Consider the following 57671-nt stretch of genomic DNA (forward strand, 5'->3'; position numbering starts at 1 on the left):
GCAGACTGCGAAGCAATTGCTGGACCAGCAGGAGGTGGATGGCTTCATTACTCTTCAGGAACCTGCTTCTCTGGGAGCAGCCGATGAACTGAATCGACGCAAATCTGCGGACAAGGTGAGGATTGTTGGATTCGGCAGTGAACAACAGCAACTGGAGCAATTGCAAGAAGGGGTCTTTGATCATCTCATCGTTCAGAATGGATACAGTGCAGGTTATCTGGGATTGAATCAAGCCGTTGCGCGGCTTAATAATCAACAGGTACAGGCGAGAGTCCTACTTGAGACGAAGCTGGTTAGCACCGACAATATGTTCTGGATGGATAACCAGAAGCTGCTGTTTCCTTTTGTACAATGAACCAATGCTGGAACGAATGCCGGAACGAATGCTGAATGAAGAAATTAAGGTGTTTGTTAACTTGAGGAAGATTTCGATAGAACAGGTGAAGATATTGTATTCGAATTTAATGTAAACCCTTTCATAATAAAGACATCGGTGAAGCCGAATGAACTTGGGGGAGGTCATTAGGATATGAAGGATATGAAGAAAACATGGATGACACTGTTGATTACGGCATGTATGGTTGTGGCGGCGGGGTGTAGCAGCGGCGGAGACAGCGCAGGTGGAAGTACGGGAACAGATACAGGAGGCCAGACAGCAGCCGGTACGGAAACGCCCAAGATTGGTGTTGCCATCTACAAATTTGATGATACATTCATGACGGGTGTACGTAATGCGATGACCGCAGCAGCGGAAGGTATTGCGACCCTGGATATCGTAGATAGCCAGAATGCACAGCCAACCCAGAATGAGAAAGTGGATCTGTTTGTATCCAAGAAATATAATGCAATGGCCGTGAATCCGGTGGACCGGACGGCGGCAGGGGTCATCATTGACAAAGCCAAGGCAGCGAACATTCCGGTGGTATTCCTCAACCGTGAGCCGGTGGCGGAAGACATGAACAAATGGGATAAAGTGTACTACGTAGGAGCAAAAGCGGAGGAGTCCGGTACGATCTCTGGACAGTTAATTGTAGATTACTGGAAAGCACATCCGGAAGCGGACAAAAACGGGGATGGCAAACTGCAATACGTCATGCTTAAAGGGGAACCGGGTCACCAGGATGCAGAGCTTCGGACCAAATATTCGGTTCAGGCGATCCAGGATGCCGGAATCGAAGTGGAAGTGCTGGCGGAAGACACGGCGATGTGGGATCGGGTAAAAGGTCAGGAGAAAATGCAGGCGTTCCTGGCTTCCCATGGTGACAAGATTGAAGCCGTTCTCGCAAACAATGATGACATGGCCTTGGGAGCCATTGAGGCATTGAAAGCAGCCGGATACTTCAAGGATGGCAAATCCATGCCGGTGGTAGGTGTGGATGCGACAGCTCCAGCCATTCAGGCTCTACAGGATGGCACAATGCTAGGTACGGTGCTTAATGATGCCAAGAATCAGGGTGCAGCCACGGTGGCACTGGCTTCCGTACTTGCCAAAGGTGAGACACCAACAAAGGAAAATACCAAATACGACATTACAGATGGTAAATACGTCTGGATTGCATACAAAAAGATTACAAAAGACAACATCGCCGACGCCCAATAACAGCACGAGACAGGGACGTCCGACATTCGGGTAGCGTCCCTTTTTTGCCGGTCATATGGAAGGGAGGAACCAAGATGGAGTCACCTTACCTGCTGGAGATGAATGGAGTTTCCAAAGCATTTCCGGGTGTGCAGGCACTAAGTCAGGTCACATTGAAAGTGAAGCCGGGGACGGTTCACGCTTTGATGGGAGAGAATGGAGCGGGGAAATCCACACTTATGAAATGTCTGTTCGGCATGTATCGTCCAGATGAAGGAACGATACGCATCGAAGGAAAGGATGTGGATATTCCGAATTCCAAAGCTGCACTTCAGCAAGGCATATCCATGATTCATCAGGAGCTGAATCCGGTCCCGCATCGTCCGGTGATGGAGAATATCTGGCTGGGTCGTTTTCCGATGAGGGGAATACTGGTGGACGAGAAACGGATGTATACCGATACGCTGGCCCTGTTCAAGGACTTGAACCTGGATATTGATCCGAAGGCTCAGGCGGGAACACTGTCTGTCTCCAAGATTCAATCCATGGAAATTGCCAAGGCGGTCTCTTTTCAATCCAAAGTCATCGTCATGGATGAGCCAACTTCTTCCCTGACAGGCAAGGAAGTGGATCAACTCTTTGCCATTATTAATGAACTGCGCAGTCGCGGCGTATCTATTATCTATATTTCACACAAGATGGAGGAGATCCTGACGATCTCGGATGAAGTGACGATCATGCGCGATGGCTTTGTTGTCGGGACATGGGATGCTGCTGATCTAACGACAGATCTGATTATTACGCGTATGGTTGGCCGTGATCTGGACGAACGTTTCCCGGAACGGACGAACGTACCCGGTGAAGTGATATTAAAAGCCGAGGGTCTGACATCAAGTCAGTCCAAATCGTTTTGTGATGTATCCTTTGAGCTGCGAAAAGGTGAAGTGCTCGGCATTGGCGGCTTGGTTGGAGCACAGCGGACAGAACTGATTGAGTCCTTGTTTGGACTGCGTAGACTCGCTTCAGGTACCATTTCGATTCATGGGCGCAAGGTGAAGATTAACTCCCCCGCAGCAGCGAAGCGTCATAACATTGCGTTGCTCACGGAAGAACGAAGGGTTACAGGGATATTCCCGGTGTTGTCGGTGTATGAGAACACGATCATTGCCAGTCTGGGGCGCTACCGAAATCGCGTGGGTTTGCTGGACGAGAAGAAGGGTCGGGAAGAGGCACGGGAACAGACGCAGAAGTTCAGAACCAAAACGCCTTCAGTTAACACGCTGATTCGAAACCTGTCTGGCGGTAATCAACAGAAGGTTCTGCTGGCCCGCTGGTTGCTGACCGACCCGGAGATTCTGCTGCTGGATGAACCGACACGTGGAATCGATGTAGGGGCCAAGTTTGAGATTTACACCATTATTACGGAACTGGCTCGTCAGGGCAAAAGTATTATCATGATTAGCTCGGAGATGCCCGAACTGTTGGGTATGTCGGATCGCATTATGGTGATGAGCGAAGGGCGTCTCACCGGAATCGTGGACGGAGCCGAGGCAACCGAGCAGGATATTATGAGGCTGGCCGCACAACAGCGGATGGCTTAGTCAGGAGGGAAACAGATGAACACACAGATGATCAATCAAGTGAAACAATATGTAACACAGCGCGCCATTTTTATCGTACTGATCCTGCTCATTATTGGTATTGCGATTGCCGATCCGAATTTTCTGGCCTTCTCCACACTGCGGGACATCTTGCAGCAGTCCTCCACACGGGCCATTATTGCGCTCGGTGCAGCCTTTATCCTTGTCACAGGCGGGGTCGATCTGTCCGCTGGACGGGTGGTTGGTCTGACGGCGGTTGTATCGGCATCGATGCTGCAAATTGACGAGTATGCCAACCGCTTCTTCCCCGATCTGCCCCACTTATGGGTGGGTCTGCCGATCCTTGTCGGGATTACCGCGGGTCTATTCGTGGGATTGGTAAATGGACTCATTGTCGCCAAATTACATGTGCCTCCTTTTATCGCAACGTTGGGTACGATGGTAGCCGTGTATGGACTGAATTCCATTTATTTTGATACGGAACCCAACCAATCGCAGCCGATCGGAGGATTGAGACCAGACTTCACCGTCATTGGCTCTGGCTACATTGATCTGGGCGGGGGTTATTCCATCCCATATATCGTACTGATTGCTATTGCGGTTGCATTAATCTGCTGGGTGATCTTTAACAAAACACGTCTCGGTAAAAACATGTACGCCATCGGTGGCAACATTCAGGCAGCGCATGTATCCGGAATTCATGTGGCACGTAACCTGGTTGCCCTGTATGCCATTGCGGGTGCATTGTATGGTCTGGGTGGTGTACTTGAAGCGGCTCGGACAGGTGGGGCTACGAACAATTACGGTAACATGTATGAGCTGGATGCAATCGCCGCATGTGTGGTAGGCGGCGTATCAACGGCGGGTGGTATTGGAACAGTGCCTGGAGTTATGGCAGGGGTATTGATCTTCGGGGTCATTAACTATGGTCTGACGTTTATCGGTGTAAGTCCATACTGGCAGTTGATTATCAAAGGATTGATCATTGTTGCTGCGGTGGCTTTTGATATCCGTAAGTATATGGCGAAGAAATAAGATGAGCCTCAAGAGGTTACACCAGTCACTCCGATGACAGAACAACCTTCTGATCGCTGTTATCCCCAGATTTTTTGATTCCCTTCTAAAGAAGTGAAAATCCGGGGATAAAGGCGAGGTGTATGCTTCCGATGTAGCTTTCTTTCAGAAAGCTTTTAGCTCCGCTTCTTCAGGTTATTTCTGTCCTCTACGTTATCGTGTAAACAATTTGTTCATCTTATATGGAAAAGCAGCAAAGAAGCCAGCCCTCGGGATATAGAGAGCTGGCTTTAATTGTTTAACCATTGACCATCCAATCGATAACGGGGATAAATGGCCCCATCATGCACAAGAGCAACATAAATCCGGCGACGTTATAAGATACACTTGTGCCATAATGTGAACGATTTTTTTTGGCGATCAAGAAGGCTGGAATCCAGAAGAGGGCTGCTACTACAAAAGGAATGTGAAATCCTTGAGTTCCGTTGCTATAAATAGGTATGTTTATTAAGTTAAAAAGATAATGACTGATCATAAAATTTGTTTTGCCCCATTGGAAGTTAAAGGCGAGACCCATCAATAGTACAAGCAGAGATAGCGTTCCGAAGCCTAGTGGTTTTCGTTGTGTTGTCATGTGATATCCTCCATAACCAAGTATTTATCCTAAATTAATCCATTAATTTATTGTACCACAATAATGATCTATGCGAAGAGGAATTGTTTCACTTTTGTTGATTACAATTACATCATATGTCCTATTGCCTTCATAATTTATACATTCGTGCGAATTTGACGAGCCTCCACTAATCGACAACATCAGCTAATCATAATCGATATAATACATGTACATAAGTTGTTTGATGTGAGTTTTATGTCAAAGGGGGCGAGGCTGTTTGCTTAGTTACACGATGAAAATGGTGATATTCCCGCTAGGTTGTCTGCTTGTCATTCTGTCCTCTTATGTTCTCAGGCTTACCCCTAATATGGCAATAATGTCACTTTCGGCGACATTATTGGTAGCAAGTATTTATGGGGAGAGACGATATCCTGTGCTGCGAAAATTTCAGTGGATTTTTCTCGGGATATTCCACTATTTCAGTGAACTGAACTGGTGCAACATGCTGTATTATATGCTCATTATTTCAATGATCCAGGACAAACCAAGGTTGGCGCAGACCTTGCCGATTTCGTTGCTGCTTATGCTGCAATATACGTTGATTCGGCTTTCGTATGTGCCTGTAGATACATATGCTTTGCTGGTTTCGTTATTTGACCTGTTAACCTCGGTTGTTATCATTTTTCTGTATCATACCTTAATCAACAGTGAGGTCGAGAAGCGCAGGCTTCGGGAAAAAAATCGGTTCCTGACCCTGCATGATCCGCTTACCGGACTGTTGAATTACGAAGGTTACATGGAGGTGTTACATAAGACAGTAGAAGAGCAACGGTCTTTTTTGCTTGTCCTTTTGAACGTCAATAACTTTAGCGGCTTTAAAAAAGATTCAGAAGATCCTTGGTGTACGGTAATCACAGGTACAGGTCAGATGATCAGCAATCATTTCACCGAGGCCTATGGCATATCCCGGTATGCAGGAGACCGATTTGCAGTCGTTTTGCCGGAGATACAGGATGTGGAAGAACGAATGTCGTCACTGTTATCCGTTCAGCTTCAAGGACTCCAGGTAAGCTACAGCATCTCCCTGTACCCGGAAATGTCGGATTCGTTGCAGCACTTTATGACAGTAGCCGAGGATAGGCTGCTTCAACAACAGCGCAGCAAATGGCTGAAAAATGAAGAAGAAGTATTTCGTTCCGAAAGACTAAGGGCTGTAGGTGAACTGGCCGCAGGTATGGCTCACGAAATTCGGAACCCGCTTACCGCAATTCGGGGATTCCTGCAACTGTCACGTGGACAAGCGTTTAATATCGCGCCATGGTATGAAGTGATCATGGGTGAGGTGACGAGAGTAACCGATTTGACGGCTGAATTTTTGCAGTTTTCCAAACCACATGCCAATCACATGAAGCCTGAACATTTGGGTCACTGCCTTGAACGAGTGATGTCTTTGACCGAGTCAGATGCGGCATCCCGAGGGCATCAAATTACGCTTGAAATGACTAATGAGCCAGTTGTAATCATCATGGATCGAGATAAAATTGTGCAGGTATTGATCAATCTGATTCGTAACGCTTTTGAAGCAATGACAGACCCTGGTGAGGTCCATATGGATTTGTTGCAGGACGGAGACGCAGTGCTCATTTCAATTACAGATACAGGAAGCGGCATTCCGGAAAATTCGCTATCCACAATCTTTAATCCATTTTATACAACCAAAGAAGAAGGTACGGGACTTGGACTTGCGCTCTGCCAGAAAATCGTTCAGGATCACAATGGTAAAATTACCGTCCATAGCGAAATGGGGGTTGGTTCGACCTTCACGCTTCATCTGCCAATGGAGACGTAAATCATATAATTTACCCAGAGATAGCAATTAAATAGTTATTAAATAAAATCAAAAAAACGCCGCATGGGTCCTGAAGAACCCCATGCGGCGTTTAGTATTTCGATTAACTAATGTGTGGAGTCCACATCGGTTCAGATCATTTTAGCTATATAAGAGTGTGTCTGCAAATTCAAGTAAGCGATATGATGATGGAGGTCAGCGTATAAAAGTCTGAAGTTCGAGCCGGTTGAACCTGGCGAATGGGTAGTCCATTTTCTAAGGAACATAGGACGTCTTATTTGGCCTTCAGGTCCTTACTTTAATTTGTAAGAAACTTCAGGCACGTTATTTCCCAACATCCCATGAAAAAGCGCTGAAAATGGCTGTTTATTTGGATATAACGTGGCTCAGGTTCCTTAGATTTCTGAGAGAGCTTCAAAAGCTTGAATAAGACGCCTCAGATTCGTTAGAGCTCGCGCATACTCTGCTCCAACAGCGAGCGAGAAGACTCCTCCGGCCTGCACCAAGCGGAAGGATTCCTCCGTCCCGCACCAAGCGGGGAGATTCCTCCAATCCCGCTTGGTGCGAAGTGGAGTTTTTCATGTGGAATGGAGAATATCCGCTTTTGTGGCGTATTGATCACTTGTTCGCACACGAAGGACATGTCCTCGCACATTCAGGATACAGCGCATTCGCTTGCTCCGTACGCGCTAAGGTTCGCTTCGGCATGCAGTAGCTTTGCAGACATGCTTCAGTTCGACTTATTGAGCTGTCCCCGATGTAACTGATAGTAGAATCCTTGTTGCTGCATCAACTCGTCATGGCTGCCCCGTTCAGCGATCTGTCCATCATCAATGACGAGAATCTGATCGGCTTCACGAATCGTGCTCAGTCTGTGGGCGATAACAAAGCTGGTACGGTCTTTCATTAAAGTGCGCATCGCTTCCTGGATCTTCATCTCTGTACGTGTATCAATGCTACTTGTTGCTTCATCCAGAATAAGAATGGCTGGATCAGCCAGAATTGCCCGGGCAATGGTCAGCAGTTGTCGTTGTCCCTGACTCAGGTTGCTTCCCCCAGAGATGATGGGGGTATCGTAGCCCTGTGGCAGTTTGCGGATGAACGAATGTGCATTCGCCAGCTCAGCCGCTTGCCTGATCTGTTCATTGGTTGCGTCCGGCTTGCCATATGCGAGATTGTCGCGAATGGTACCCGAGAACAGGTAGGCATCCTGAAGTACAATGCCGAGTTGTCGACGGAGTTGATCCTTCTCCAGTTCCGAGATGTCACATCCATCAATGGTAATCCGTCCGCCTGTAATCTCGTAGAAACGGGGCAACAGGTTGATAATGGTCGTTTTGCCTGCGCCGGTGGGTCCAACAAGTGCAATCATCTCACCAGGTTTTGCAGTAAAACTGACCTTCTTAAGAATGTCTCGATCCGCACTATATCCGAAAGAGACGTCTTCAAATATCACTTTACCTTGAATCTGGTCCAGTTGTTTCTTCTGTTCCTCCACGTATTCGCCAGGCGTATCCATAATGTGGAACACACGTTCAGCACCTGCGATTGCAGCCTGAATCAGATTGTACTGATTGGCCAGATCGTTGAGAGGCCGCTCAATCTGGCGGGAGTAAGCGAGAAAGCTGACGATTAGTCCGATGGACGTCAGATCATGATAAGCCATCCATCCACCTACAGAAGCCAGTATGGCAAACCCGATATTGTTCATCACGTTCATCGTAGGCCCAACCAAACCTGAAACAGTCTGGGCCTGTGTGCTGGATGTGCGCAGTTTCTCGTTTAGGTTCTGAAAATGTTGATGTGCCTGATCTTGTCGGTTATAGGCAGCTACGACTTTTTGTCCAGCAATCGTTTCCTGAGCATACCCATTAAGCTCACCAAGCAATTTCTGCTGGGCTGTGAAGTGTTTGCGTGTTCTTGACGCGATCAGGCGAGTGGCGATGGTAATCAAGGGTACAGTCACCAGACTGAGCAGGGTAAGCCGTACATCAAGTGCAAACATGATCGACAAGGAACCAACGAGCAGGATGGCACTGGACATCAATTGGGTTACGCTTTGGTTCAGCGTTGTAGATACGTTATCGATATCATTGGTCGCCCGGCTCATGAGATCCCCGCTTTGATTTTTATCAAAAAAATGGATAGGTAGCTCTTGCAGTCGGGAGAACAACGCATGTCGCAGATCTTTGACGGTCAGTTGGGACACACCAATCATGACATAGGATTGAGCCCACATCAGGAGTGAGCCAAGGACATAAACACTCAGCAATAGAAGACATTCCTTCAGCAAACCCGCTGTTACTTTGGGAACGATATGTTCGTTAACGGCACGGCCGAGAAGATAAGGCCCTGCCAGATTGAGCAGTGTGCCGAGAGCGGTTAGAACCAATGCAGCAATGACTCCTTTGCGATGACGTCCCATATACGACCATACCCGAATTAGGGCGTGGCGAGCATTTTTGGCTCTGACTTTGGGAACGGGTCCTCTGCCCCCTGGTCCGGGTCTTCCGATAGGAGGCACGACGGTTTGTTGAATGGAGGAAGATGCAGGTTTAGCCAAATTGAACATCCTCCTTCCGTTGCTGCGAATAATAGATCGCCTGGTAGTGTGATGAATGAGCCATAAGGTCATCATGTGTGCCTCTGGCAACGATCTGTCCTTCATCAATGACATATATACAGTCTGCATCCTTCACGGAGGAGATCCGCTGTGCAATTAAAAAGGTCGTGCTGTCTTTCATCAAAGATTGCAAAGCCTTCTGAATGCTCGCTTCCGTACGCAGGTCTACAGCACTGGTGCTATCATCCAGAATCAGCACTTCCGGTCGCATGAGTAGGGCGCGTGCAATGGATATACGCTGTTTCTGTCCACCGGACAGATTGACCCCGCGCTGACCCAGCTCCGTGTCATACCCGTCCTTCAGTTTCATAATAAAATCATCTGCTGCCGCAGCTTGTGCCGCAGCACGCAATTCAGCATTCGTTGCACCGGGCCGGCCGAAGCAAATGTTATCCCGGATGCTGCCGCTGAACAGGATGGATTCCTGTAGCACAATAGATACACGGCTGCGAAGATCCTGAAGATCCCAGTGGCGAACGTTCACTCCGTTCACGAGCACTTCACCCTGTGAAGCATCATACAGACGGGGAATCAGCTGCACCAGCGAGGTTTTGCCTGAACCTGTTGAACCGATCAGGGCCACTTTCTCACCCGGGCGAGCCTTCAGGTTAATGCCGGTGAGTGCATGGTCTCCGTCATAACGGAAAGATACGTCTCTGAATTCCACTTGACCGCCTGTGCGCGAGGAAAGAGAAGACGGTTGGTATAGAGACTGATCACGAGTAGACGGGAGTGACTGTACATTCCCGGAGTTGTCGGTTCCCGATTGAATATCCGGCTGTGTATGTAACACCTCGTTGATCCGGGCAGCAGATACCTTGGCGCGGGAGAAACTCATCATCATCATGCCGATGGACGTGAGGGACGAGAGTACAACCGTGACATAGTTGATAAAAGCAATCAGATCTCCGGCAGCAATATCGCCTCCCACTACCTGGAAACCTCCAAACCACAGCACGGCTACAATGGTAGCGTTCAGCATCAAGCTGAGCACGGGTGCATTCAGCGTTACAATACGCCAGGCTTTGACGGCGGTTGTAGTGTAATCTTCGTTGGATTGCTTGAACCGTTTTTTCTCCAGACGTGCACGTGCAAACGCCTTGACGACACGAATGCCGGCAAGATTTTCCTGAAGCACAGCGTTGACCTGATCAAGCTTGCTCTGCACACTGGCGAACAGCGGATAGGATGCTTTTATCAGGATAAATAAAATAATAAACAGTACTGGCACAGTCGCAATAAGAATGAGTGCCAGCTTCACACTGATCGTAAACGCCATGATGATACTACCAATGATCAGCATTGGTGAACGGATAAACATCCGTAGCAGCATCTGTACAAAGGTCTGCATCTGGGTAATGTCACTGGTCAGACGGGTGATCAGAGATCCTTCCTGAAATGTATCCAGATTGCGGAAGGAGAAGGTTTGAATATGGTCAAACAGTTCCTGGCGAAGATCGGTGCCGTATCCAACGGCAGCTTTGCTTGAATAGAGTGTACAGCCTGCGCCGCCAACCCAGCCGATTAACGCAACAAGTAGCATGATCAGACCTGTAGTCACGATATGGGGCAGATTCCCTGCAAGTACACCATCATCCACGATGCTGGACATCAGCTTGGGCTGGAGCAGGTCCATGGTTACCTCAAGTACCATGAGCAGCGGGGCAACGATTGCTGCCGACTTATACGGGGTCAAGAATCGTTTTAACGTCCACAATAGGAAATCACCTCAATCTTCATAGCATAAGTGAATCAATTTCATAATACCGTTAGCTGCTTCAATCAAGGCTAGGTATATTACAAAAATCCGTTTTAGTGAGTTATGCAGTTGATTCTAGTATTTTCTTTTAAACCATGTCGCAAGTCTTTACTACCTCAAGCTTCACGCAGGTTTTGGAGCATACGCTGTGCAAGTGCAGACATGATCTCAGATTCTTCCGGTGTAAAATCTTTCTGGGCCTGCTGTTCCAACTCCTGAATCACTTCTCTCAATTCTTGTAGCGCAGAGCGCCCCAGATCCGTCAGGTATACTCGCAGACTGCGCAGATCCTTCGGGTCTGCTTCGCGTCTCACATAACCGGATGATTCCATGCGCTTAAGCATGACGGTTACCGTTGCGGGACTGCGCTGAAGTTGTTCGGCCAGGTTTTTCTGGGATTGGCCATCTTCCCGTTCAAGCTGGAACAGCAAAGGGGGCTGCCCCGGGTATAACTCGGGGTGATTCACAAGTTTCTCATGAACCTTGTAGCGTTTCAGTTTCACGAGTTCGGATAGCTGTCCCATTAACCGATCATTTTGGACTGGGTTCATATCATCTACTCCATTTCTACCTTCATTCCATCTTCTCGGTATTGAAAACCACACTTTTTGAACACATACATTTAGTTAGTCGACTAACTAAATCTTAAGTTCGATTTGACATATCGTCAAGTGAATACAGATCATTTATTTTAGACTGGAAATATTGACCTGAGATAAAATGATGTGATAAATTGATATTATCTAATTGTTAATAACATAATGTTAATAACAGAATGGAGTTTGTATATTATGACTTACGAAGGTTCCTCTGGAGGAAAAACTCCCGATTACCGGGAGCATCAGGATCAGGTACATATCAGTGAACAACAGTTTCTGGAAACGTATAATGCTGGTGATTACGAACGTCCTTCCGTCACCGTGGACATGTTGATCTTTACGATTCGCAGTGAAGCTCAGGAGAATTATCGCAAGCTTGCGGAACCCGAACTCCAGTTACTGCTGATCCGGCGAGGCGGCCATCCCTATCTGGGACAGTGGGCGTTACCGGGCGGATTCGTCTCCATGCAGGAATCATTGGAAGATGCTGCTCGGCGGGAATTGTTGACGGAGACAGGGCTGGATGATATTTATCTGGAGCAACTGTACACCTGGGGAGATGTGGAGCGAGATCCGCGTACACGGGTCATCAGCTGTTCCTATATGGCGCTGGTCGATAGCAGCGAGCTGGAGCTTAAGGCTGGCGATGATGCCAGTGAGGCCAATTGGTTTCGGGTGGAGCAGCGGCTTCTGGAAGAGAAGCGCCATATCCATGAGCGTGGACGTGTGACAGAACGCAGATTGCAGTTGATTTTGACCAATGGAACAGAAGAGTTATCGGCAATTGTTGAAACGAAAGAAACCATAGAAGGGAAAGTACGGAGCCATCGTTTGACGTTGGGTGAGGTTCAGGGGATTGCATTTGATCATGCCAAAATCATTCATTATGCACTTGAGCGTCTACGATCCAAGATCGAGTACACGGATATTGCATTTAATCTGATGCCGGAGACGTTTACGCTGACTGCACTTCAGAAAGTACATGAGATCATCAGTGGCAAAAAACTGCTAGCTGCCGCTTTCCGGCGTAAAATCGCCGATTGGGTTATTGAGACAGGAGAGTATGCGAGCAGTGCCGGTCATCGACCCTCACGTTTATACAGATTGAATCCAGAGAGGCAGACACCGTAGAAACGAAACGGTAAGAATCAATGAACTCGGACGAAGTGATTCAAGCCAAGGCGGGATCGCTTCATACATGAGGAGCAAGTAAGGAGGGGATATGGATGGAAAAGTTTACGTTTTTTTGGCGGACTGCATCTCCGTTCTCACAGTGGCACCCGGCGGATTTTACCGTGAACGGGGTTCACTACACGAGTGCGGAGCAATACATGATGCACCAGAAAGCGCTGCTGTTTGGCGATCAGACCATCGCAGACAAGATTCTGAAGGCAAGCTCTGCTTCAGTACAAAAAAAGCTGGGCAGACAGGTCGCAGGCTTCGACCGGACTTTATGGGAAGCTGAGTGCCAGCGCATTGTCTACGAGGGTAATTTGGCCAAATTTACACAAAACGAAGAACTGCTAACCGTGCTGCGTGCCACTCGTGGAACGACCCTTGTAGAAGCAAGTCCGGATGATCGCATCTGGGGTGTAGGGCTGGCGGAGGAAGACCTGCGTATTCGTAATCGAAGAACATGGCGGGGAACCAACTGGCTGGGTGAGATTCTGACCCGTCTAAGAGAAGATATAGGAAGTGATTCAGATGAGTGATCAACAACAGGATAAGAACAATAGCAGCAATAACAAGAACAGCAGGGGACGTTACAACAACAGTACACTCGATAGATCAACTGGTATTACCGGCTCCAATCCACGTACCATGCGGGCCAGTATCGCACAGCAGACGCTGGCTATTTTGGATGAAGGGCAATACGTAAATGGGTATGATCGCCAGGTTGAGATAGGTATCGATGTGCAGCATGCCATTCGAAATTCGGTATTATATCGTCCTTCGGAGCTTTCCGGACTCAGGGGAAAGCTCCGTACAGAAGCTCGCGCAGAAACTCATTCGGTAGCCTCATCAACTGAAGCTGAATCTGTGTCAGTTCGCATTGAGGTTACTGGCGAGACTACACTTCGAGCGGCTTCACGTTTGACGGTAGATGAAGGAAGAGAAGATGTGGTCTGTCTGAACTTTGCATCGGCGAAAAATCCTGGCGGCGGTTTCCTTGGTGGAAGTCAGGCACAGGAAGAGAGTCTGGCCCGAGCGACAGGACTATACCCGTGCATCGCCCAAATGGATGAAATGTACGAGTACAATCGCAAACAGCGATCGGGTCTCTATTCGAATTATATGATCTATTCACCGGATGTTCCGGTGATCCGTGATGACGAAGACCGATTGCTGGACAAATATTATGTATCATCCTTCATTACTGCGCCAGCGGTGAATGCGGGTGTGGTGAAAGAGCGTGGAGAAGCGGATGATCTACAGATTGAGTCCGTGATGAAGGAACGTATTCGTTATATTCTGGATGTGGCTGTTTCCAACGGTCACCGTACGATTGTTCTGGGTGCTTATGGTTGCGGCGTATTTCGTAATGAACCGGCAGTGGTGGCGAAGTATTTTCATGATGTGTTAGTGGGAGAGGGATTTAAGGACTCCTTTGAACGAATTGTATTTGCTGTATATGATCGATCCTCAGGTCAGCGAACATTAAAGGCATTTCAACGTTTTTTGGCAGAGGCCTAATAAAAAAATAAGGGATATAGATTGAATGAGAGCGCGTGATAAAGGAGATGAATGCCATGCAGTTTCATGAGAGAGAACATGATTTATTTGAACTGGGGGTTGAGTACACGCTTGCGCACTGCATATCAGCCGATGCAAGGATGGGTAAGGGCATTGCGGTACAGTTCCGGGAGCGATTTGGTTTGGAAAATCTTCAAGAGCAGGCCAAACAAGAGCCGCTTGAGATTGGACGATGTTATCCGGTAGGACGGACGATGAATCTGGTCACCAAGGCAAAGTTCTCCAATAAGCCGACGTATCAATCGTTGACGAACGCGGTAGAATCCATGCGGGACGTATGTGTGAAGGATGGCATTACTAAGCTGGCTATGCCCAGAATAGGATGCGGGTTGGACAGGCTGAAATGGGAGAAGGTCAGTCCGATTATCCAGAAAACTTTTGCCGATACGGATGTTGAGATCGTTGTCTGTACATTGTGAGCGCATTTGGTGGAAGAGGATGGACTGCAGCTTGCTGGGAGATCCAAAGCAAAAAAACCTCAGCTTTGAAGGGAATAGAGCGTACGTATGATTCATACAAACGCTGTTCCGATTTCAAAGTGAGGTTTTTTGTTGTTTTATAGATGATGGGTATCAGATGTATCGGACACTTTATTTTTTGGAGAACATTTCTTTGGCTTCATCCATGGCCATTTTATTACCGATCGATGAGTAATCGAGCCAAGGTTGTGCCCCAATCGGGTAGACATGACCAGCTTTGACTGCTTTCAGGCCTTGCCAGATCGGATTGTTTTGCAGCTCCTTGAACATGGTCTGGGCTTCATCATCCGAATTCACAACCACAAAGATTGCATCTGCATCATAGTCCGGCAATATTTCACGGGAGACGACTTGATACGGTTTAGTCGAATCGATATCTGTGATCCCTTTGGCAGGAGTCAGACCGAGATCCTCATACAAAATGGGACCCATGGGACGGCGTGTACTGAATACACGTAACTCTTTGGCAGTCACACGGATCGCCATCACAGTCCCATCACCAATGGTGTCGTTAATGAGGGACTTCACTTCTTCCGTTTCGGTTGCGTAGTCCTGAATGTATTGCTCGGCTTCCTTCTCGCGATTCACAAGTTTGCCAATGTCTTTCAGATGGTCGCGCCATGTACCGTCATCCAGATTGAAGACATGCACCGGAGCAATTTTTTCGAATTTGGCAATATCACCACCGGAAAATTCTTCGTCCAGATAGATCACATCGGGTTTCAGGGCAAGCAAAGCTTCCATATCCGGGTCTTTAACCGGACCAAGTGGCGTTGTATTTTGAAGTTGATCAGCAACATGGGACAGGAAACCTTTGGCTTCGCCACCGATGACGGAACCAACCGGAGTAATGCCGAGAGACAGCAGATCATTGGTCAGATGGATCGACATGGAGGCAATACGTGGCTCTCCTGAACTTGCACTGTTGTCCTGATTGTTGCTTGAAGTATCCGTGGACGAACCGCCAGAAGCAGATGATGAATTGTTAGCCGTTCCACAGGCTGCGAGCACAAGCACCAGACAGATACTCATGACAAGCATAAGATTTTTCTTTAACATGGGTAATCACATTCTCCTTGAACATCTCTTGGATGTCTTTATTGTTTTTTGAAAAAAAGATCACTTGCTTCGTACTAACAGGTACAAAAAGTAAGGTGCACCAATCGCAGCAACCACCACACCTGCCGGAATGGCATTAGGCTGAAAGATCGTTCGCCCGATTGTATCGGCGCTCACCAGAATAACCATACCGATAAGCCCGGCAGCAGGGATCAGATGCCGATGCATCGGACCGACAAGCCTGCGCGCCAGATGTGGCGCTGCCAGACCGATAAAGCCGATCCCACCAGCCATGGATACACTGACGGCAGACAAAGCCACGGCACAGAGCAGCAAAATAACACGCTGGGATCGAACAGGCGTCCCGATACTGGTTGCGGCAGCATCTCCAAGATTGAAGGCATCGAGTGTTTTGGATCGACTCCATATATAAGAAATACATAGCACCACCCAAGGAAGCAAAGCTTGCACATGAATCCAATCCCGGCCCCAGACGCTTCCTGCCAGCCAGCGAGCGGCAAAGGAATAGGTGTCTTCATCCAGACGCAGGGATAGGTAGAGTGTCAACGCATGGAACCCGGCCGCTACCGCGATTCCCACCAGAATCAGCTTAATGGGTGATACGCCGTTATGGCGATCGTAAGACAACAGCATGATGATTAGGGCGGCGGCAACACTGCCTGCAAAAGCAAACAATGGAATCAGCAAGGCCACAGAACCATCCATCGTAAAGGAAAGACTAACAAACACCATTAGTCCAAATGCTGCCCCCGCATGTAATCCCAGAATCCCCGGGTCCGCCAGTGGATTGCGGGTGATCCCTTGCAAGGCTGCTCCGGCAATACCAAGTCCTGCTCCGGCCAGTACAGTTACCAGGATGCGAGGCAGTCGGTAATCAAACAGTACAATCTGATCATCCGAACTGCCATTACCCAGCAAAGTCTGTAACACAGCCGCTGGGGAGAGACGAATGGTTCCCGTGTTCAGGCTGATCACAATAACTGCAATGGCGATGCAGAGCAGCGTGATACTGACGACTATCGAACGTTTACCTCGTGAAGGTGTATTAAAATTCATCGCTACAAGGCCCTCCTTTCTTTACGGGCCAGATAGAGGAAGAACGGTACACCGACAAAAGCGACCATAATGCCTACCGCGAGTTCCTCGGGCGGGTTCACGATGCGTGAGCCCAGATCGGCGAGCACCAGTAATATCGCTCCAAGCAGAGAAGACATCGGAATGATGAGTCGATAATCCACACCCACCAGTTTGCGTGAGATATGAGGGATGACAAGTCCGACAAATCCAATCGAGCCTACTGCCGACACGGACACACCAGCCAGCACAACAACCGCTGCGAGGGCGAGAAACCTCGTCCAGCGCAGATTAATCCCGAGATTAATCGCCACTTCTTCACCGAGTGACATAAGTGATACACGCCGGGCGAGTGGCATAATCAGTACTAGTGTGGCGAGCAGCACGGGAAGAATCAGCTTGAGGTGCCGCCATTCTATTCCGCCAAAACCTCCCGCATACCAGAAGGCCAGATCCTGACTCAGGTCAAAATAAATGGCAACGCCTGTGCTGAGCGAGGTTAACATGGCTGCAATAACGGCTCCGGCAACGGTCAGTCTGATGGAATTCAGGCCACCAGGTGCTACCATTCCAAGCAGGAAGATAAGCAGTGTGCCGAGAACAGCCCCCAGGAATGATAAAAACATAATCCAGCCGTACGGCAGTCCGGGCCAAAAGGCAAAGCTCAGTGCCACGACAAAAGTGGCTCCTGCATTGATGCCCAGAATGCCCGTGTCTGCCAGCGGATTACGCGTAATGCCTTGCATTAAAGCTCCTGCAACGGCAAAGGCAGCGCCGATAATAACCGCGGCAAGGACACGAGGCAGCCGCAGCTCATGAATAATCTGATGTGGTGTCAAAGCTGGGTTGTACTGAAATATGGCAGCCCATACGGTTTCCAGAGTTAGTCCTTTGGCACCTAAGGAGATTGCGACAAACATACTTAGCAGCAGTATGGCTATGGCAGACAAAAACGTCAGCCCAACGGTCACTGCAGATTTTCTTGAATTAGACGGACGATGTGGCAGTCCCGGATGTTGAATACGGGTCACTCCTTTGGTACCAACAACGTATTTCATTGTTATTGATTATCATTATCAATTAGTGATCATTATAGAATCTTAATTCAGGCCCGTACATGGCATAAATTAAGATTTTGGAGATGGACATTTTTTAGATTACAAAAGTGAAGGTTTGTTCGTCAACATAGAGAGCGCTTCATCGAGCTGGATGTTGATGGAATATGGAGCATATACGACCCATGAGTTCCAGTCGATGAGATGTACACGTCCGTTTTTTACCGCAGGATGGCTGTTCCACAGTGGATTCGAAGCTATCTCTTTCAACAGTGTTGCCTTTTCATGCATAGAATTAATCGCCAGTATCAGCACATCTGCCTCCAGTCCGTCCCATTCTCCTGGTGTGAAGGGCAGCCAGTTGAATCCAACGCCGGGAGATTTGCCAGCCAGTTCGGTCTGAATGCGCTGAGGAGCGGCCAATTGCAAGGTTCGATAAAAGACATGTCCAAAGTTCCGATGGCTGTACATCCGTGGACCTTTAGGCGTTAACGTGCCAACGGCAACGGTGATGTCCCCGACGAATTCCTTGATTTTTTTGCGTGCACGTTCTGTCTTGCGTTCATGTCGATCCAGCCAATCTGTGGCTGCTTGGGTACGATCCACAATGGATGCAATCTGATGCAGATGACCAAAGACGTCTGTCTGGTTCCAGGGAATCGTGATGATGGGGGCGACATCGCCAATATGCTCCATCGCTTTGGCAGCTGCATTGTCCTTGGTCAGAATCAATTCAGGATTCACATCCAGGAAAGCCTGACGTCCTTGTTCCCAAGGTTCATAGGCGTGGAAGGGCAGCGTCAGCGATTTGGGCATATGAGGAAGATGGCCTTGGATCTGAGCTGCGCATGGCGTGATACCAAGTGTCATCAGGTGGTCCGTGTATGGATAGGAGAGCGACACGATATTTCGGTGGACCTGCTTCGCATAGGAAGTTGGCGCATAACCGGCATGGTTTCGGAAACGTCGGCTGAAATAAAATTCGTCACGGTAACCCACTTCACGAGCCACATCACGGATACGCAGATCGGAAGTGAGCAGCAATTCCTTGGCCCGGTTCATACGCAGATGAGTGATGTATTCAATCGGATTTTTCTGCATGCGGCTCTTGAATAGCTGCGAATAATACGACGGGTGCATGTCAGCCAGTTCAGCCAACTTTTCCAGCTTGATCTCGTGCATATAGTTTTCGCGCATGTATTGCAGGGTGGACCTGAGCCACTGTTCGGGTTCATCCTGCCCAGCCACTACGTCAGTCTGGTCTTCTTGAGGCCAGAGTATATGTAACAGTTCCGTCAGGAAGAGCTGTGCCTTCAGGCCTGTTTCCAAACCTTCGTTGGTCAGTTGTGTAAGCTGTGCGGCAATGCGCTGTATACCGTAAAATGGGCCCTGAATCCAGCCTGTAACAGGTGAACTGAGCTCACGTTCGTAGATTCGTCTGGCTTTTGTTTTCTCCGTAGCCCGATACATATCAAAGTGAATGATATACAGTTCAATATCATGGTCTTCATCACTAAACAGTTCAATTGCAGTTCTTGGTAGGGACAGACAAGCTGATTTGCGAACCACGTGAGATTTGATCCCATTCATGATCAGTTGGCCTGTGAATTTGTGCATGTATATGAAAGTATGATGAGCTAGCTCAGTTGTGGACCAGCGCCATTTCCCACGGGTTATAATATGTTCTGCCTGACGAAGTTCGATCAGGGTATCATTCAGGAATGCATCCAGGTCTGCTCGGGTGGAGGATTCCTTTTCTGAATTGGGACTTGTCTGCTGATGCAACAGGTGTGGATTCTTGCCGCTGTGGGCGGTACCTGGGATGGTAGTCATGGTGTTATGCGTCCTCCTCTCTTTTGAACAGTTTAGGTAATGATTGAATCTGGAACGTACCATATTTTCTCGGACATGAAGGTCTATTTTAAACGTCTATTGATGCGTTTTGCATGATGTTATGATTACTGACTGTCTTGTCAAAAGCGCGTTTGCAGTATAGTCAGAAGTTTTATGAATAGCACAGGGTATATGATCCCGTTATCAGATGTGATCGATATTTTAACCAGATTGTCGCTAGTTACAAGTATGCTTAGGGACAAGACTTCATGGCCCTAGTCTGCTGATAATCTTAGCAAATCTACTGGAGAATTGAAATGTACCCAGATATGTTCGAGGCCCTGATGAGCTTGAAGTCTATTGAAAGCACATAATCGAAATCGTTTTCTGACGTAAGCGTTTCTTTTTGGTAAAATAAAGGGGATAACATGTTGGCCTGATCTGAATCATGAACCTTTTCAACTCAAATTGCAGTAGGGAGGCTTTAATATGACAGAAGTAGTGGGACGGGACAAAGTACGCTGGGGCATTATGGGCACAGGATGGATTGCATCCCAGTTTGCAAAGGATTTGGAGCATGCCGGGAACGCAGAGAAAGCAGCGGTAGGTTCACGGACAACGGGAAGTGCGGAGAAGTTTGCAGCTGAATATGGTTTTGCACGCGCTTACGGTTCTTATGAAGAGATGCTGCAAGACCCTGAGGTAGATATTATCTATGTGGCAACACCTCATCCTGTGCATAAGGAGAATGTACTGGCTTGTCTGGAGGCGGGCAAGGCGGTGCTCTGTGAAAAGCCGTTTACGATGAATGCGCGTCAGTTGGAGCAACTGGTGGAGACGGCACGGGAGCGTAACCTTTTCCTGATGGAAGGGATGTGGACACGCTTTTTGCCACCGATCGCTCAAGCCAGAGCATGGATTGCAGAAGGACGAATTGGTGAAGTACGTTTGCTCCAGGCAGACTTTGGATTCCGTGTCGGCTGGGAGCCGGAAGGTAGGTTGCTTAATCCGGATCTGGGTGGAGGCGCATTGTTGGATGCAGGGGTGTACCCGATCTCCTTTGCATCGATGATCTTTGGTGAACAGCCCCAGCATGTATGGAGTACGGCCAATATCGGTGAGACGGGTGTGGACGAGCAGTTTTCCGTATTGTTGTCCTATTCCGAGGGACGTTCTGCATCACTGAGTGCTGCCATTCGTCTGAACCTTAGCAATGAAGCGGTCATATATGGTACGGAAGGCAAGATTCGTCTCCCTTTATTCCTGGCGGGCAAAGAAGCCTATCTGCATGTGAATGGTCAGGATGAGCCGGAGAAGTTCACGGATGATCGAACATGCATAGGTTATGCTTTTGAGGCGGAAGAAGCGGGACGTTGTATCCTCGAAGGTCGGACGGAGAGTAACACCATTAAACTGGACGAATCCTTGGAAATCATGAAGCTGATGGACACGATTCGGGGCCAGTGGGGATTACGTTACAAATCGGAGTAAACAGACAGGAGCTGACGTGTGATGGTGAAGATTCTGATATCCGGGTTTGAACCTTTTGGCGGGGATGCGGTGAATCCGACGGGGGCATTAATGGATGCTCTTGCAAACGAAGTGATCGAGGGTGCTGAGCTAAAAACAGTACTGTTGCCCGTGCACTTTGATGAATGTGCAGACCTGCTGATCGCAGAGATGGAAGCCTATCGGCCAGATGTTGTCATTGCCTGTGGGCTGGCCAAGGGCAGAACATCCATCACACCGGAGCGGATCGCCGTGAATGTCAAAGACATTCCGCCTGGTTCCTACGCGGATAACCAAGGACAGCGTCCTGTGGACGAGCCAATTGTAGATGGCAGCCCGGACGGTTTGTTCTCCACGTTGCCCATACGTGCGATGGTGGATGACATGTCCGCAGCAGGTATCCCCGCTACCGTGTCCAATACAGCAGGTACATATATCTGCAACAACACAATGTACCGGGTGCTAGATCACATTCGAGTAGGGCAACTCCCGATCCGTGCCGGATTTGTACACTTTCCCGCCTCCACAGAGATGGCGGTGTTGCAGCCTTCCGTCCCGTCGCTGCCTTTTCCCATGATGCTGGATGCTCTGCGAATCATGATTCGCACGGTTGTAGCTGATTCGTAGGGGATGATTGCGATTGTTCGGCTGCGTTTGCAGCAGAACGTAGGCGAGGGTTGGATTCGTAGACCGCCGTTGTGAGAGGGAGAGCAGTGGGTTGGGATGGGTTATAGTAGGTTTTAGGATGACGTGGAGAGCGTGGAGTTGCATGGGTTTCTTTCTGCTTCAATCTTGGGTTGAGTAGAGTGATAGATATGAAGTTGAACATAGAGTGAAAAAAAGAGCTGTCCCATCGTCATAAGTCTGACGTTAGGGGACAGCTCTTTCTATTTCGTATGCCATGTGTAGTGTAGTCCAACATGGTTAGTGAGGTCACTAGTTTGCAGCAAGTATCTTGATGCTACCAAAGCCCTTATAAAAACAAGACCCTGGGACACCACCATCACCCTGGCTAGTTAAAAAGTTTTTATCCCGGAATGTACCCTATGCAGGACTCTAACGAATCGAGTACACGCTATTAGCCGAAAATTCGCACTTACCAATTTCTAACGAATCGTAGGATCGTTATTGTGCTTGAGTGTGAGAGTTTATCGGCAATTTGAACGAGATTTAGCCGAATACGGTGTCTGAGATTCGTTAGAATTCTCGTGGCATGATATTCGGCTGAATAAGGTGCGTAGGGTTCGTTATATTTAGAGCGTAAAGATATAGTTGAAAAATAGTTAAATGTTAGATTCGCAACAGATCAAGGTCGAACTCGGGAACGAGTCCTTCTTTCATGGCACGTCCAAGTAGTGCAGTAATCGCACCGTAGCCATCATCGCCCAGATTGGCGCTGAATTCGTTAACATACAGTCCGATATGCTGTGCAGCTACGTCAGGGTCCATTTCTTGGGCATGTTCCATAACGTATGCTCTCGACTCATCCGGGTGCGCCCATGCATATTCAACGGAGGCGCGTGCCCATCCGGCGAGGGCATGAACATCCATGTTGCGACGTGCGATGATCGCTCCAAGCGGGATCGGAAGGCCTGTGTCGCTTTCCCACCAGTTCCCGAGATCTGTCATTAGTTTGAGGTCATAGTTTTGGTACGTGAAGCGTGCTTCATGGATGACAAGTCCGGCATCGATCTTGCCGTCCCGTACAGCAGGCATGATCTGGTCGAATGGCATGACAACAATCTCGCCTACACCACCCGGAACATTTTGCGCTGCCCACAGACGGAATAAGAGATATGCTGTCGAGCGTTCACTTGGCACAGCAACCCGTCGTCCAGACAGATATGCTGGATCGGTCGTGCCATTTGCGGTCAGAACCAACGGACCACATCCTCTACCAAGTGCGCCTCCAGCAGGAAGCAGAGCATAGTCAGATAACACGTATGGCAGTGCTGCATAAGATATTTTCATCACTTCAGGTGTGTCGGGGCCATCCGGATTTGCTGCCAGACCATTGGTAATATCAATATCAGCATAACGGACATCCAGCTCAGGTGCGCCCGGGATCAAACCGTGCACCCACGCGTGAAAGATAAATGTATCATTTGGACAAGGGGAAAATGCAATTTTCATGATGTAATAACCTCCCGTAAAATGGAACTTGCAGCCTGAAGCGCATCGAGGGCGTCCTTGATGCGCCAAGCGTCGCGGTCGCGTGGACCGACCGCGTTAGATATGGCCCGCAGTTCGAGTGCTGGCACGCCGAACTGCTGGGCAGCTGTTGCCACGCCGAAGCCTTCCATACCTTCGGCGGCGGCATCCGGCACGCGGCGCAATAGCTCCGCAGCCGTCTCCGCTGTTCCGGTCGCCGTAGACACGGTGACCGCAGTGCCTCCGCTGACAGCGAGCCCATCCCGCTGCAGCTCATGGCGCAGGCGAGCGGCAAGCTCCGCGTCCGCCGCCACAATGGACGAGCCGAATCCGAGCTCGTCCACACTAAGGAAGCCGTCTGGCGTCTGCGAGCCCAGATCGGCAGCAACCATAGCGTCGGCTACCACGAGGGAGCCGACGTCTGCCCGGCCGGGGAACCCACCGCCGATGCCGGCACTGATCACCAGCATGTAGGCTGGTGAAGATCCGGTCCCGGCAAGGGGCCCCGGCCTTGAAGATGTGGCAGATGCCTGTGCCACATCGGATGGGCTTGGCGCAGTGGAACCCTGCGCCAACGCCCTTGTGCTCGCAGCTGCTACGGCATATGCCAATGTAGCGGCTGTTCCCGCAGCGGCCGAGGCTGGGCCAACGCCCGCAGCGATGACGTCAAATCGTTCCGCGGCTGTATCTCCCAAACCGCGGAGGACCGCATCTTTCTCCGCATCAACCGCGGTTACAATTAATACACGTTGTGATGAATTTGCTTGGACCGGACTTATATCTGAAGTGTTTATTGCCCCGGTTAAATCCCCGTGGTGTCCACTATTTTCGAATGATGCGTTTGGTTTATTATTCTGATCTTTATCCTGTCTATGTTCATTCATCTCGGATTCTCCTTATGAGGTATTAGAAGTGTAACATATGCCCTCCATAGTATCTTTCTTACAGCAAGCTTTTAGTTACACTTCTTAGGGTTCTACTTACTTCTATATTTTCGTGTAAATGTATAGTTCAGCTTATAAAAATGGAATTCGGGCATATATTTGTCCACTATAAAAGGACATTTATCTTCATTTTGTCTTTCAAAGAGTGGACACTTTTTCTAAAAAGATACTATATCCATCCATGGAAATGAAACACTACATATAGATTTTTTAGGACTTAAATTCTCAAATAATCTATATGTAGAATATCAATTCCATGGTGATTTCTTATGTCCGTGTCCACCCTTTGAAAGACATATCTACAATATGTATGCTCAGTGCGGACAGCACGAGTTGGCACTCCAAATGAACAGATAAACGATTGAAAAGGCTGAAGTCTGCCCCGACCCATTCAACGCAAATCATATATCCCATCGGATTATGTACCACAAACCAAATGAATAACTGGCCGGGTCTACACCCGATCCCTATATAGTAGCTCATTTGTGCAAACCCGAATTTAAAGCAAATACACAGTCTCGCTAACTCTAATTTAGCTGCCTACTGTACGGCCTACCGTTTGTGCAGACAATAGATCTATAACGCGAGACAACACAACACAACACAACACAACACAACACAACTAACGCATAACAGACCTAACAATCAATCAGGTTAAACGCGCACAAAAAAGTAACAAAGATACAGTGATTATTGAACAATATTTCATCTCCATCATAACGGAAGGGGAAAGACCTGAACAACCTTTGCATGTAATTCTGTCAAAAGAGGTCAGGCAAAGATTTTGGGTAGCCGTATCACTTCGAGTAGCCACATATAGCCACATCGCTTCAGATAGCCGTTTTGCTTCACTTCATGTGAACGCCACCCTGATCGAGCCCCGTCGTAAGCCAGAATGAACCTGCTTCCCAAAAATATATATGTCAAATAAACCATATAACCTCTCTTTATTAACGTACTCCCAAAAACACAAGAAGTCAAAGTCAACGGTTGACAATTCGATTTAACTGTATTAATAATAGTAGTACAGTTAATACACCTAGGAGTTGAATATGTACGGCTCTACAGCTGTACAGCTTAGGTAACGCCTTTTTACGCCTAGATATTTGCACATACACCTCAGATACAGTCATTTAAACCCATAGGTTATTTCACACATGTACAGAAAGGAGGTGCGGGATGTTCGAATTAGATGTACGCAGCCGTAAGGCGATCTACGAGCAACTAGTGGACAAAGTCAAAGAAATGATCGTATACGGTATTCTAAAGCCCGACGAGCAGCTTCCTTCCGTTCGTGCATTATCGACGCAGCTGACCGTGAATCCAAATACGATTCAGAAAGCGTATCGTGAGCTTGAACGTGAAGGTTACATTTATTCTTTGCAGGGAAAAGGGAGCTTCGTATCATCGTCAGTGGAACATCCGAATGAAGCCATGAGAGATGAGATCAGAGAGTCTCTGGTGAAGTTGATTGCAGAAGCTTCGTATTCCGGTTTGACCAAGGCGGATATGACGCTTTTGTTTGAGGAAGCGATGGCCCGTATAGAGAAGGAGGAGCCTCATGATTGAGCTGAATCAAGTCGTCAAAGCATTTGAACAGGAAAAGGCAGTGGATGGCGTAACGATGCACATACATAAGGGGTCGATCTATGGTTTGCTCGGTTCCAACGGGGCAGGCAAGACTTCGCTGCTCAAAATGATGGCTGGCATTTACCGTCAGGACAGCGGGACTGTTCGTATCGAAGATAATGAGATTTATGAAAATATGGATCTCAAAGGCCGCACAATTTTTATGGCCGATTCGCCGTACTTTTTTCCGCAATCTTCAATAACTCAGATGGCTGCATTTTATCGTTCGGTATATCCGCGCTGGAATGAGGAACGGTTCAAGCAACTGGCGACCGTGTTCAAACTGGATGTAAAACGCAAGCTGCATCGCATGTCCAAAGGCATGCGCCGTCAGGCAGCCGTATGGCTGGGACTTAGCTGTATGCCTGAAGTGCTGCTGATGGATGAGCCTATTGATGGCCTCGACCCGGTCATGCGCCAGCAGATCAAAAACCTGCTGTTCCAGGAAGCAGCTGAGCGTCAAGTAACCATTGTCATCTCGTCGCACAACTTGCGTGAGATCGAAGATCTGTGTGACCATGTGGCGATTATGCACAAAGGCCGAATTATTGTAGAGAAGGATCTCGATGATCTGAAGGCCGATACGCATAAAATCCAGGTTGCTTTCCGCCACCCGGACCATGCACAGGCCATGGATGAGCAGATTGATATCTTGCATGAAGAGAAGCGGGGAAGTGTATCCCTGTACATTGTCAAAGGCAACCGACAACAGGTAACGGATCAATTCCGTGTACATGATCCGTATCTGCTGGATGTACTGCCTTTGACGCTCGAAGAAATCTTTATCTATGAAATGGAGGACGCAGGGTATGATATTCAACCGATTGTTCTGTAACCGGGGCATCCTGATCCAAAATTTCAGACAGCATGGATGGATAGGCGTTTTATTTCTCATCACATTGTTGTTCTCACTTCCGTTATATATCGCTACCGAGTACAGGGACGTGCCACAGCAGATTACAAGTTTGTTTCAGGCCAATGGTGAAGTGCAGATTTTGTTCGCTATCACACTGCCCGTAGCGGCTGGTATTTTTCTTTTTCGGTATATTCAGTCTGGTGCACCTTCGGATCTGTTCCATAGTTTGCCGTTACGTCGTAAACATCTATTAACGATTAATCTGTTGACCGGATATGCCATGATCCTGATTCCAATCTGGATTACAACTGCGATTACCGGCTTGGTATGGGCGGTACTGGATCAACCTGCGTTTCTGTTCGATGGCAGTACAATCTGGATGTGGGGCTTGAGCATGAGTATCTACTCGCTGTTTATGTTCATGCTAACTGTGGCGGTGGGCATATGTATTGGTCAATCTGTATTGCAGGGACTCACCGTGTACGCGCTCGTCTTGTTACCTGTTGTCGTGTGGTTCATTATGTCACTTCATCTCCAGCATTATTTGCTCGGATATGCTTTTGAAGAAGTGGGCTTTAATGCGGAGAAACTCTCACTCGTCCTGCGTGTGGGTTCGATCAGTATCCTCCCTGTAATCCGTCAGGAGTTAATTATCTATGCTATATTTGCAATCCTGTTTATTCCTCTAACCTATGTACTTTATGCGAAGAGACAGGTTGAATCTGCTACTCAAGCAGTTACGTTTAAGCTTATAAAACCTATATTCCGCTTCGGATTGATGTTTACATTGGTTCTGATTGGCGGAGGTTACTTTACAATGATTGCTCCAAGAGGATCAGCTGGATGGGGAATATTCGGATATATCCTCGGCGGAATTGTAGGTTATATCGTTGCGGAGATGATTATTCGCAAAACATGGCTGATCTGGAGCAGCAGGCTGCTACCCAAGCTGATTCTATATGGTATCATCGCTGGTCTGATACTTTACGTACCTATTGCCGACTGGAATGGATACGCCGCTCGAGTGCCTGAAATGAGCAAGGTGAACAGCATCAAGCTTGGTGGGGAGAGTTATACCTACAGTAACGGTGTCACTCAGAAAAAGGACGATGCTCACCTCTATTCTAATGATCCGGAATACATGGGGGCAGTTATCGCTCTTCATCAAAAAATCGTGGATTCCGATCTTCCTTTATTGGATGATCCGATTAATACAGGTATGCGTAATGATGAGTCTATATTAATTAACTACAAGCTGGATAACGGCAAAGTGATGAAACGTAAATACTACATTCCAGAAGCCGAATTCCATCAGGAATTAATGGCTCTGAAACAGTCCCAGGATTACAAAAGAGTCGCCTTTGAAACGTATAAGTTGGATGAAGATGCGTTAAGTTTCGGCATTCGCTCTGCCATAAGTTCATACCGGAAGGTTTATATTAGCAATCCGGAGCAAGTCCGTGAGTTCAAAGCATTGTTGAAACAGGACATTTTGGATCAGACCTATGAAGAACAGCGCTCCCCGTGGCAGTCGTTTGCTTACGCGGAGATGAATCAGGACTCTACTTCGAAAGATCTATTTCAACCGAGGGAGATGTGGAATTTTGAGATTAAACCTAGCTATGATCGGGTATTGGCTTGGCTGAAGGAGAACAAGTTATACGACCAGTTGCTTGTCCAGGCAGATGAGATTGTCTCCGCTCAGTTTGCGAAGCAGGAGATTAACAGTCCGGGTTCGCTTCAGTGGACTACTCCGCAGCCAGAATATATCGATGGAAATCTAAGTGGTAACAAACAGATAGCGACTAAAAACAAAGAAATCATTAGTGATTTGCTCAAACGTCAACGGTCTGGTTATCTAACAGAGAAAGATACCATTTATCAGATCAAGTTGAATGTAACTCGTGGCGAGAACATCTATATGATGTTAAAAGAAGAGGATCTGACCGAGGAAATGAAAGCTATTTTGGTCAATCAATAAGCTGAGCTGTATCAGTTGTTAACTATAAGCGGGAAGGGTTCTCCTGTTGATTGAAGGGTTGATATTAGACCAGGAAAACTATAAAAATTGAACTAAACATTTACACAAAACGTAGAGGACAGAAAGAACCTGAAGAAGCGGAGCGTTCGCCTTTATCCCCGGATTTACCCTTTATATAAGGAATCAAAAAAATCTGGGGATAACAGCGATCGGAAGGTTGTTCTGTCATCGGAGTGTGCAGTGTAAATATTCTTTAGTTCAATTTATATAGACACGACTTGACCAGATACAGCGAATGGAATATATTAGAAAAAGGAAAGGTTCGAGCGACTCGTTCAATCGAATCTCATATGGAACGGCTTATGAGGGAAGCACCCGTAAGAGCAGGCAAATGCCTGACTTGCGGGTGCTTTTTTGTCGTTCGCTGATTTCGTTGGCTATTCTTCTGCGAGGAAATGGAGGTGGAGCTTCTCAAATTGGATAGAACAGAGGGTCAGACGGCTTAATATCTTCCAACTATTTTGAAGAAAGGGTGTAGGAATGCATGCAAACAGAAGTATGGAAGGGAACGTTAACTGATCAGGAGGGAACAGTATGTTGTCCTTCTTTCCTATTATTAGGAGCAGGAGGATATGACTTCATAGAACATGACGGCCTATTGGAAGAAAAAAAGGGGCGACAGCACATCGAAGATATAGCTACAGAAGATATAGTTTTAATGGAGACGAGTGACTTTCTAATCCCTTCTCCAATAGCAGGTAGCCATAGTCACATGATGGAACAAAGTAACGTCCTGCGTGGTCAATTGTCATCGTTGGCTCATCTTATTTTCAGATCACGCCTGCTTATAGGGCTTGTGATTCTGTTCAGCGCAGGCACGATTTATTTTGCTTCAACAGCCGAGGCAGCGGGCATAGATCTTGGCGTAACAGCGCAGAAAGCCTGGGATTCCGTTTTGAACAAAGCCGACGCACAAACCAAGTTAACGTTGAAGCAAGCGTACGATAAAGTGGGGAACTGGAAGACACAAGAGCAGGTTTGGGAACAAAAAATAAAGACACTTCATGTCGCCAATACCGCGGAATTGGAGCGATTACGTGTAGAAATAAGACAAACCGATGATGCGAAGGTCGCAGCTCTAGCTGAAAAGGTAAAGCAAACACAAGCCCGATATGAACCGCTATTCGCCCTCTATAGTTCAGTCAATAGACAGTTGGATGCAGCCAAAGCCATCAAAAATAAGGAATGGAGTGCAGCGATCCGCACACAGGCAGAGACGTTGAGACCCGTTGTGAAGCTTGCCAGAGAAGACATCCGGATCAAGAAAAAGGAACTTGCTGAAGCACGTAAACGGAAGAGCGCTGAAATAAAACGTTTACGAGCTATGCTAGCAGGGGCTGACTCCGCGAAGAAACAGATTCAACCGGCTAAAAAACAGGCGAGTCTGGCAAAAGAACGATATTCCAACGCTCTACAACAGTTCAAACAGAGTACAAAACAAAGCCAAACGTCACGTGTACTCAGCTCATTGAACACATTGGCGTCTGCAGCAGAGAAGTGGGCAGGAACAAAACAAAGTATTCATACACTGGAGCAAAACGTATCCACTACGTATGTGAAAGTCAGACAGGAAATCGCCAAGAGACCCAAATAAGAGGAAACCCGGTCCTCTCCGCAACGTACACAACTTTAGATGTAAAGACGCTTCGATGAGATGATGGAACGAGGTGGAACTATTGCAGACCAAGTTGGAAACGAAACGTACGGGGGCAAAAGGTTTTAAACGTAAACGTTACTGGATTCCCAGCGTTGTACTAATTTTGATCATAGGTTTTATTGGGATTGGTACACAATGGACACCCAAAATAACGGTATTTTTATTAAAATCATTAATTGAAACTACTAATCCAGACACAAATAGCAAGGATACTATGCTCTCGGATGGGATAACTCGTGTTGTGGATGTGCCCTATGCAGACGAAGGGCGTAATGACAGTACACTGGATATCTATTATCCTTCCGTAACATCGGAACCTTTGCCTGTTGTGTTGTGGGTTCATGGTGGTGGATGGGTCTTGGGGGACAAAAAGGATATCGCAGATTATGCCGTTCAATTAGCCAAGCAGGGTTACGTTGTGGTCAGTATGAATTATGCGCTCGCACCGGATACGAAATATCCCATTCCCGTGGTCCAGACGAATCAGGCTTTGACTTACGTGAAGAACCATGTCAGTGCGTATCACGGTGACCCGGAAATCATATTTCTCGCAGGCAATTCGGCAGGTGCCCAGATTGCAAGTCAGACTGCGGCAGTGGTGACCAATCCTTCCCTCGCCAAACTGATGAATGTAACACCAGCCGCCCAGCCAGAAGACTTGCGTGGGGTTCTTCTATTCTGTGGTCCATACAATCTAAGCACAGTAGCCAATACAGGTTTTCCACTCATACGGACATTTCTCTGGTCATATACGGGAGTCAAAACATTCGAAGACTATCCACGTCTGCATGAAATGTCGACCGTGCTTCAAGCCACAGCAGAGTACCCGCCTGCATTTATTACCTCAGGCAATGATGACCCGTTGACCAGTCAATCGATTGAGCTGGCACAAGTATTGAAGCGCCTTGATGTTGAGGTGGAAACCTTGTTTTTCTCAAACTCATCAGAGAAGCTGGGACATGATTATCAATTTAATCTTGAGAGTGACGCTGGACAACAGGCGATACATTCGGCAGTACGATTCATGCAACAGTATAGTCGATGAGCAGACAAGTCTGTGGTACACTCGAAGCAAATGAGGGCGCAGGAGGAGAAGTATGGCAGATAAAGAAGATTTGACCCGGTTCGGGGTGGCGTTTCCTACACCTCTGATTGAGCAGTTTGACCAGTATATTGAGGAACAGGGATACAAAAACCGATCCGAGGCTTTCCGTGATCTTGTTCGCAAAACATTACTGCAACCTTCTGCATTACAATCCGACCAGGATGTGGCAGGCACCATTGTGATGGTCTATGATCACCATATCAGTGATCTTCCCATTCGTTTGATGGAGCTGCAGCACGAGGCGCATCATGACATCATTTCCAATATGCACGTGCACCTGAACCATGACCAGTGCCTGGAGGTAATTGCCGTACGGGGTAACCTGGGACGATTGCGTCATCTGCATCAACAGATCCAGGTACAAAAAGGTGTTTTGTATGCGGAGCTGTCTGTGACTTATGTAGATGAACTCAACAAACTGGCTCATGCTCAGAGTCGTCAGGATGGCAACCCGGATCAAAGTCTGGATGATAATTACAGTGCGGGGCAGCATGGTCACAGTCATCATCATCGCTCTGCGGAGTAAGACAAATACGGGTGTAATTTCTATGAAAATATAGCAAATCTAAAAAAACAGACTATTGGTTAGATGCCAACTGTCTGTTTTTTTTTTGTTTGTTATAATACCTGACTTTATAGAGCGCTACAAATACTCGGTTATACAATTTTTTATTTATTAATTCTGAAATATGAAAAAATATGGATTACGAAGTTAACTTTGTTGACATATGATTTGTATTTTGTGCTACAATTTCTCTAAAAAGTAACACGAAAAAAGTGAGTGCAGCACATATTTAGAGGGGGAACGACCAGAATGGGCAGATTTTCATGGAGATGGGGAAAACGAAAAGGTAGAACAGGATTAGGCATTTTGCTTGTATGTTCCATTGGTTTATCTGGTTGTGCACAGAGCACAGCGCCAACAGCTTCATCAGCAGAGAATGGACAGTCAGGAACAACCTCAACCAAAGACGAATTGGTGCTGGCCGTTGGCACCGAGCCGGAAGGCGGGTTTGATCCGACAACTGGATGGGGGCAGTATGGTTCGCCACTTTTCCAAAGTACCTTGCTGAAGAGGGATGCAAAGTTACAGCTGGTTAACGATCTGGCTACCGCATATTCAGTTAGTGAAGATGGGCTGACCTGGACGATTACGCTTCGGGACGATGTGAAGTTTTCGGATGGGGAGCCTCTAACGGCTGAGGATGTGAAATTTACATTTGAAACAGCTGCCAAGAGTGGGTCCGTGATTGATTTGACCAATATGGCTGATGTGCAGGCACCCGACGATCAAACGGTTGTATTTACACTGAAGTCGCCGCAGTCGACATTCATCAGTCTGCTGACGACACTTGGCATTGTACCTGAACACGCCTATGGTGCCGATTATGCGGAACATCCGGTCGGTTCAGGACCGTACAAGCTGGTTCAGTGGGACAAAGGACAACAGGCCATCGTGGAAGCCAATGAAGAATATTACGGTAACAAGTCTGCATTCCACAAACTCACCTTCCTCTATCTGGATGAAGATGCAGCCTACGCCGCTGCACAGGCAGGTACGGTGGATATCGCTGCTATCCCGGCAGCGTTTAGCAAACAACAGGTGAATGGCATGACTTTGGAGGCCGTGAAAACCGTAGATAATCGTGGCATCATGTTCCCCATGCAACCTGCTGGTGCCAAGTCGGGCGATGGTCTTCCCGCAGGAAATGATGTGACATCTGATCTGGCGATTCGCCAAGCGGTGAATGTTGTGATTGATCGTAAGGCTTTGGTTGAGGGTGTACTGGAAGGGTACGGTCGTCCAGCTTATTCCGTCAGTGATGAACTGCCTTGGAGCAATGCAGAAGCTGTATTTACAGATGCCAATCTCGAAGAAGCGAAGCGCATTCTGGCGTCTGGTGGCTGGGTGGATGCGGATGGTGATGGTATCGTCGAGAAAAACGGCGTTAAGGCCGAGTTCAATCTGCTTTATTTTGCAGGTGATTTAACAAGACAATCTCTGGCACTGGCTGCTGCGGATATGGTAGCCCAGGCGGGAATCAAAATCAATGTTGAAGGCAAAAGCCGTGAAGAGACGAAAAAGATGGCTTACTCCAACGCTGTATTATTTGGTTGGGGCAGTCATGATCCACTGGAGACGTATAACCTCTATAGCAGTACCCACAAGGGAGAAGGGTATTACAATCTGGGGCTGTACAGTAATCCTGTCGTGGATTCTTGGATGGACAAAGCCCTTCAGGCCACCAGTGAAGAAGAGGCATTACCATTCTGGCAGAAAGCGGAATGGGATGGAACAACAGGTTTCAGTTATCAGGGTGATGCGCCATGGGCATGGCTCGTAAATATAGATCATCTGTATCTGGTTACGAATGGACTGAACATTGGCGAGCAGCAGATCCACCCCCATGGTCACGGCTGGCCGGTGACAACCAATCTGGAGGAATGGTCCTGGGATAACAGTACAAAGTAGGAAACGTACCGGTAGCTTTAGCCTGAATTGGGGAGAGATTGGATGACAGGCAGGAATGGATGGGCGAGATTTGTTGGTTTTAAAATGTTGCGACTTGTATCTCTATTGGTTGGAGTCAGTGTGTTGTCTTTTATATTAATGCAATTCTCTCCTGTTGATCCGATCGAAGCCTACATTGGTGGAGACATGATCAGGGTAAGCGCCGAACAGCGCAGTTTAATCGAAGAACGTTGGGGATTGAATGAATCTCCCATGGAACGATTGCTGACTTGGGGACAAACGCTGATTCAGGGAGATCTGGGAACTTCGATGATCTACAGACAACCTGTAGCGGATATTATCCAGGAACGATTCATGAATTCTGTCGCGCTTATGGCTGTAGCCTGGCTATTATCCGGCATCTTCGGGTTCGCTCTTGGGGTAGTTGCCGCCATGAGACGGGATTCGAAGCTGGATCGCCTGATCTGCTGGTATTGTTATACGCTGGCTTCCACGCCATTATTCTGGATTGCGCTGTTGCTGCTGATGGTATTTGGGGTGTGGCTCGGATGGCTTCCAGTTGGCCTTGGAGTACCCGCAGGCATGTCGGCTGATCAGGTCACATGGGGAGATCGGGCTATTCATATGATTCTGCCAGCGTTGACCCTCAGTTTGACTGGGGTAGCTTCTATTGCTTTGCATACCCGGCAGAAGCTCACGGATGTGCTCGAGTCAGATTATATTCTGTTTGCGAGAGCGCGGGGTGAGCGTGGATTTCAGCTGTTCCGTCGACACGGGTTCAGACATGTTGTTTTGCCAGCCATAACACTACAATTTGCTTCGTTCAGTGAACTATTTGGTGGGGCCGTACTTGCAGAACAGGTATTTTCATACCCCGGCCTTGGTCAGGCAACGGTTCAGGCTGGGTTGCGTGGAGATGTTCCACTGCTGCTTGGGCTTGTGATGTGCAGTGCAATTTTTGTTTTTACAGGTAATATGGTTGCAGACATTCTGTATCGTATGATCGATCCACGGATGAAGGAGGAGCTGATGTCATGAAGCAGACGGTAGAACGCTCCTCCGAGCAGACGGCAGAAACAACCGAAGTACAGAAAGTGAAAACTGCGACTCAAGAGGTAAGGTACAGCATTAATCCGGGGTTACTACAAGCTGAGACTGGAACAGGAACAGGAACAACACGCCAAACGAGAAAAGGTTATGCGGGTGCCAGAGACCAAAATTTCCGCAACCCTCGCCAAAGAGCGGTGATCTGGGGAAGCCTCGCGGTGATCTGGATTGCCGTTGTGTGGTTGACGGGCAGGCTGCTTCCGGCTGGTTCTACGCTGTCTTCACTAATGGATCGGAATTTGGCTCCAACCTGGGCGCATCCATTTGGCACAGATTGGCTCGGAAGAGATATGTTCATGCGCACGTTAAAAGGATTGGCAACCAGCATTCAAGTGGGATTACTTGCTGCATGTGGTGGTGGAATGATCGCAATGTTATTGGGTTTGGCAGCCGCTTCAAGCAAGACTGCTGATCGGGTGATCTCATGGATTATCGACCTGTTCCTGAGTGTACCTCATCTGGTATCACTGGTTATGCTGGCCTTTGTATTTGGTGGAGGTTTGGCAGGAGTCGCGGCAGCGATTGCGCTGACTCACTGGCCGAATCTGGCCCGGATTGTACGAGCGGAGATGATTCAACTGAAATCCGCAGAATATATTCAGATTTCACACAAGTTGGGTCAAACACGTTTACAGATTGCGGTGCAGCATATGCTGCCACATCTGGTTCCACAACTGTTCGTGGGCGTATTGCTAATCTTTCCCCATGCGATTCTGCATGAGGCGGCCATTACGTTTCTGGGGCTGGGGTTGTCCCCGCAACAACCGGCAATCGGAATTATTTTGTCCGAATCGATGAGATATTTATCTGCTGGCATGTGGTGGCTCGCCTTTTTCCCGGGACTGGCATTGTTGCTGGTTGTTCGTGCGTTTGATGTATTGGGCAACAGTCTGAAGACATTGACGGGTACAGGTAGTTCAAGGGAGGTGAGGTAATATGGCTCTTCTTGATATTGAGGGAGTGTCGGTGTCATTTCGGCGCGCTCGCGGCTGGTTTGGGCACGAACAGACTTACGTCATTCAGAATCTGGATCTTTCCATAAACGAGGGCGAGATTGTGGCTGTTGTAGGCGCAAGTGGATCGGGCAAAAGTGTGCTGGCGCAGGCCATTATGGGTATTCTACCTACCAATGCCAGGTTGGAGGGGCGTATTAGCTATAATAGCGAGCCTTTAACCCCAGAGCGGCAGCTTCATCTGCGTGGAGACGAACTGGTGTTGATTCCACAATCCGTCAGTTATTTGGACCCGCTGATGAAGGTGGGAAGACAAGTTAAGCCGGTAACCCTGGATTTGGGACGGAAGAGCCGCTTCATAGCTCGATCCCATATGAAAAAGACAGAGCAGGAGCTGACGGATCGTTATCATCTTCCTCAAGGAACAGCCGGGAAATACCCGTTTGAGTTGTCTGGAGGTATGGCAAGGCGGGTGTTGATGGCGACAGCGACCTCAGGTCAGCCCAAGCTGATCATTGCAGATGAGCCGACACCAGGCATTCATCCCGAAGTGCTGGCCGAGACGATGAAGCAATTTCGCGAGCTTGCGAATGAAGGCGTAGGCATTCTATGGATCACCCATGATGTCACGACAGCCCTGACGGCAGCGGATCGCATCGCTGTATTTTATGCGGGTACCAATGTAGAGGCGGCGCAGGTGGATGATTTTAAAGGGAATGGAGAACGTCTGCGTCATCCATATACAAAAGCGCTCTGGAATGCGTTGCCGCAGAATGGATTTCAGCCACTCCCAGGCTCCCAACCGTTGGCAGGTCAAGAGATCACCACAGGCTGTTCATTTGCTCCCCGATGTAATGCAGCAACCGCTGTATGTATCGGAGAACGTCCAGATCTTCGTAAGGTACGGGGCGGAGAAGTGAGGTGTTTCCATGTCACTTGAAGCACGGGACGTGAGTTACCGTTACGATACGAAATCGTGGGTGTTCCAGCAGATGAATATGCAGGTGAAACAAGGCGAAGTCGTGGGCTTGTGGGGACCAAGTGGCTGTGGAAAAACAAGCCTTGGACGCATCCTTGCAGGATATGCCGAACCTGTGGCAGGACAAGTACTTCTGGATGGGAAACCACTCCCGCGTACAGGAGTATGTCCGGTTCAGCTGGTATTCCAGCATCCGGAGAAAGCTGTGAATCCACGCTGGCGAATGCGCCGCGTGTTGCAGGAGGCGTCTGTGCAGGATGAACAGTTGCTCGAAGCATTGGGTATTCAGCAGACCTGGTTGGACCGTAGACCGAGTGAATTATCCGGTGGAGAACTGCAGCGTTTCTGTGTGGCGCGAGCACTTGGGACAGCGACACGTTACGTGATCGCAGATGAGATGACAACGATGCTGGATGCGATCACTCAGGCACAGATCTGGCATACCGTGATGGAAGTGGCTCGCCAGCGTGATCTGGGATTACTGATCATAAGCCATGATCGGGATTTGCTGAACAGGTTGTGCGACAGAATTACACCGATGCCGATATCGATGTCACTGTAATTTTAAATATGTTCGAATAAACAAAATGATCAAATACAAAAGGGGAGCCCCTTGTTCAGTCATTGACCATGAATGTGAGTCATGGACTTGACTACGGGGCACCCTTTTTTTATTTTGACAAATATTCACCATTTAACGAACAGTACACGTTATGTTCGCAACGTACATAGATCTAACTGACAGCTTATTTGCCCGACACATTGTTTAACAACACAGATAATCTGCGCATCGCCTCTTCAACCGTGGAACGTGGACAGGCTACATTAATACGCATGAACCCTGTACCCTCTGTTCCAAAGAAGCTCCCGTCATTGAAAGCAAGCCCTGCTTCATGAAGAAGCATATTGCATAGTTGTGCATGTGGAATATTCAGCTCCCGGAAATCCATCCATAACAGATAGGTCGCTTCGGGCAGATGCATTTTAATCTGAGGCATATGTTCCGCAACATATTGCTGTACATACTCCATATTTCCACGGATATAGGCAAGGCACTCATCCAGCCATTCCTCGGCATCATTGTAAGCAGCTTCGGTTGCAACAGCCCCCAGTGTGCTGATATTAGCAAGTCCCATCGTTTTTACACCCTGCGCGAACGATTCTCGCAACTTGGCATTGGGGATGATGATGTTGGATGTGCAGAGGCCAGGAATGTTGAACGTTTTGCTTGGAGCCGTACAGATGATACTTAGATCAGAGACGGCGTCCGAGATCAGGGTCAGTGGTGTATGAGTTCCACGCTGATGAACAAGATCGGCATGGATTTCATCTGAAACCATCAGTACGTTGTATTGCAGACACAGTGACGTAAGCCCTTCAAGCTCCTCACGAGTCCATACCCGTCCAACCGGGTTATGAGGACTGCACAGAATCAACATTTTGACCCGACCCGTCTGCAAGCTGGATTCCAGTTGTTCCAGATCCATCGTGTAATGACCATTATTCTCTACCAAAGGATTGGTGATCAGTTCACGGCCCTGACCACGTACTACTTCATAGAAGGGAGCATACACCGGGGTTTGGATGACCACTGCATCTCCCGGCCCCGTGAATCGTTGTACAGCAATGCTGAGTGCGGGCACGATACCTGGAGTGAATACAATCCAGTCATCGTTAATTTTCCAGTTGTGGCGCCGTTCCATCCAGCCTGCAACAGCTGCATGATACGCTTCAGTCCGCACTGTATAACCAAAAATCCCGTGTTCCATCCGTGTTTGCAGGGCTTGAATGACGGATGGTGGAGCAGCAAAGTCCATATCGGCCACCCACATCGGAAGCGCATCAGCAGCACCGAAGATATCCTCAAGCGCATCCCATTTCTCAGATCCGGTAGAGATCCGGTTAATAGGCTGGTCAAATGTACTGTTATTCATCGTATTTAATCCCCCTTGAGTTCCGTTCCTTCGACCACAAATCGACAAATAATTATCTAATACATTGGTTAATTTCGCAACTGTTGTGCGTGTATGATTAGCTTCATATGTATGGTCCGGGATTCAGGACTTTATTCATATAAGAACAACTTAAGGAGCCAGAGAACAGCGTGCATACGACAAAGACTATTTTTGTACGTCCTTGGTCCTGTTTTGTCCATTTATCGTTTACAACCTCTTGTCAGATGCTATTATATTGCTAACATTTGGTGGAACAACGGGCTGTTATCCGAATAAGCTCGTACCCATACATGATGAGCATAACTACATGAGCCTTTTGCATAAATCAAGCGATCGTCTTGAATCGTATGATGCATAAGGCTGACATTTGAACTCAGGAGGCGTTTAGGGATGAAAAGCAAAAAGTGGTTGATTGCTGCGGGTGTGTTTGGCATGGTGTTAACCGGATCGGCAGGTGTATATGCAGGTACACAACTGGAGACAATCAAAGCTTATCTGAACCATGGGCTCGCCATCGAAGTGAACGGACAGAAATTTACACCGACAGGTGACCAAGGCAAAAAGCTTGCGCCAATTACATATCAAGGCAGTACATATCTCCCCGTTCGTTCGATTGCTGATGCGTTAAAAACCGAAGTGAAGTATGATTCCCAAAACAATAAAGTAAGCATTGGCTCTTCAAGCTCTTCTGGTGGGTCAACATCTACAGGCAACAGCGGATCGACATCGCCCTCAACAGGTACAAACACACAGGCGGCAGGCGTGAAGTCCAAGTATCTGCCAGCAGATTTCCCATTGCCTAAGGATGCGAAGGCAACAAGTCTCATTGAGAACATAATGGATGGTGATAAAAAAGTTGTTCTCACGTACACAACCAAAGAAACGTTGCTAACCGTTGGAGAATCCTACAAAGACTACTACCAGACCAAAAACTTGAGCCAGAACACTCAGGATATCCAGGCAGACAGCTTCAGCATCGTGGGTCGTGAAGATGGTAAATATGCCGTGACCATCACGGGTTCTGTGTCTGCAACCAACAAGGATCTGAATGAAATCACCGTAGTGTGGGGCGAAGAGTAATCTTTCCTTCTATAAAGGTGAACAGCCAAAGCCGTCCGTTGAAATCATAACAGATTTCATTGGACGGCTTTTAAGGTTGAATCCCTATCGGGTTCTATACTCTGAAATAATAGTCTAAATATTAGTCCGTTACAGGTACTCGTTAAACCATCCGGCAATATGCTCCAGACGGCGTACCCTCAAGTGAGGATGACCCCCACGAGATAACTCGTGGTTGGCACTTGGGAAACGAACTAGACGAGTGGTCTGTTTACGGCGTTTCAATGCAATGAACAATTGCTCGGCCTGTTCAATTGGACACCGCAGATCCTGTTCGCCATGCAAAATGAGCAGCGGAGTACTCACGTTGCCAACATAAGCGAGCGGGGAATGTTTCCATAGTTTTTCCGTGTCATCCCACGCGTTACCGCCAATCTGGTCTTCCGTGAAGAAATATCCAATGTCACTTACGCCGTAGAACGATAGCCAGTTAGAGATGGAACGCTGGGTAACAGCGGCCTTGAAGCGATCCGTATGTCCAACAATCCAGTTGGTCATGAAGCCACCATAACTGCCTCCAGTTACGCCCAATCTGGATTCATCAATAAACTCATATTGAGACAGGGCATAATCCACGCTCTCCATGAGATCGCGATAATCGCCACCACCGTAATCTCCTCGACAGGCGTCTACAAATTGCTGCCCGTATCCGAGGCCACCGCGTGGATTAATGTATACAACAGCGTAGCCTTGTGCGGCGAGAATCTGGAACTCGTGCATAAATGTAAAACCATACATCATGTGCGGGCCGCCATGAATCTCCAGAATGGTCGGGATTTTGACCCCGTCGACCATGCCATGAGGTTTCATGATCCATCCTTGCAGCCGCAGGCCATCTGAGGAATTAAACCAGAAGGTCTCAGGTGTACTGAGATGGATCTCATCCTCAAGCTGTGGGTTGCTGCGGGTGAGCTGAATCGGTTCTACCCCGGGATCTTCCGGTTGTTCATACATATAGAGATCGCCAGGATTTTGTGTATCGGCAACAGCGGCAACGATCTGCCCGTTTTCCAACTCGGCAAATTGATAAATCTCCCGTTCGTCAGGACATATATAGTCGGCACTGCTGCCGTCTCGTGCGAATTTGGTGATGCGTACACTACCATGGATGGTCGCTAGACAGAGGATGGATGAACCATCCCGACTGAATACAGGCCCCGTGGTTGTCAGATGTGATCGCATGTCGCCAACAATGCTGTGATTGAGTTGCACGTCCCAATCCGTGCTCAGACATACAGGTTCACCACCTGATATAGGAAGGGTGTACAACTTCACAAGTGTGGCATTTCCATAGGAACGGTCACTGGCGAGCAGTGCCAAGGATTTTCCATCCGGTGCGAAAGTCAGTCGGCTGAACGTATATCCTTCCGGAGTTATCTGCTGCACATCTGATCCGTCTGCCTTGGCAAGGTAAATGTGATTGGTTAGGGTGTAATCGTTATGGTTCTCGCCTTCTTGGGGCATCTGTGCGATCCAAGCGATGGATGTTCCGTCCGGGGACCAAGCGTAATCTCCAACGTCATAATGACCTGTAGTTACAGGAATTGCTTCCGCATCGATCGGTGCGAGAGCGAAGAGGTGGGAACGTCGACCGTTCCATAATCCACTGGCATCTGATTTCATGCGAATCCGGTCTACAACATGTTCTTGCAGCAGTTTGGGTTTATCGTCTACAGGATCTGTATGTTCTGATTCTTCATCTCCGCTCATATCCACGGATGATTTCACAAGCAAAGTATGACCATCCGGTGACCAGAGCAGGGAACTGACACCATGTTTCAGGTGACTGATTTGCCGTGCTTCTCCGCCATCTGTTGCGATGATCCACACTTGGGATTTCCCATCAACCTCTCTTAAAAAGGCAAGCTGAGACCCATCGGGCGACCAGGCAGGGGAAAGATCCTTCTCACCAGAGGTAAAGGGCCTGTCCTTTTGACTTCCCAGATGCAGCAGTCTCAGGTGAGAACAATAACCGTCACGTGCTTCATTCGTTTTCCGGCTTACATATACAAGTTGTCCGCCATTAGGGGACGGAGTTGGATCATTAACCCATGTAATTTGATAAAGATCTTCCGATGTTATGCCGCGCTGACTCATCATTGTTTGTCCTCCCACCATGAATTAGAATTGGTTAATTTCCTAACCTTTCCATTTATATTAACGGAAAGCAAGGGACAGGACAATATGACTAAGGATGGGAGGGGAGACTTTTATAACAGCGATCGGAAGGTTGTTCTGTCATCGGAGTGGTCAGTGCAAACATTCTTTGTTCAATTCATATAGGTGTGTTAAAAGGATTTCCTCGAAGGATGACGAATCCTAATGTTGAATAAGCGCAGAAATGACGAAAAATGGTCTTAATTCAATGTTTAACATTGGTTAATTTGGTTTAATGTACAATGCAATTCCTGTTCTACATTCAGGTAATTGGTTCATAGCCATTCGTTTATATAGAACTCGTATGATTCAGTCACAATGGAGGAGGAACGTCACGTTGAGCACATCCTATGAGCAGCATGTGGAATATCCAAACCGGAAACGAATGGCGTGGCTCACGGCAGGGGCAGCACTTTTTGTGGCAGCCGGATTTTTTTTAATTTTTGATCGTTCTTCAGTTACGAATGATTCCATCCTTTCGGATGTGATTGGACTTCTATCCATTTTGTTTTTCGGGCTATGTTTCTGTTACAGTCTGGTAAAGATGATTAAGAAGGAACCTTCTTTTGTAATCGATGAGGAGGGGTTTGTGGATGCATCTTCTTATACCGCAGGAGGAGCAGTGGCCTGGAAAGACGTTGAGAATATTTTTATGTATGAATTGATGGGACAGAAAATGATCGGGGTCAAATTGCGGGACGAGAAAGCCTTTCTGGATCGCCAGAACGGGATGAAACGCAAATTGATGACGGTCAACAGCAATATGGTCGATGCGACCATCAGCGTTGCCCAATGTAGCCTCACAGTGCCACTGGATCAATTGTATATCATGATGATGAGCCACTGGAGACATGTGAGTGATAACATGATTTATGATTCGTATAATCGTCGTTAGAGAGGTCAGAATGTCCATAAGTCTTCAGAATGGAGGAATATAGATGATGCATGGTAATCAAACACGCACGATTCTACTTCCGGATGGAACTGCCCTGCCTGCGATAGGACAAGGCACATGGAACATGGGAGAGAAGCAATCCAGTCAGCAAGAAGAAGTGCGTGCACTGCGTTCCGGTATTGAACAGGGAATGACCGTGATTGATACGGCGGAGATGTATGCAGAAGGTGGGGCAGAGGTTGTTACGGGAAAGGCCATCTCGGGCCATCGTGATGAAGTTTTTCTCGTATCCAAAGTATATCCCCATCATGCGGATCGCAAGCAGATGATTACGGCCTGTGAACGTAGTCTTAAGCGTTTAGGAACAGATCGCCTGGATCTGTATCTGCTTCACTGGCGCGGAGGAGTACCACTCGAAGAGACGGTTGAGGCATTGGAACAATTGAAGCAATCCGGTAAAATCCTTCGCTGGGGTGTATCGAATCTGGATACAAGGGATATGCAGGAGTTATGGAGTCTGCCGGAGGGGTCTCAGTGCATGGTGAATCAGGTGCTCTACCATGCAGCTTCACGTGGTATTGAACATGATCTGCTTCCCTGGATGCGGGAACGTAGCGTTCCTGTAATGGCGTATTGTCCACTGGCACAGGGTGGCAGACTTCGCAGTGAATTGTTGGAGCATCCGGTCATTCAGGAGATTGCACAGAGTCGAGGAGTTACGACTTCGCAGATCGCATTAGCCTGGGTGATCAGAGACGGAGACATACTGGCGATTCCCAAGGCGGTACAGCTGAATCATGTGGCAGACAATGCAGCAGCAGTGAACATCGTTTTGACACCAGAGGAACTGACACGGTTGAATGAGGCATTCCCTGCGCCTACAGGCAAGGTACCTTTAGATATCGTGTGAAATAGATAACAATACGATTAATAAAGTTATACAGAGCAGATCTTCACGATCTGCTCTTTTTTTGTATGGATATCGATAGCAGAAGCTTGCCCTTCAATTGAGCGAATATATATTTTAACAAATGGGCTTTACAACACTATTTCACTAGTGTACTATGTAACTAATACACAAGTACAGAGGGGAGCGAGAGCTTTGTGACTATAGAATTTGATAACAATTTACCAATCTATCTGCAGATCATGCAGTACATCAAGAGACAGATTGTAACCGGGACACTTCAGGCAGGTGACAAAATTCCTTCGGTTCGTGAACTGGCGGCTGAACTACAGATCAATCCAAATACAGTACAACGGACATTTCAGGAGCTTGAGCGGGAAGAAGTGGTCGAAACCAAACGGGGCTTGGGCAGATATGTGACCAGTGAGGAGCGGAAGATTATGACGATCAAAAAAGAGATGGCCGGTGAATTGCTGGAACGCTTTCTGACCGGAATGCAGGAACTGGGGATCGAAGAGCAGGATATCTTATCCATCGTAGCCGATGCCGTTGCGGAAGGAAAGGGAGGAACAACGCATGAGTAACATCCTTGAACTGAACCAGATCAATAAGACATATGGCAATAAGAAAGCGCTCAGTAATATTACATTGGATATTGCTCCAGGACGAATCGTAGGTCTGCTGGGTAGCAACGGTAGTGGAAAAAGTACGCTCATGAAGCTGGTTGCAGGTTTGTTGCATCCGAGTAGCGGAACGATTCAAGTTACAGGTAAGCCTGTTGGGCTGGAGACGAAGGCGTTGGTTTCATTTATGCCGGATCGTCCATTAACCGAAAAGTGGATGAGAGTGCGGGATGCGATTGCGTATTATCGCGATTTCTATGCTGATTTTGATGAGGAGAAGGCGCGGGAGATGCTGGACTTCATGAACCTTGTCGAGAGTGACCGGGTACGGCATCTCTCGAAAGGTATGAATGAACGACTACAACTAACACTGGCACTTTCTCGTAAGGCTCGTCTGTATTTGCTGGATGAACCGATTGGCGGAGTAGATCCGGTTGCGCGAGGCAAGATTCTGGATGCGATCGTCAAATTCTATGATGAAGAGAGTAGTCTGATCATCTCCACGCATCTTGTGAATGATATCGAACGGATTTTTGATGAAGTTGTCTTTATTCGCGAGGGTGAGTTGGTGATGCGAGAAGAAGTGGAAACGCTCCGTCTGAAATATGGGAAAAGTGTGGATGAGATGTTCAAGGAGGTCTATGCGGAATGATGACATTATTGAAGTATGACTTTAGAAGGAACTGGAATACACTGTTGGCGGGGCTAGTTATTTTGATTATCGCTCAAGTGGGGCTTTCCCTTTTCGTGTCTGAGGTTACAGGGATTGTGCTTGGCATTATGGGTTATGTTGGAGTAGGTGTGGCTATTTATGTGAAAATGATCAAAACATACACGTCCAATATCCGATCATATAATCGCCGCCTTTTACCCGTAACGGGCCTGTCACATGTGTTGTCTCCCTTGATCTTTGGAGCCCTTTGCGGGTTGGGGTTAGTCATTATATTCGCGACTCATGCCTACATCTATATCTCAATGAAGCTACGAATGAACATGGCTACCAATATTGATCTTTCGGGTCTGCATGTTTCGGATTATATTAGTTTGTTGCTGTTTAGCGCATGGGTTATGGTATTCATGACCGTCATTATCTTCCTTTCGATCTCGATTGCAGGCAGCTTCCGTTGGAGAACGGGGCCATGGATTGGAATCGTTGCATTCTTTGTCCTCGTTAATCTGCTTGGCTGGTTGGAAAATATCATTACGACAGGACGTTTTAGTCCAAATGAAATGTTCCGGTACACGGAAGAAAGTACAGGGATCTCGATCACAGCCAATGGCGTATTATGGTCGGACGGCATGTGGGGAAGCATTGTTTTTGAAGTCATTGTGGCGGTCATCTTGGTGTGGGCTACCATTTACCTGAACAACAAAAAAGTCGAAGTCTGATAACAGGATAACTTGAACGTGATGCGAGCAACCAGGGTTGCTCGTTTTTTTACATCCAGTAATAATCCACTTTTTGAATCCACTACCATTAATTATACGTATATATAGATATATTGTGTGCTCGATGCGAGATTAGGTTAAAGAGAACAAAAGGATATGTAAGCGAAAGGAGGAAACGTTATGGAACTATACTTCAGGGATAACTTTTTTAACGCAGGTTACACCGAGATTATGAATCCGAACCAGGAACAGGCAGGTCATCTGGATTTGAAAAGTGTCTTTGGTTCTTCGCTCGATGTATCGGATAACTCGGGATTAGTCTGTAGCGGCAAATTTCGCATGTTAACGAATCGTTGGGATATCACTGCAGCAGATGGGAGACTTCTGGGTGTGTTGCGGGCCAGGTTCAGTTTCTTTAGCAAAAAGTATGAATATGACGCAGGATCACGCGGTACGTATGATGTGTCTGCCCCAGCATTTTCGCAGGAATATGATATAAGTGGCAGTGGTGGCCGCATCGTGGCCAGTTTCCGTCGTACCAGCGGCTGGTTTAGTTCAGGGGCATTTGTATTAGATAATCAGTCGGAACAACTGGACACGTATGAATTAATTGCAGTGGTCATGGGCGTGCACGCGATTAACAAAAGAAGGAACTCGGCTGCCAGCAGTGGTGGAACCTAGTTTAGGCGCATGTATAGCAAAAAGGTTTGGATGAGATCATCCAGACCTTTTTTTTCGTATATGGATATGGATATGGATATGGATATGGATATGGATATGGATATGGATATGGATATGGATATGGATATGGATTTGGCTTTTGAGCAATAGTTATGGTTAACCCACTCTTACAAAATCATTGACCATCGGCTTTCGCAAGAGAATCCTCCTCACGTTGGCGGTGCTGAACTTCATTGGAGTGTTTGGGATGCATATCAGGATCTGTCTCTGCATAACGGGCCAATGCCTTGGCAGCTGTCTCGGACATCCGTTCCCGCAGCATCGTGTGGTCAGCGATTCGAATCCGTTTGCCGAGAAAACGCATTTTGGATAAGACATAATCCATCTCATTACGTGGAATGGTCAGCTCAATCCGATATGTCTGCTCGGCTTCCAGGTACTCCACCTGTTTCTCGAAGCAGGAGAAGGCATAGAGGATTCGGGATAACTCCTGATTGAACTCAGGCAGAACCTCGATGGTGATGGTCGTTTTACGCTTCTCCGTTATCGCAGCAATTCGGGCAGTGTAACCCGAAGCGGTATCCAGTTCAACCGGTTGGGCTTCCACGGTAACGATGCTGTGCAGCTTGGTTGACATGAGTTTGTCGAAGCGAGGCGCATACCAGAGCACGTACCATTCTTTTTTGACCATGGAATACTCCAGTTTATACGGGAAGCCGAATTCATCCTGGCTTGTGCGTCCATTGCGGACGCGACCCGTCATGCGAAATCCCTGATGATGCAAAATGATTAGCCGTAACTGTCGAAGTAGTGGGTGAGAGACATTGTTTTCTTCGCTTTTGGCTTTTTCAGTCAGGTAATCTTGAAGGTTCAGGTCCTGCTCACTATTCAACATATTGTACATTTTATCTAATGTTACAGGGCTCAGCGCTTCTCTCGCAGTAGGGTGATTCAGCATCATACGAAGCCAGGCCCGTTCCTGTGAGGTCCAGGTGAACAGTCCGGTTTCATTCAGTCGGGTCATCATCTGGTAATTGAACATCTTCTCGAACAGGTTCATAATACTCCGCAATCTCCTTCCATTCCTTGATCATCTCCTGGCGTAGTCTCTGCGGTGCGATGATTTCGCAGCTTGAGCCAAAACTCCGTAACCACGGTTTGATCTCGGTGGTACCGTTGACCTGGATTTCGTAGAGAAAGGTATGGTCCGTTTCGGGTATGATCTTGCCCCATTGACCTTGCAGACGAACTCGATCCAGAATGAAGTTGCGCTGACCACGCTCCGGGTGGAAAAATCGCGCTTGAACCGTCACGGTATTCCCCGTATCTACAAGCCAACTGTACCGACTGATGTCAGTCCATTGCTGCTTCAACTCGAGCATGTATTCCTCTTCGACTGTATCCTGTTCCTCCAGTTGGGTTATGCCTTCCATGCGGAATTTCACAAAGCCACGGCGGCCCTGATATCCAATGACATACCAACGACCATACTGATGGTCATAGATCACTTCAAGGGGCACGATCCGGTTGGATCGACCATCTGCTTCCCGTTCAAAACGTGGATTCGTATTCTGTGAACTGTAGCTGGATGGTTTTTTCGGTGAATAGTATAGGAACTGCACACGTTTGCGCTGACGAATCGCACCAAGCAGCGTGTAGAGATGAGCTTCGTCCAGGATACGAGAATAATAGTGATACTTATAGATATAGGGTTCGGTCGCTTCTTCTTGCGGAAAACTTGCCGTAATGGCTTTCTTCAGACTGTCCCGCAATAAGTACCCCTGTACGGAAGGAACTTGGGTATTCGCCATCATATCCACAAAATCATACAACTCCAGCTGTTCCTCCACCGTTAATTCGGTAAGGACGTCCTGTTGTAAAGCATATCGATACGGTCTGCCGCCCGGCTCTTTTCGAATAACCCCAACCTCTTCCAAATACTTCAGGTCGGAGCGAATGGTTTTCTCGTCAGGTAACGCCAGATCTTCCGGCAGATCAGCACAGCAGGCGTCCAGCAGTTCCATTGCGGTTAAGGCTTTATGTTGTAAGGTATGCAAAAGAACAGAAAGTCGCTGAACTTCAGTCTCTTTCATCGACTTGGCACGGAAGAGAAAGAGCAGCATTGGCTCTGCCGACTCCCCGTATTGGAAGCGGACGAGATCTGCCATTTCCCGGCTTGCTTCGGCACCTGAGCGTTGGCCGGCGACGGTCTGCATGATTTCTTTTAATCTGCGATTGGTTTTATCAAAGGTATGTACGGATATGCCAAGCCGCTCGGCATACTGTTTACGGTTATACGCACCGCTTGTTAGGGATAACATGCGTAAGAACTGAATTTCTTTGTCAAAACTCTCTCTTGCCATGAACATTCACTCCTTGTTATCCCTTCATTGTAGCAGGATGAGCGGAAGGTTTCATTTTAAACTTATGAAGGTTGACTCCATTTCAGAAAATGATTCGTCGCCATACTTTCGCCATGTTCGCGTGCAGATGTGTGAGGCATAATAAGGTTGTGAAGCGGGGCAGCAACAAACTCTGCGGATCAAGGTTCCGAGGCGCCAGGGAGGGTTACTTCGACTGTTAATCGACCAGGTCGTTGGTTCGAATCCAATCGCCGCCGTACATGGCGGTGTAGCTCAGCGGTAGAGCGGGTATTATACCTTCCCACCTTTTTCCTCGGAACATTTTATTATGGAATATCAGTAAATAGACTCACACCGGGAGGTCATGAGTGATGAGCAGAGCGAAACAATTATTTAATCAGCCTCAGCCAACGACACGTAATCATGGGGGTTATGGAGCCTATGAGCGATTGGTGGAGGAACAATATATACAGATGTTGATGACCAATACATTGAACAATACGTTTTATGCAGATACACAGCAACTGATGGACGATGCGATGGTCAGTCATCAGGAGATGGCTGAGGTCGATGCGGGGTTTATGGCGCGGGCGCTGGTCTATGCTCGTAATGAAGGTTTGATGCGGTTACAGCCTCTATACGGGCTAGCACTGCTGTCAAAAGTGGACCCGGATCAGTTTGCGAAGGTATTCTCCAAGGTGGTACAGACACCGGCTGACTTGGCCGATTTTCTGACGATTCTGAGAGGATTGGGTCGGGGGCAGGGCGGCCGAGCGGTGAAGCGTCAGGTGAGTCTCTTTTTGAACGGGATCAGCGAATACTGGGCGATCAAATACAACGGACGCGGGCGTGGATATAATCTTGGCGATATGATCGCTACAGCACATCCCAAGCCGATAGATCTGAAGCAGCAAGCCTTATTCCGTTATTTGCGCGGGCATGAGGTGGATCTTACGCAACTTCCGCAGTTGCAGGCGCTGGAAAAGCTGAAAGCTACCCCAAACCCGGCAAGTCGGATGCATCTGATCGAGAAAGGTAAACTGCCGTATTCGGTGGTCACCTCGATCATGCAACCGACACGTACGGTGTGGGAGGCGTTAATGTCACAGATGCCGATTTTTGCGTTGCTGCGCCATCTGAATGCAATGGATCGTGCGGGAGTTTTTGAAAAATCGAAAAATATCGATTATGTTACACGTCGTCTAACGGATGCAGAAGCCCTGCGTAAATCGCGCATATTGCCTTTCCGATTTGCCAGTGCATATGAAATGATTGCGAGGGAAGAGCTGCGGGATGCTTTGCGACAAGCGGTGGAGCTATCCATTGGCAACCTGCCAACACTGCCGGGAAGAACCGCCATTTTCTTGGATCGTTCCGGTTCCATGCAAGGGGATTATTTACGGATTGGTTCGGTGCTGGCACTGGCGCTTTATAAACAAACACGAGGTAACGCGCTGTTCTGGTTATTCGACCATATGGTTGAGGATGCTCGTCCCAAGATGGATGAGAGCATTCTTTCCCAAGCTCACCGTATTCGCGCACAAGGTGGAACAGACACGGGTCGACCAGTGCGGGAACTTCGGGATATCGGAGAAAAAGTGGATCAGATCATTATGATCACCGATGAACAGCAGAATGAAGGCAGCCCGTTATATGCCGAGCTTGAGCGATATCGCCGGATGATGAATCCGGAGTTGAAGGCATTTATTGTGGATATAGCACCTTATCAGCAGGCAATGGTACCGCCACGGGATGGCAAAACCTTTTACATCTACGGTTGGAGTGAAACGGTATTGACGTATATTGCCGAGACTGTGGCAGGATATGATACACTCGCGAACCGGGTGAGAGAGATAGAGATTTAATTGAGGGAATTTGGAGGTGGCTGACCATGACCTACATTCATGAAGAAATGAGAGATACGATTAGACAACAGCTGAAGCAGATTGAACAGGAGGAGCAGGTACGAATCATCTATGCCTGTGAATCGGGCAGTCGAGCGTGGGGATTTCCTTCCCAGGACAGTGATTATGATGTGCGTTTTTTGTATGTAAGACCACTGGAATGGTACTTGTCGATTGAGGATAAAAGGGATGTGATCGAACGTCCAATTAGTGACCAGCTCGATATCAATGGTTGGGATCTGCGCAAAGCGTTGAAGCTGTTTCGCAAATCAAATCCACCACTGCTGGAGTGGCTGCAATCCCCCATTCAGTATGATGAACAGTATAGTGTGGCACAGCATATCCGTGCACTGTCGCCTTTGACCTTCTCGCCCAAGTCCTGCATGTATCATTATCTGAATATGGCAAAGGGGAACTTCCGCGATTATTTACAAGGGGACCAGGTGAGGATCAAAAAGTATTTCTATGTTCTTCGCCCCTTACTGGCTTGTGGCTGGATCGAACGTTATGATGCAATGCCACCGATGGCATTTGAAGAGCTGGTGCAAGAACTTGTACCAGCGAATACATCGCTGTATACGGAGATTCATGAATTGCTGCGCCGGAAAAAGGCGGGCGAGGAACTGGATCTGGAGCCGCAGTTGCCAGCAATACAAGCTTTTTTGGCGGAGAAGATCGAGCATTTTGAACGACTGGCTGGCCAGATGGAGAATGAGCAGATTATTCAATTTGAAGAATTGGACCGGATTTTCCGTTTTGCATTGCAAGAGGTATGGGGGAACAATTAGGGCGTTTCTTCTCACCCAGGCGAGCGATTCGATGATGAATGTCCGCATCCCGAACGTTTTAAAGTCCAGGTCGGCTGGCTGATTGTGACGAATTGCAATTGCTAGGGAGAGTATGTTCTAAGGAACACAGGATGTCTTAAGTGCCCTCCAGGATGCCTTGTTAAAATGTAAGAAACATGGGACACGTTATTGCCCGAAAAAGTCGGATAAAAGGATAGAAAAAGGCGGTTTATCTCCATATAGCGTGACTGGGGTTTGTTAGGTTTCCGAGGGTGCTTCTCATCATGAAATAAGACGCCGGCGATTCGTTAGCGCTCCATTCATGCACTTGTGCTGCTCTGGCTCCGGGACGTTTAAGTACGCCTTGGCTTTCAGCAGGTTTGAAGACACTATCTAGTGCGTGACAACATTTTTCATATATAAGGAGGAGAACTGATGCATCTGATCTTGAAAGCAAGCGGTGCTGACGCGGGGGTTGTATCCCATCTGTTAGCGAAGAATCCGCTGAATATATATGACCGCGTAGACAAAGGTGTGCGTGTAAGAATGGTGTACACCACGGCTACAGAGACCGAAACAGAAGTGCTGATTCATGCCGAGCCTGATCCTGTGGATCTGGTCAGAGGTACACCGGACGGGTATGACATAACGCAATATATCAATGATCGTGAGTTTGTGACCAGCAGCTTGTTCTGCTCTTACATACGTGGGGGTCTAGGGACGGCCCTAAATGGTAAGCCCAAGGAAGACTATGTGCAATGGGTAGGTCATGCTTTCGAGTTGGAACTGACCTTTGGCCCAGTGGCTTCCGACCTGCCGGATCGGGTTGTTGAGGAACTATTCTCGCCATTAGGATACGCAGTTTCGGTGGAACGTGGAGAACTATCGTATTCATTTGATCTGAAAAATAAAAGCACGGTTCGCCATATCATCCTGCGTGGACGTAACACGGTACAACATGCACTGCGTCAGCTTTTTCTACTGATTCCAGTGCTGGATAATTACAAACATTATTTCATCAGTGAAGATGAGATCGATAAAATCAAACGTTATGGTGAAGGGTGGCTGGATGCTCATCCACTGAAAGAACTCATAGTGAAGCGTACGCTACGTTTTACCGAACTGATTCGGCAGTATGAGCGTCAAGAGGGTGCTTTGACTGTGTCCTTTGGACAGGAGAGAGGAATAGGCCACACCTCGGAAGCGATTATTCAGGAGAATAAAGCAGGGCATCAGGAAGAAGGAGAACAAGAGTACCTGGGGTCCGAGTCCGATAGCGATGAGAAGCAACTGAATGCAGATTCTAGAGGTCCAGGTGAAGGTACAGATGCAGATACAGAGATAGAAGATGGTGATGCAAAGATTGCTGATGTAGATACAGGTACAGCTGGAGGAGATGGCGGGCAATCTGAACCTCCTGTGCGGTTAAACGAGTTGCGTTATCGTGCGATTACGGATGTGGTTGCAGCGTTGCCAGTCAAACGGCGCATTGTGGATATGGGAGCGGGTGAAGGCAAGCTGTCCGCTCGCTTATCCTACATTCCTGGAGTGGAGGCAATTCTGGCCGTTGAACCTTCCGGTCAGTCGCGGCTCCGGGCCATGGAGCGCTTTGCTAAGCTGGAGGGACGTTCAGGAGTGGTGGCTATGCCGGAGCCGATCATCGGTTCACTGTTTTATTTTGACGAGCAGATGCAAAACCAGGACGTTATGATTCTGTGCGAAGTGGTTGAGCATATCGAGGAATATCGTCTGAACGGAATTATGGATACGATCATGAATGATTATCAGCCAGAAGTGCTGCTGGTCACTACACCAAACAAGGAATATAACGAAGTGTATGCAATGGAGGAGGAAAGTTTCCGTCACCATGATCATCGCTTTGAGTGGACTCGTGCGGAGCTGGCTTCCCGGTGTGAGGAATGGACGCAGCACGGGAAGTATGGCTATGAAATTAAGGGTATCGGTGAGCATGTAGAGAGCTATGGACAACCTACCCAACTGGTCATTTTTGAGCGGAGAAAGGAGAGCCAATCATGAGGAGAATAGTAAGACCGAATGAAATCTCGGATGTAGGCAGAGGGCAGCAGGATAGGGAAAGTGGGACGGAGGAAAGACAGCGTGAGATTCATCTACCCAACGCAGGCATTGTCGTTCTTGTCGGCCCGTCCAACAGTGGCAAAAGTACGTTATTGGATCGTCTTGTTGCAGAAAGCGTCATTCGCCGCACGGAAGCCGTCTCATCCGATCAATTCCGCATGCTGGTTGGAGATGATGAGTATGTGGATTGGAAACACCGTCCCCGCAGTGAAGCGGATGTGATCTATGCGGAGTATCAGCAAGTATCGGCAAAAGCATTTGAAGCGATGGAGGCGATGCTGGCAACCCGCTGCCGCCTGAACAAGCTGACCTGGGTGGATGCGACACATCTGTATCCCGAGGATCGCCAGCGCCTAATTCAGGTGGCGAGAAAGACTCATGTGCCTGTGATTGCTGTCGTGTTGGATATTCCGGAAAAAGAACTACTGGAACGTGATGCCCAGCGGGAGTATCCGCGTGGCCGTCAACGGGTGAAACAACAGGTGCAGCAGTTCAAGCGCACATTACGCTCGATCCGTGAGGATGGCTTTGATGCCAGTTATGTGCTGAAGCGGCCAGATGAGATTACGTTTGTCCGCACATGCAATCCGCTGGTGACTGACATGGGTACAGGTATTGATATCATCGGAGATATTCACGGTTGTTATGATGAAATGATGGAATTAATCGTGCGCCTCGGATATGTGGACAAGGACGGAAGTGGCCTGTACCGTCACCCTGAAGGACGCAAATTGGTCTCCGTTGGTGACGTAACGAGCCGTGGGCCAGAATCGTTACAATGTCTGTTGTTCTGGCAACGTCATTGTACCGCCGAGCTCGCCTACATGATTGACAGTAATCACGGCTGGAAGATCGCACGTTATCTGGATGGTCGAGACGTTACGCTGAGTCATGGTGACGAACGGGTGGAGATGGAACTGCTACAGTTTGAGCAGGAGCACGGCCAAGAGACAGCAAAGCGAGTACGTGCAGAGCTTAGGACCTTTCTGCTTGATGCACCATCTCATCTGGTCTTTTCCCGAAATGGGGTAAGACAGGTGGTTGTGGCACACGCAGGGATACGAGATCATTTTATCGGAAAACAGTCCAAACGTATTCAGGATTACTGCCGGTATGGCGATGTGGAAGGTACGGATGAGCAGGGTCGGCCAGTGCGCAAGGATTGGTATGTGGATCACAATTCGGGTGAATGCATCGTCTGGGGACATGATCCCCGTCCATATCCTACGATTGTGAATGATACGGTTAACATTGATCAAGGTGTCGTTTTTGGTGGCATGCTCACTGCTTGGCGAATGCCAGAACGTGAGGCAGTCAGTGTTCCGGCGAAGCAGGATTATGCTGGAGATCCGGATAGTCCATTAAAGCGCTGGGAACAGCGGCGCTTTGCTCCGCCAAACATACGTAAGTTCAAGGAGGGTTTCACGGTTCAGACAGCATCCAAACTCGACGTGTCTGTGCACGGTGAGGTGGCGAAGACGGCGATTGATACGTTTTCCCATTATACTGTGCCGCTGGAAGAACTGCTCTACATCCCGCCTACGATGAGTCCGCCCCCGGGTGTCTGTTCTGTAGAGGGGTATCTGGAGCATCCACAGGATGCGTTCCAGTATTATCGCTCACAGGGCGTTACCCATATGGTTGCCGAGAAGAAACACATGGGCAGCCGGGCCATCTTGCTTCTTTTCCGCGATGAGCAAGCTGCGGGGCAGCGAGTGGGCCGACCGATGCTGGGGAACATTGTGACCCGGACGGGCCGATCCTTTTTTGACCCTTCGACAGAGCAGGATGTGCTCTCCAGATTACATGGGGACTTGACCGCAGATGGTTATTTTGATCGTCATCAGACGGAGTTCGTACTGCTCGATGCGGAGATTGTACCTTGGAATCTGAAGGCGCGTGAGCTGATTGCTTCACAATATGCACACGTGGCCGAAGCCTCCATGATGGATCGCTCTACGGTGCTGGACAAACTGCGCGAAGCTGAAGCGGCAGGTCGTAATGTAGAGGAGTGGTTGCAGGAGACGGTAAGTAAACTCGCTAATGCGGAGACATTTCGCGATGTATTCCAGAAATACTGCTGGGATGTGGATGATATCGGAGATATTCGGATTGCGCCGTTCCACACACTGGCACATAGCTCAGGAGCATTTTGGGAGCAAACGCATGAATGGCACATGGAACAAAACCGTGAGTTTGCCCGGATATCAAACTTGATGATGGAGACGGAATATCGCGTGATCGCAAGTGAGGCAGATGAAGCGGATGTCATTCGTTGGTGGGATGAGATTACGGCGGAAGGACATGAGGGAATTGTGATCAAACCCGAAACATTCCGCGCCTGGAATAGCAACAAAATCATCCAGCCTGCGATAAAAGTACGAGGACGTGCATATTTGCACATCATCTATGGTATGGATTACCTGGCACCCGAGAATCTGTCCCGACTTCGTAAACGCAAAACGTCCAAAAAAGAACGTCACGCCTTAATGGAGAGTGCATTGGGCATGGAGGGGATTGAGCGCTTTATACGCAGAGAGCCAGTGGAACGAATTCATGAATGCGTGCTGGCAACGTTATCTCTGGAGTCAGAGCGAGTAGACCCGCGTTTGTAAACTGTTATATGAAAATAAATTTTGTTATTCACCTATATTGTATGGGTAATTATGGTATGATACTCTGGCTAAACTAATTGCTGGAGGTTATCCGTATGCGTATCAAAGTAATAAGCAGTTTGCTTGCCATTTTTATGATTTTTGCTACTGTTGCGTCTGCCCATCCGGGAAGAACAGATGCAAATGGGGGACATACCTGTCGAACCAACTGTGCAAAATGGGGGCTGAAACAAGGGGAATATCATTATCACAACGGAGGTTCTTCTTCGAGTTCCAAATCTTCCTCTTCAAGTTCATCCAGTTCAGGAAGTACCAAGAAAAGTAACAAGTCTTCAACTGCAACCCAAAAGAAAGCCACTCCTAAACCAGAATATATCAAGTCTGCTGTTCAGGTGAAGGTGAATGGTTCCAAGGTTATTTTCACTGAATCTCCTATTGTAATGAATAACACAAATCTCGTACCCCTGCGTGAGATGGCCAAAGCAATGAAAGCCAAAACGTCTTGGGACAGTAAGACTCAAACCATTACCATTACCAAAGACAAGTACAAGCTAATCTTTACCTTGGGCAGTAAAAAGGTGAAGGTTAACGGGAAAGAAGTCACCCTACAGGCAGCACCCAAAGAAATTAAGGGAACGACGTACATTCCCCTCAGAGTTTTGGTAGAAGGGCTTGGGGCATCCCTCACTTCATCTGGTAATACGCTGACAGTGAAGGTGAAAGAATAAGATTAAGAGATTATAAAAAAGCAGGTTGGGACCTAATCCCAACCTGCTTTTTTATGTGGCGTATGAACTTCGTTAAAGCAAGTTCCTTATCATGCTTGTGTGCGTGGTGCTGTAACTTTTAAGATGACCTG

The 57671-nt window shown here is 48.0% G+C and carries 48 protein-coding genes (1 of these 48 cut by a window edge); 34 read left to right on the top strand and 14 right to left on the bottom strand.

Annotated features, from left to right (window positions below; genetic code table 11):
• The 4 genes from MHI12_RS05370 to mglC form a co-directional block, all read left to right on the top strand.
• Window positions 1-355, top strand: partial view of a substrate-binding domain-containing protein gene (locus MHI12_RS05370; RefSeq protein WP_405171774.1) — the final stretch only. The gene continues 824 nt to the left of window position 1, outside the view; only the last 355 of its 1179 coding nucleotides appear in the window; the start codon falls outside the window, past its left edge; the stop codon is at window positions 353-355.
• 183 nt (window positions 356-538) lie between these two features.
• A complete protein-coding gene (locus tag MHI12_RS05375) occupies window positions 539-1600 on the top strand; it encodes a galactose ABC transporter substrate-binding protein (RefSeq protein ID WP_405172938.1) in 1062 nt (353 codons plus the stop codon).
• A gap of 74 nt (window positions 1601-1674) precedes the next feature.
• Entirely contained in the window at window positions 1675-3180 is a 1506-nt protein-coding gene (locus MHI12_RS05380; RefSeq protein ID WP_405171775.1) for a sugar ABC transporter ATP-binding protein, read from the top strand.
• A 15-nt stretch (window positions 3181-3195) separates the two neighbouring features.
• Window positions 3196-4215: a galactose/methyl galactoside ABC transporter permease MglC gene (gene mglC, locus MHI12_RS05385; protein WP_017690326.1), complete on the top strand. Its 1020-nt coding sequence runs from the start codon at window positions 3196-3198 to the stop codon at window positions 4213-4215.
• Window positions 4216-4492: 277 nt separating this feature from the next.
• Here the strand turns inward: mglC and MHI12_RS05390 are convergent, their stop codons facing one another.
• Window positions 4493-4828, bottom strand: coding sequence for a hypothetical protein (locus MHI12_RS05390; protein WP_405171776.1), 336 nt, complete (start codon window positions 4826-4828; stop codon window positions 4493-4495).
• 415 nt (window positions 4829-5243) lie between these two features.
• Between MHI12_RS05390 and MHI12_RS05395 the strand changes: the two genes are divergently transcribed.
• Complete coding sequence (locus tag MHI12_RS05395; protein ID WP_091016210.1) at window positions 5244-6659, top strand: ATP-binding protein; 1416 nt, start codon at window positions 5244-5246, stop codon at window positions 6657-6659.
• Between the two features lie 730 nt (window positions 6660-7389).
• On the opposite strand, the gene MHI12_RS05400 is transcribed toward MHI12_RS05395, so the two are convergent.
• The 3 genes from MHI12_RS05400 to MHI12_RS05410 form a co-directional block, all read right to left on the bottom strand.
• Window positions 7390-9222: an ABC transporter ATP-binding protein gene (locus MHI12_RS05400; RefSeq protein WP_405171777.1), complete on the bottom strand. Its 1833-nt coding sequence runs from the start codon at window positions 9220-9222 to the stop codon at window positions 7390-7392.
• Window positions 9215-10999 carry an ABC transporter ATP-binding protein gene (locus tag MHI12_RS05405; protein ID WP_405171778.1) on the bottom strand — a complete coding sequence of 595 codons (1785 nt, stop codon included), beginning with the start codon at window positions 10997-10999 and terminating at the stop codon, window positions 9215-9217. Before MHI12_RS05405 ends, MHI12_RS05400 begins: the two co-directional genes overlap by 8 nt.
• 158 nt (window positions 11000-11157) lie before the next feature.
• Window positions 11158-11592, bottom strand: a complete 435-nt coding sequence (locus MHI12_RS05410; RefSeq protein ID WP_405171779.1) for a MarR family winged helix-turn-helix transcriptional regulator — start codon at window positions 11590-11592, stop codon at window positions 11158-11160.
• Window positions 11593-11832: 240 nt separating this feature from the next.
• Here MHI12_RS05410 and MHI12_RS05415 point away from each other — a divergent pair, with 240 nt between their 5' ends.
• From MHI12_RS05415 to MHI12_RS05430, 4 genes are all read left to right on the top strand, one after another.
• Window positions 11833-12771, top strand: a complete 939-nt coding sequence (locus tag MHI12_RS05415) for an NrtR DNA-binding winged helix domain-containing protein (RefSeq protein WP_405171780.1) — start codon at window positions 11833-11835, stop codon at window positions 12769-12771.
• Between the two features lie 95 nt (window positions 12772-12866).
• A complete protein-coding gene (locus tag MHI12_RS05420; RefSeq protein ID WP_405171781.1) occupies window positions 12867-13352 on the top strand; it encodes an NADAR family protein in 486 nt (161 codons plus the stop codon).
• Between the two features lie 109 nt (window positions 13353-13461).
• Window positions 13462-14334 (top strand): TIGR02452 family protein, encoded by an 873-nt coding sequence (locus MHI12_RS05425; protein WP_405172939.1) that lies wholly within the window; start codon window positions 13462-13464, stop codon window positions 14332-14334.
• Window positions 14335-14390: 56 nt separating this feature from the next.
• Window positions 14391-14813 carry a macro domain-containing protein gene (locus MHI12_RS05430; protein ID WP_405171782.1) on the top strand — a complete coding sequence of 141 codons (423 nt, stop codon included), beginning with the start codon at window positions 14391-14393 and terminating at the stop codon, window positions 14811-14813.
• 171 nt (window positions 14814-14984) lie between these two features.
• Here the strand turns inward: MHI12_RS05430 and MHI12_RS05435 are convergent, their stop codons facing one another.
• The 4 genes from MHI12_RS05435 to MHI12_RS05450 form a co-directional block, all read right to left on the bottom strand.
• Window positions 14985-15932, bottom strand: a complete 948-nt coding sequence (locus MHI12_RS05435; RefSeq protein ID WP_405171783.1) for an iron-hydroxamate ABC transporter substrate-binding protein — start codon at window positions 15930-15932, stop codon at window positions 14985-14987.
• 60 nt (window positions 15933-15992) lie between these two features.
• On the bottom strand, window positions 15993-17009 hold the full coding sequence (locus tag MHI12_RS05440; protein WP_047841845.1) for an iron ABC transporter permease: 1017 nt from the start codon (window positions 17007-17009) through the stop codon (window positions 15993-15995).
• Between the two features lie 2 nt (window positions 17010-17011).
• The gene (locus tag MHI12_RS05445; RefSeq protein WP_341006341.1) at window positions 17012-18085 is read right to left on the bottom strand and encodes an iron ABC transporter permease; all 1074 of its coding nucleotides are present in this window, start codon (window positions 18083-18085) and stop codon (window positions 17012-17014) included.
• 99 nt (window positions 18086-18184) lie between these two features.
• The gene (locus MHI12_RS05450) at window positions 18185-19915 is read right to left on the bottom strand and encodes a helix-turn-helix domain-containing protein (protein ID WP_405171784.1); all 1731 of its coding nucleotides are present in this window, start codon (window positions 19913-19915) and stop codon (window positions 18185-18187) included.
• Between the two features lie 489 nt (window positions 19916-20404).
• Here MHI12_RS05450 and MHI12_RS05455 point away from each other — a divergent pair, with 489 nt between their 5' ends.
• Both MHI12_RS05455 and MHI12_RS05460 read left to right on the top strand, forming a co-directional pair.
• A complete protein-coding gene (locus tag MHI12_RS05455; protein ID WP_405171785.1) occupies window positions 20405-21406 on the top strand; it encodes a Gfo/Idh/MocA family protein in 1002 nt (333 codons plus the stop codon).
• Window positions 21407-21427: 21 nt separating this feature from the next.
• Window positions 21428-22051, top strand: coding sequence for a pyroglutamyl-peptidase I (locus MHI12_RS05460; RefSeq protein ID WP_405171786.1), 624 nt, complete (start codon window positions 21428-21430; stop codon window positions 22049-22051).
• A 663-nt stretch (window positions 22052-22714) separates the two neighbouring features.
• Here MHI12_RS05460 and MHI12_RS05465 read toward each other — a convergent pair.
• Window positions 22715-23557: a 1,4-dihydroxy-6-naphthoate synthase gene (locus MHI12_RS05465; protein WP_405171787.1), complete on the bottom strand. Its 843-nt coding sequence runs from the start codon at window positions 23555-23557 to the stop codon at window positions 22715-22717.
• Entirely contained in the window at window positions 23554-24459 is a 906-nt protein-coding gene (locus MHI12_RS05470) for a futalosine hydrolase (RefSeq protein ID WP_405171788.1), read from the bottom strand. The genes MHI12_RS05465 and MHI12_RS05470 overlap by 4 nt, the downstream gene beginning before the upstream one ends.
• Window positions 24460-25698: 1239 nt before the next feature.
• Here MHI12_RS05470 and MHI12_RS05475 point away from each other — a divergent pair.
• The 11 genes from MHI12_RS05475 (at window position 25699) to MHI12_RS05525 (ending at window position 37881) form a co-directional block, all read left to right on the top strand.
• Window positions 25699-26088: a GntR family transcriptional regulator gene (locus MHI12_RS05475; RefSeq protein WP_036606399.1), complete on the top strand. Its 390-nt coding sequence runs from the start codon at window positions 25699-25701 to the stop codon at window positions 26086-26088.
• Window positions 26081-26983 carry an ABC transporter ATP-binding protein gene (locus MHI12_RS05480; protein ID WP_405171789.1) on the top strand — a complete coding sequence of 301 codons (903 nt, stop codon included), beginning with the start codon at window positions 26081-26083 and terminating at the stop codon, window positions 26981-26983. The genes MHI12_RS05475 and MHI12_RS05480 overlap by 8 nt, the downstream gene beginning before the upstream one ends.
• Window positions 26958-28985, top strand: coding sequence for a hypothetical protein (locus MHI12_RS05485; RefSeq protein ID WP_405171790.1), 2028 nt, complete (start codon window positions 26958-26960; stop codon window positions 28983-28985). The genes MHI12_RS05480 and MHI12_RS05485 overlap by 26 nt, the downstream gene beginning before the upstream one ends.
• A gap of 544 nt (window positions 28986-29529) precedes the next feature.
• Complete coding sequence (locus MHI12_RS05490) at window positions 29530-30639, top strand: hypothetical protein (RefSeq protein WP_405171791.1); 1110 nt, start codon at window positions 29530-29532, stop codon at window positions 30637-30639.
• Window positions 30640-30721: 82 nt separating this feature from the next.
• Window positions 30722-31747: an alpha/beta hydrolase gene (locus tag MHI12_RS05495; RefSeq protein ID WP_405171792.1), complete on the top strand. Its 1026-nt coding sequence runs from the start codon at window positions 30722-30724 to the stop codon at window positions 31745-31747.
• Between the two features lie 52 nt (window positions 31748-31799).
• Complete coding sequence (gene nikR, locus MHI12_RS05500; RefSeq protein ID WP_405171793.1) at window positions 31800-32333, top strand: nickel-responsive transcriptional regulator NikR; 534 nt, start codon at window positions 31800-31802, stop codon at window positions 32331-32333.
• Between the two features lie 288 nt (window positions 32334-32621).
• Window positions 32622-34280, top strand: a complete 1659-nt coding sequence (locus MHI12_RS05505; protein WP_405171794.1) for an ABC transporter substrate-binding protein — start codon at window positions 32622-32624, stop codon at window positions 34278-34280.
• 42 nt (window positions 34281-34322) lie between these two features.
• Window positions 34323-35318, top strand: a complete 996-nt coding sequence (locus MHI12_RS05510; protein WP_405171795.1) for an ABC transporter permease — start codon at window positions 34323-34325, stop codon at window positions 35316-35318.
• A complete protein-coding gene (locus MHI12_RS05515) occupies window positions 35315-36322 on the top strand; it encodes an ABC transporter permease (protein WP_405171796.1) in 1008 nt (335 codons plus the stop codon). Before MHI12_RS05510 ends, MHI12_RS05515 begins: the two co-directional genes overlap by 4 nt.
• Window position 36323: 1 nt before the next feature.
• Window positions 36324-37280 (top strand): ABC transporter ATP-binding protein, encoded by a 957-nt coding sequence (locus MHI12_RS05520; protein ID WP_405171797.1) that lies wholly within the window; start codon window positions 36324-36326, stop codon window positions 37278-37280.
• Window positions 37270-37881, top strand: coding sequence for an ABC transporter ATP-binding protein (locus MHI12_RS05525; protein ID WP_405171798.1), 612 nt, complete (start codon window positions 37270-37272; stop codon window positions 37879-37881). Before MHI12_RS05520 ends, MHI12_RS05525 begins: the two co-directional genes overlap by 11 nt.
• Before the next feature lie 184 nt (window positions 37882-38065).
• Here the strand turns inward: MHI12_RS05525 and MHI12_RS05530 are convergent, their stop codons facing one another.
• A complete protein-coding gene (locus tag MHI12_RS05530) occupies window positions 38066-39253 on the bottom strand; it encodes a MalY/PatB family protein (protein WP_405171799.1) in 1188 nt (395 codons plus the stop codon).
• A 411-nt stretch (window positions 39254-39664) separates the two neighbouring features.
• Between MHI12_RS05530 and MHI12_RS05535 the strand changes: the two genes are divergently transcribed.
• Entirely contained in the window at window positions 39665-40354 is a 690-nt protein-coding gene (locus tag MHI12_RS05535) for a stalk domain-containing protein (protein ID WP_405171800.1), read from the top strand.
• Between the two features lie 129 nt (window positions 40355-40483).
• Here MHI12_RS05535 and MHI12_RS05540 read toward each other — a convergent pair whose 3' ends face one another.
• A complete protein-coding gene (locus tag MHI12_RS05540; RefSeq protein ID WP_405171801.1) occupies window positions 40484-42493 on the bottom strand; it encodes a prolyl oligopeptidase family serine peptidase in 2010 nt (669 codons plus the stop codon).
• Window positions 42494-42887: 394 nt separating this feature from the next.
• Here MHI12_RS05540 and MHI12_RS05545 point away from each other — a divergent pair, with 394 nt between their 5' ends.
• From MHI12_RS05545 to MHI12_RS05570, 6 genes are all read left to right on the top strand, one after another.
• A complete protein-coding gene (locus MHI12_RS05545) occupies window positions 42888-43445 on the top strand; it encodes an STM3941 family protein (RefSeq protein WP_405171802.1) in 558 nt (185 codons plus the stop codon).
• Between the two features lie 46 nt (window positions 43446-43491).
• The gene (locus tag MHI12_RS05550) at window positions 43492-44355 is read left to right on the top strand and encodes an aldo/keto reductase (protein WP_405172940.1); all 864 of its coding nucleotides are present in this window, start codon (window positions 43492-43494) and stop codon (window positions 44353-44355) included.
• Window positions 44356-44549: 194 nt separating this feature from the next.
• Complete coding sequence (locus MHI12_RS05555) at window positions 44550-44936, top strand: GntR family transcriptional regulator (protein WP_036606428.1); 387 nt, start codon at window positions 44550-44552, stop codon at window positions 44934-44936.
• The gene (locus tag MHI12_RS05560; protein WP_340389302.1) at window positions 44929-45627 is read left to right on the top strand and encodes an ABC transporter ATP-binding protein; all 699 of its coding nucleotides are present in this window, start codon (window positions 44929-44931) and stop codon (window positions 45625-45627) included. The genes MHI12_RS05555 and MHI12_RS05560 overlap by 8 nt, the downstream gene beginning before the upstream one ends.
• On the top strand, window positions 45624-46364 hold the full coding sequence (locus tag MHI12_RS05565; protein ID WP_036606429.1) for a hypothetical protein: 741 nt from the start codon (window positions 45624-45626) through the stop codon (window positions 46362-46364). Before MHI12_RS05560 ends, MHI12_RS05565 begins: the two co-directional genes overlap by 4 nt.
• Before the next feature lie 180 nt (window positions 46365-46544).
• Window positions 46545-47045: a hypothetical protein gene (locus MHI12_RS05570; protein ID WP_405171803.1), complete on the top strand. Its 501-nt coding sequence runs from the start codon at window positions 46545-46547 to the stop codon at window positions 47043-47045.
• Window positions 47046-47220: 175 nt separating this feature from the next.
• Here the strand turns inward: MHI12_RS05570 and MHI12_RS05575 are convergent, their stop codons facing one another.
• Together MHI12_RS05575 and MHI12_RS05580 are read right to left on the bottom strand one after the other, a co-directional pair.
• Window positions 47221-48105 (bottom strand): WYL domain-containing protein, encoded by an 885-nt coding sequence (locus tag MHI12_RS05575; protein ID WP_341006361.1) that lies wholly within the window; start codon window positions 48103-48105, stop codon window positions 47221-47223.
• Window positions 48053-49408 carry a helix-turn-helix transcriptional regulator gene (locus MHI12_RS05580; RefSeq protein ID WP_405171804.1) on the bottom strand — a complete coding sequence of 452 codons (1356 nt, stop codon included), beginning with the start codon at window positions 49406-49408 and terminating at the stop codon, window positions 48053-48055. Before MHI12_RS05580 ends, MHI12_RS05575 begins: the two co-directional genes overlap by 53 nt.
• A 371-nt stretch (window positions 49409-49779) precedes the next feature.
• On the opposite strand from MHI12_RS05580, the gene MHI12_RS05585 reads away from it, so the two are divergent.
• The 5 genes from MHI12_RS05585 to MHI12_RS05605 all read left to right on the top strand — a co-directional run bounded on the left by MHI12_RS05585 (window position 49780) and on the right by MHI12_RS05605 (window position 57540).
• Window positions 49780-51273 carry a TROVE domain-containing protein gene (locus MHI12_RS05585; protein ID WP_405171805.1) on the top strand — a complete coding sequence of 498 codons (1494 nt, stop codon included), beginning with the start codon at window positions 49780-49782 and terminating at the stop codon, window positions 51271-51273.
• A 26-nt stretch (window positions 51274-51299) separates the two neighbouring features.
• Window positions 51300-52100 carry a nucleotidyltransferase domain-containing protein gene (locus MHI12_RS05590; RefSeq protein WP_405171806.1) on the top strand — a complete coding sequence of 267 codons (801 nt, stop codon included), beginning with the start codon at window positions 51300-51302 and terminating at the stop codon, window positions 52098-52100.
• A 435-nt stretch (window positions 52101-52535) separates the two neighbouring features.
• Window positions 52536-54137, top strand: a complete 1602-nt coding sequence (locus tag MHI12_RS05595) for a 3' terminal RNA ribose 2'-O-methyltransferase Hen1 (RefSeq protein ID WP_405171807.1) — start codon at window positions 52536-52538, stop codon at window positions 54135-54137.
• Complete coding sequence (locus MHI12_RS05600) at window positions 54134-56812, top strand: polynucleotide kinase-phosphatase (RefSeq protein WP_405171808.1); 2679 nt, start codon at window positions 54134-54136, stop codon at window positions 56810-56812. The genes MHI12_RS05595 and MHI12_RS05600 overlap by 4 nt, the downstream gene beginning before the upstream one ends.
• A 95-nt stretch (window positions 56813-56907) precedes the next feature.
• Window positions 56908-57540, top strand: coding sequence for a copper amine oxidase N-terminal domain-containing protein (locus MHI12_RS05605; protein ID WP_405171809.1), 633 nt, complete (start codon window positions 56908-56910; stop codon window positions 57538-57540).
• The last annotated feature ends 131 nt before the right edge of the window (window positions 57541-57671 follow it).

It is taken from the genome of Paenibacillus sp. FSL H8-0280 (assembly GCF_045040665.1).
Taxonomy (GTDB): Bacteria; Bacillota; Bacilli; order Paenibacillales; family Paenibacillaceae; genus Paenibacillus; species Paenibacillus xylanexedens_A.

What these genes read in the sequence shown, in the direction of transcription:
- MHI12_RS05375 (WP_405172938.1), top strand. Translation starts at nt 539, where the DNA reads ATGAAGAAAACATGGATGACACTGTTGATTACGGCATGTATGGTTGTG.
- MHI12_RS05380 (WP_405171775.1), top strand. Translation starts at nt 1,675, where the DNA reads ATGGAGTCACCTTACCTGCTGGAGATGAATGGAGTTTCCAAAGCATTT.
- mglC (WP_017690326.1), top strand. Translation starts at nt 3,196, where the DNA reads ATGAACACACAGATGATCAATCAAGTGAAACAATATGTAACACAGCGC.
- MHI12_RS05390 (WP_405171776.1), bottom strand. Translation starts at nt 4,828, where the DNA reads ATGACAACACAACGAAAACCACTAGGCTTCGGAACGCTATCTCTGCTT.
- MHI12_RS05410 (WP_405171779.1), bottom strand. Translation starts at nt 11,592, where the DNA reads ATGAACCCAGTCCAAAATGATCGGTTAATGGGACAGCTATCCGAACTC.
- MHI12_RS05415 (WP_405171780.1), top strand. Translation starts at nt 11,833, where the DNA reads ATGACTTACGAAGGTTCCTCTGGAGGAAAAACTCCCGATTACCGGGAG.
- MHI12_RS05420 (WP_405171781.1), top strand. Translation starts at nt 12,867, where the DNA reads ATGGAAAAGTTTACGTTTTTTTGGCGGACTGCATCTCCGTTCTCACAG.
- MHI12_RS05425 (WP_405172939.1), top strand. Translation starts at nt 13,462, where the DNA reads ATGCGGGCCAGTATCGCACAGCAGACGCTGGCTATTTTGGATGAAGGG.
- MHI12_RS05430 (WP_405171782.1), top strand. Translation starts at nt 14,391, where the DNA reads ATGCAGTTTCATGAGAGAGAACATGATTTATTTGAACTGGGGGTTGAG.
- MHI12_RS05435 (WP_405171783.1), bottom strand. Translation starts at nt 15,932, where the DNA reads ATGTTAAAGAAAAATCTTATGCTTGTCATGAGTATCTGTCTGGTGCTT.
- MHI12_RS05440 (WP_047841845.1), bottom strand. Translation starts at nt 17,009, where the DNA reads ATGAATTTTAATACACCTTCACGAGGTAAACGTTCGATAGTCGTCAGT.
- MHI12_RS05445 (WP_341006341.1), bottom strand. Translation starts at nt 18,085, where the DNA reads ATGAAATACGTTGTTGGTACCAAAGGAGTGACCCGTATTCAACATCCG.
- MHI12_RS05450 (WP_405171784.1), bottom strand. Translation starts at nt 19,915, where the DNA reads ATGACTACCATCCCAGGTACCGCCCACAGCGGCAAGAATCCACACCTG.
- MHI12_RS05455 (WP_405171785.1), top strand. Translation starts at nt 20,405, where the DNA reads ATGACAGAAGTAGTGGGACGGGACAAAGTACGCTGGGGCATTATGGGC.
- MHI12_RS05460 (WP_405171786.1), top strand. Translation starts at nt 21,428, where the DNA reads ATGGTGAAGATTCTGATATCCGGGTTTGAACCTTTTGGCGGGGATGCG.
- MHI12_RS05465 (WP_405171787.1), bottom strand. Translation starts at nt 23,557, where the DNA reads ATGAAAATTGCATTTTCCCCTTGTCCAAATGATACATTTATCTTTCAC.
- MHI12_RS05470 (WP_405171788.1), bottom strand. Translation starts at nt 24,459, where the DNA reads ATGAATGAACATAGACAGGATAAAGATCAGAATAATAAACCAAACGCA.
- MHI12_RS05475 (WP_036606399.1), top strand. Translation starts at nt 25,699, where the DNA reads ATGTTCGAATTAGATGTACGCAGCCGTAAGGCGATCTACGAGCAACTA.
- MHI12_RS05480 (WP_405171789.1), top strand. Translation starts at nt 26,081, where the DNA reads ATGATTGAGCTGAATCAAGTCGTCAAAGCATTTGAACAGGAAAAGGCA.
- MHI12_RS05485 (WP_405171790.1), top strand. Translation starts at nt 26,958, where the DNA reads ATGATATTCAACCGATTGTTCTGTAACCGGGGCATCCTGATCCAAAAT.
- MHI12_RS05490 (WP_405171791.1), top strand. Translation starts at nt 29,530, where the DNA reads ATGCAAACAGAAGTATGGAAGGGAACGTTAACTGATCAGGAGGGAACA.
- nikR (WP_405171793.1), top strand. Translation starts at nt 31,800, where the DNA reads ATGGCAGATAAAGAAGATTTGACCCGGTTCGGGGTGGCGTTTCCTACA.
- MHI12_RS05505 (WP_405171794.1), top strand. Translation starts at nt 32,622, where the DNA reads ATGGGCAGATTTTCATGGAGATGGGGAAAACGAAAAGGTAGAACAGGA.
- MHI12_RS05510 (WP_405171795.1), top strand. Translation starts at nt 34,323, where the DNA reads ATGACAGGCAGGAATGGATGGGCGAGATTTGTTGGTTTTAAAATGTTG.
- MHI12_RS05515 (WP_405171796.1), top strand. Translation starts at nt 35,315, where the DNA reads ATGAAGCAGACGGTAGAACGCTCCTCCGAGCAGACGGCAGAAACAACC.
- MHI12_RS05520 (WP_405171797.1), top strand. Translation starts at nt 36,324, where the DNA reads ATGGCTCTTCTTGATATTGAGGGAGTGTCGGTGTCATTTCGGCGCGCT.
- MHI12_RS05525 (WP_405171798.1), top strand. Translation starts at nt 37,270, where the DNA reads ATGTCACTTGAAGCACGGGACGTGAGTTACCGTTACGATACGAAATCG.
- MHI12_RS05530 (WP_405171799.1), bottom strand. Translation starts at nt 39,253, where the DNA reads ATGAATAACAGTACATTTGACCAGCCTATTAACCGGATCTCTACCGGA.
- MHI12_RS05535 (WP_405171800.1), top strand. Translation starts at nt 39,665, where the DNA reads ATGAAAAGCAAAAAGTGGTTGATTGCTGCGGGTGTGTTTGGCATGGTG.
- MHI12_RS05540 (WP_405171801.1), bottom strand. Translation starts at nt 42,493, where the DNA reads ATGATGAGTCAGCGCGGCATAACATCGGAAGATCTTTATCAAATTACA.
- MHI12_RS05550 (WP_405172940.1), top strand. Translation starts at nt 43,492, where the DNA reads ATGCATGGTAATCAAACACGCACGATTCTACTTCCGGATGGAACTGCC.
- MHI12_RS05560 (WP_340389302.1), top strand. Translation starts at nt 44,929, where the DNA reads ATGAGTAACATCCTTGAACTGAACCAGATCAATAAGACATATGGCAAT.
- MHI12_RS05565 (WP_036606429.1), top strand. Translation starts at nt 45,624, where the DNA reads ATGATGACATTATTGAAGTATGACTTTAGAAGGAACTGGAATACACTG.
- MHI12_RS05570 (WP_405171803.1), top strand. Translation starts at nt 46,545, where the DNA reads ATGGAACTATACTTCAGGGATAACTTTTTTAACGCAGGTTACACCGAG.
- MHI12_RS05575 (WP_341006361.1), bottom strand. Translation starts at nt 48,105, where the DNA reads ATGAACCTGTTCGAGAAGATGTTCAATTACCAGATGATGACCCGACTG.
- MHI12_RS05580 (WP_405171804.1), bottom strand. Translation starts at nt 49,408, where the DNA reads ATGGCAAGAGAGAGTTTTGACAAAGAAATTCAGTTCTTACGCATGTTA.
- MHI12_RS05585 (WP_405171805.1), top strand. Translation starts at nt 49,780, where the DNA reads ATGAGCAGAGCGAAACAATTATTTAATCAGCCTCAGCCAACGACACGT.
- MHI12_RS05590 (WP_405171806.1), top strand. Translation starts at nt 51,300, where the DNA reads ATGACCTACATTCATGAAGAAATGAGAGATACGATTAGACAACAGCTG.
- MHI12_RS05595 (WP_405171807.1), top strand. Translation starts at nt 52,536, where the DNA reads ATGCATCTGATCTTGAAAGCAAGCGGTGCTGACGCGGGGGTTGTATCC.
- MHI12_RS05600 (WP_405171808.1), top strand. Translation starts at nt 54,134, where the DNA reads ATGAGGAGAATAGTAAGACCGAATGAAATCTCGGATGTAGGCAGAGGG.
- MHI12_RS05605 (WP_405171809.1), top strand. Translation starts at nt 56,908, where the DNA reads ATGCGTATCAAAGTAATAAGCAGTTTGCTTGCCATTTTTATGATTTTT.